Origin of the sequence: Nocardia sp. NPDC058518 (assembly GCF_042719655.1) — a bacterium.
In the GTDB taxonomy this organism is placed as follows: Bacteria; Actinomycetota; Actinomycetes; order Mycobacteriales; family Mycobacteriaceae; genus Nocardia.
Window position 1 is genome coordinate 1 of record NZ_JBHXNJ010000011.1, and the last position, 57671, is coordinate 57671.

Consider the following 57671-nt stretch of genomic DNA (forward strand, 5'->3'; position numbering starts at 1 on the left):
GGTTAGGCGCCGCGGAGATGCGACGAAGGAGCGATTCCGCGGCGCCTAACCGGCGGCCCCTCGGGGCCGCGGACACGCGCGCGCCAGCGCGCCAATAAACACAGCGTCAAACCTGCCTGGGACTACCAGGCCTCTGATCCCCCACCGACCTCCCGCAACACCCGCACCGCCCCCCGAACATGCCCGAGCAAAGGCGTAGCAGAAATAGGCGCCCCCGCATCCCACCCCTCATAAGCAGCCAAGTTAGCCGCCAGAGCATGCACCCGAGCCCCCGCAGCAGCAGCCCACCCCGGCTCCCGCCCCGCAGCAAGCAACGCCCCGATAACCCCCGACAACACATCCCCCGACCCCGCAGTAGCAGCCCAATCCCCACCCGCGTCATTCACAAATGCCGCTTCCCCCGGCGAGGCAACAACCGTCGCCCGCCCCTTCAACAGCACAGTCACCCCCCACTCCTCAGCCAGCTGACGCACCGCCCCCACCCGATCAGCCCCCACCACCGCACCGGTCAACCGCGCGAATTCCCCCGCATGCGGCGTAAGCACCGTCGGAGCCGAGCGCCCGCGAACCAGCCCGGGCTCAGTGGAAAGAATCGTCAACCCATCCGCATCGACAAGCACCGGCAGATCAGTAGCAAGCACCTCGGCCAACCGATCCCGCGCCCCCGGATCGGTACCCCCGCCCGGCCCGAACACCCAAGCCTGCACCCGCCCCGCCTCCGAAATCGAAGTACTGGCAACAACTTCCGGAAACTTCTCCAACACCTCGGTATCAGTCCCCACATACCGAACCAGCCCCGAAGTAGCCACCACCGCCGCCCCCGTACACAGCACCCCAGCCCCCGGATACTTCGAACTCCCCGCACAAACTCCCGTCACCCCCTGGCTGTATTTGTCATCAGCAGGCCCCGGAACCGGCCAACCAGCCCCCACCGCCCCCGGATCGAGCTGCACCAGCCCAGCTTCCGCAAGCTCTAACCCGATCGGCACCAATACAATTCGCCCACAGTGCGGCACAGCCAGTGCATGCACCGGCTTGAAGGCCCCGAACGCGACCGTCACATCCGCCGTCACCGCGGGCCCGTCCACCGCCCCCGTATCGGGATCAACCCCACTGGGCAGATCAGCCGCGATGATCGGAACATTCAAAGCAGCAACAATTTCCGCAGCCTCGGGCCGCAACGGACCACGCCCGGAAATCCCCACGATCCCATCGATCACCAGATCAACAGCATCGAGCCGATCGACCACCCGTCCCCCAGCCGCCCGCAAGGCAGCAAGCCCCTCCCCATGAGCCCGTTCAGGATTCAACAGGACGGCCGATACCCGAACCCCTCGCCGCCGCAGAAAGGCCCCCGCCCACAACGCATCCCCACCGTTGTCCCCCGACCCCACAAGCAACCCCACCGCCCGACCGGCCACTCCACCGGTCCGCGAACGCAATTCGTCGACAACCACCCCCGTCAGCCCGAAAGCCGCCCGCCGCATCGGCATTCCCGCAGGCACCCGCGTGAACAGCTCGGCTTCCGCCGCCCGAACCTCGTCGACGGTGTAGTAGCCACGCCGATCCGACATAGTCGCCTCCCAGCTGCCCGAACGGGCCGCCGACCGGCCCAGGATCGCTCGCAGACTACGCTCCACACCCATGTCGATGGTTCGTCACCGCGCCGCATCCGCCCGGTTTGTCGCCGGATTCGTCGTGGCCGCCGCCCTGTTGTCCGCCGGCTGTTCCGGCGACTCGGGAAACGCCGCCACCACCACAACCCGCAAACCCCGCCCGGTCAGCACCTCGACCACCACCCAACAACACGCACCGACCAACCTCACGGTCGAGGTCGGCGGCATGGAATACGCCCCCGCCGACGCCACCATCAAGGTCGGCGAGACGGTCACCTGGAAGTTCTCCGACAAGGTCCCGCACAACGTGCAGGGCATCGGCGACAAGGCGATGGGCCTCAACAGCCCCATCATCGACAAGGGCGAATGGTCCTACACCTTCACCCAGCCCGGCACCTACCGCTACATGTGCACCCTGCACCCGGACATGCGCGGCAGCATCACGGTCAAGTGACCCGGCCGGCCGCGCGACGAGGCCGGCACGCAGCCTTATTCGACGGTGACCGACTTGGCCAGGTTGCGTGGCTTGTCCACGTCGTAGCCCAGCGTCTGCGCCACCTCGGCGGCGAAGATCTGCAGCGGCACTGTGGACAGCAGCGGCTGGTACAGCGTGGGCGCGGCCGGGATCTCGATCAGGTCGTCGGCGAAGGGCCGCACCGTGCCGTCGCCCTCTTCGGCGATCACGATCGTGCGGGCCCCGCGCGCCTGGATCTCGCGAATGTTGCTGAGCAGCTTGGAATGCAGCACCGCGCGCCCCTTCGGCGACGGCATCACCACGATCACCGGCAGACCTTCTTCGATCAGCGCGATCGGCCCGTGCTTGAGCTCGCCCGCGGCGAACCCCTCGGCGTGCATGTAGGCCAGTTCCTTGAGCTTGAGCGCGCCTTCCAGCGCCACCGGGTAGCCCACATGGCGGCCGAGGAACAGCACCGTCGGCACGTGCGCCAGCTCGCGCGCGATGGCCCGCACCTGCGGCGCGGTTTCGAGCACCCGGGCGATCAGCTTCGGCATCGACTCGAGCTCGGCGAACTCGCGAGCCACCTCGTCGGGGTATTTGGTCCCGCGTGCCTGGGCCAGCGCCAGACCCACCAGATAGTTGGCGGCCACCTGCGCCAGGAACGCCTTGGTCGACGCGACACCGATCTCGGGCCCGGTCCGCGTGTAGATCACCGCGTCGGATTCGCGCGGGATCTGCGCCCCGTTGGTGTTGCAGATCGCCAGCACCCGGGCCTTCTGCTCCTTGGCGTGGCGCACCGCCTCGAGGGTGTCCGCGGTTTCACCGGACTGCGAGATCGCCACCACCAGCGTCGACCGGTCGAGAACCGGGTCGCGGTAACGGAATTCGCTGGCCAGCTCCACTTCCACGGGCACCCGGGTCCAGTGCTCGATCGCGTACTTGGCGAGCAGTCCCGAGTGATACGAACTGCCACACGCGACGACGAACACCTTGTCGAACTCGCGCAGCTCCTGATCGGCGAGGCGCTGTTCGTCCAGGACGATCCGGCCGCCCTTCTCGTCGACGACGAAATGACCGAGCAGAGTGTCGGCGACCGCGGTGGGCTGCTCTTCGATCTCCTTGAGCATGAAGTAGTCGTGGCCGCCCTTCTCGGCGGCGGCGAGGTCCCAGTCGATGGTGAACGGCCTGCTGAGGACACCGTCGGTGTTGCCCGCGAAGTCGGTGACGCTGTAGCCGTCCTTGGTGATCACCACGGCCTGGTTCTGGCCGAGCTCGACCGCCTCGCGAGTGTGCTCGATGAACGCGGTGACATCGGAGGCGATGAACATCTCGCCCTCGCCGACCCCGACGACCAGCGGCGTCGACCGGCGGGCCGCGACGATCGTGCCGGGATGATCGGCATGAGTGAACACCAGCGTGAACGCGCCTTCGAGACGCCGCAGCACGGCCAGCGCGCTCGCGGTGAAGTCACCGGCGGTCGGTCCTTCGGCGTAGGCGCGCGAAACCAGGTGCACCGCGACCTCGGTATCGGTGTCGCTGAGCAGCTCCACGCCCGCGTCCTCGAGCTCGCGGCGCAGCGGTGCGAAGTTCTCGATGATGCCGTTGTGGACGACGGCGAGCTTGGCGGAGACGTCGCGGTGTGGGTGCGCGTTGCGGTCGGTCGGCGCGCCGTGGGTGGCCCAGCGGGTGTGGCCCATGCCGGTCGACCCGGCGAAACGCTCGGTCCCCGCCTCGCCCAGTTCGGCTTCCAGATTGGCCAGCCGCCCGGCCTTACGTTCGACCGCGATAGCGCCGTTTCCGTCGAGGATCGCGACCCCCGCCGAGTCGTATCCGCGATACTCCATGCGTCGCAGCGCGTCGACGACAACGCCGAGCGCATCCCGGTATCCGACGTACCCCACGATTCCGCACATGGTCCCCCACCCTACTGATCGGATACTCTTCTCGCCGTGTCGGTGTCTGCAAAATCGCTCCTGAGCACCCTGTCCGTGCGCGGCCCCCACCGGGTGCTGCGTGGGAATTTAGGGATCGCAGGTCAGCCGGGTGTGGTGTACACGCCCGAGTCCGGACTGAACCTGCCCGCTGTCGCGTTCGCGCACGGCTGGCTGACCAGCGCCGAGAACTACAAGAGCCTGCTCGAGCACATCGCGTCGTGGGGTTTCGTGGTCGCCGCGCCCGACACCGAGCGCGGCCCGATCCCGTCACATCTGGACCTCGGCACCGACTTGCTCACCACGCTCGACATCGTCAGCAAGGTCCGTCTCGGTGACGGCACCATCAGCGTCCACCCAGACCGCCTTGCCCTCGCGGGCCACGGCATGGGAGCCGGTGCCGCCGTGATCGCCGCAGCTCAACGCCGGGTAGCCGCCGTAGTCGCGCTCTTCCCGGCCCCCACCTCCCCCGCCGCTGAGAACATCGCCCCCGACATCGACACGCGCGCCCTGATCCTGACCGGCGACGACCTCGACTCGGTCAGCTCCAACGCCCGCGCCCTCGCCACCGCTTGGTCGGGCCCGTCGATCCTGCGCACCATCAGCGGCGCCTCCCACAACGGCATCATCGAAGGCCGCCGCCTCTTCGCCGCCCTCGGCGCGGGCCGCTACGAACACAAAACCGACAAGACCACCCGAGCCCTGGTCACCGGCTACCTCCTCGCCACCCTCATGGCCGACAAGAAGTACGCGGTCTTCGCCGACCCGGAAGCCGAGATCCCCCATACGAAGGTGGTCGACCCGCACGCCGAGGTAGAGGTCGAGGCGCCGAAGCTGTCCATCGGCACGGTCGCCAAACTGATCCGCGGCTAGAAATCCGCGTCACCTACCAGTTGGTGATGTCGGTGAAGACCAGGACGAACAGCACGGCAAGCACTGCCACGTAGACCAAGGCCAAGATCTGCCGTCGTTGTAGCGGCGGTTCATGATCCGGGAGGCCGGGCGCGCCGACGTCGTGCTGCGCAGTCATCGCGACCCACCCCGGCCTGCCTTTGACGACAGGCGGCCGAACGGGCCCGGAGTCGACTGCCGCACGATCGACCACGGCGACCGCCGTCGTCATCGCGGGTCGCGGCGCCGTATCCGGCAGGAGTGCAACAGGACCGAGCGCCACCGGCACGGGCTCGACCGATCGGTGCGCACCCGCTGACACCTCGGTCGCGGCCCCCGGACTCGACATGTCGCCCGGCACCTCGAACGCGCGCCGCACCGCGTCCACGAACTCCCCGCAGGAAGCGAACCTGTCAGCCGGACGCTTGGCCATCGCCCTGGCCAGCACCGCATCCAACGCCAACGGCAAGTCCGGCCGGAGGCGCACGATCGATGGCGGCGGCGCGGACATATGCGACTGGATCACCATCACCGGGTTCGCCGCGCTGAAGGGCGCCGTGCCCGTCAGCATCGCGAAAAAGGTACAGGCCAGCGAGTATTGGTCGCATCGGGGATCGAGCGCCGATGCCGCCAGCTGTTCGGGAGACGCGAACGCCAGGGTGGCGGTGAACGATCCGGTGCGCGTGAGCGGACTCTGATCGACACGCAGACGCGCGATTCCGAAATCGGCGAGCAGCACTCGCTCCGGCAGCCCGTGCACCGATTCGCCGAGCAGGATGTTGCCGGGCTTGATGTCACGGTGTAGCACGCCGTGTGTATGCGCGAAATCGAGTGCGGTGGCAACCTCGGACACCACCCGCACCGCCCGCATCGGCTCGAACACCCCGACCGCGGCCGCGTCGGCCCCCCGCACGTACTGCATCGCGATCCAGGGCCGATTCCCCGCCACCCCGCGGTCGTACACCGCGACGATGTTCGGATGGTCGAGCCGTGCGGCGAGATCAGCCTCCCGCTGAAACCGCGCCTGCACCTCCACGTCCCCGAACATGTTCTCATCCAGCAACTTCAACGCCACCGACCGAGGCAACCGAGGATGCCGGGCCAGATACACCGTCCCCATCCCACCCTGCCCGAGCACCCGCTCAACCGCATACCCGGCAACGAACTCGACCATAGCCACCCCTACCCACGTGTCGGCGGCGCCATCCTATCCAACAATGGCGCCCACCGCCGGGTGCCGAATCCGCACTGCTCGAGCGCCGATCCGACCGGAAGCCGGGCGCCCTGTCGCTCCGGCTTCCCGCGCGACGCCACCCCGGATCCGGCGCCGCGCCGTGGACTCAGACCAACCAGCTCTTGCGCTGGTAATACTCCGCTTCGGGATCGTCGTCGTCATAAGGCGCGACTACATCGTTCGCACGGCGAGCTGCCGCCGCTCGAGCAATGGCGTCGCGCTGCTCCTGCGCCTCGGCTTCGAGGCGGTCGAGCTCTGCCTGGCGCTGTTCGGCCGCCACCCTCGCCTTCTCGTCCTCCTCGGCCTGCGCGAGCACCCGTTCCAGACCGGCGGCCCTGCGTTCGGCATGGTCGCGGTCTCGGTCGGCGGTCGCGCGATTGATCTCGTCGAGTTCCTGATGCAGGATCCGCGTGCGTCGCGCGTGCTCGCCGAAGATCTGTTCGAGTTCCATGGCGTAGTTCATGGGCGGGGCTCCTCAACGGATGAGCGGACGATCACAGCGGGCCCGCCTCTGCCAGAACGGCACCGGTGTCGACCGGTTCTTCGGTGTCACCGGCAGGCAGCGGCTGCGAGTAGTGCTCGCCGTCGTCTTCGCGCTTGGTGGCACCCGACATGCCCGGCATGCTCGAGGCGGGCGTGCCGCCCTGCTCGGCGGTTCCTGAGCCGGAGCTCGGCGTGCCATCACCGACGACGCCTTCGGTCGCCGAGTCGTCGCCGGTCGCTTCACCGTCGCCAGCCGCTTCACCGTCGCCGATGGGTTCGCCACTCTCGGTCGTGATGACCGGCTGTCCGTCGGCGCCGATCGTCATGCCGTACTCGGTGGACTGGCCGTCGGCGCCGGTGACGACCATCTTCAGGTTGCCGTCCTCGCCCATCTCGACCTTGACATTGTTACCGGCCACGTCGAACTCCGCGGATTTGCCATCGACGACGTCCGGCACCCCGTCGCCGTCGGCATCCTGGAACACGGATTCGAGCTGCCCGACCGCGTTCTCGATACCTTCGGTGATCGTGGACGTGATGGTGTCCATGTTCTCGCTGAGCGTGCTGGCAGCTGTCGTCAACAGCTCCGTGGCGGCCTCGGTGACAGTGCTGACGATCTCGCTGATCGTGTCGTCGGTCGTCGTGGACGGCGTTGTCGTTGTGGGCGTTGTCGTCGTCGGTGTTGTAGTGGTCGGCGTCGTTGTCGTAGCCGGCGTTGTCGTGGTCGGCGTGGTGCCGGCGGGAGTGGTGCCCGCGGGAGTGGTCCCGTCGGCGGTGACAGTGCCTGCCGGCCGCGGGTACGCCCCGCTGTCCAGCGCGTTGGTCGCCGTCGTCAGTACCCCGTACGCCAGTTTGACGGTGTCATCGGTGTTCGAGCACAGAGAGAGGAAGTTCGTCAGCTTGCCGTCGAAGTCCGGTTTGAAGACATCCTTCAACCACGCTTCGGATTGCTGTTTGTCGTATGCCGTCTTCGCGGAATAGGCGGAACCCAAGCCGGGGATGACCGACGCGACGACACCGACGCCGATCGTCCCGACATCCCAAATATCAGTTTCCTCGATCATCCGGTCGATGTCGGCGACGGTCTTTCCCCCGACCAACACCTGATTACCAGTGACCAGGGCCTTGACCCAGTCTTTCTTAGTGGTGACCAGCCCACGCAATTTGGTCGTTGCGGTGGCGAACGCTTCCACCGCCGTGGTCAGCTTCGCGCGGTCCTCAGTAGCCAGCGTCAGCTGTTGCCCGAGCATCGTCGATGCGGCCTCCGCGGCAGAGCCGCTGCTCCACACCGTCGACATCTTCTGCGAAAGCCCCTGCTGCACACCCCATTGCGTATCGGAGACCTGCAGAGCGTTGTACAAGGCTTCGGCGGTGTCGGCCAGCTTGTCCAGATTCATACCGCGCTGTTCGTCGTACTTGTCGCAGATCTGGGCTTCGGTGTGGCTGCACTTCTCGAACGCCTTGATGTACATGGGGAGCAGCTGGATGAAATATTGCAGCCCCGATGCACCGTCGTCGAGGAGCGAATCGACGTTCTGTCCGCGTATGCCCTCTACGGGGCTGTTCAACACCGTCATCGGCCGACTCTCACGTGTCCTTCGTCGCTCACTTCAGTGCCTGCCCGGCCTTGTCGGTCTGCTTCTTGTTCTCGTCGTCGGTGTTGGAGTACGCGATCGACGAAGCACCGATCGCATCGCCGATGGCTGTCGTGGCCGAGCTCCAGTTGTTCAGCCACGCGATCGCCACATCGATGCCGGCCGTGACGGTCTTTCCCTCGGCGACGTAGTTCTTTCCCGCGTCTCCGGAGCCGAACTTGTTGTCGGAGATGCGCTTCACGGTGTCCTTGACCGCGCCGCCCGACATCTTCATGTCGTTGCCCAACTGCCCGAGCTCACCTGTCTGCACGCCCAGTGTGTTCGAGTACCCCATTACGTCCCCTCCGTTCCGGATCCCGTTGCCGTCCCCCACCGTCCGGAAGACTCCCTGTCTTCTTAGACGCGCCAAGACCCGGATCGGTTCCACGATCACACGACGAATGCCGCTGTGCTCGGATTCGATCACAGCGGCACCCTCGTGCGCTACTTCTCCAGGTTCCCCTGATCGGTCCGCCGCCACTCCGACGTGCCGTCGGGATGGCGGTGGTACTCCCAGGCGGCGTAGTCGCCGTCTTCCTCGACGACGGTGACGTGGTCGGCGAGACCGTCGTGGTCGTAGTCGGACCAGATGCTGGTCGAGTCGGTGTCGCTGGTGGAGAGGGAGTCGACGACGCCGTCGTGGTCGAGGTCGAGGGATGGGTTGTTCAGCTCGACGGGGCCGAGGCCGCCCAGGGACGAGTGGGCGTCGATGTCGGGTAGGCCGAGGCCGGGGAACTCACCCGAGGTGACCATGACTGCTCCTCCAACGGGAAACTCGCGGATGACGACGTGGCGGGGTTGCCACCATCTTGTCATCCGCGAGCGGGTGCCGCGGGGTTCGGGGCTACTTCTTGGGAATGAGGATCCACATCGCCAGGTAGATCAGGAACTGGGGGCCGGGCAGCAGGCAGGAGACGACGAAGACCAGGCGGACGATGTTGGGGTTCCAGCCGTAGCGTTCGGCGAGGCCACCGCAGACGCCTGCGATCCACTTGTTGCTGGTCGAACGGGTGAGGCGGCGGGCGGGGGCGGTCATGTTGTTGCCTTCCTGTGGAGCGGTGATGTCTCCACTGTGCCCGCGCGGCACCCCCACCCGCATCGGTCCACAGACCCATCCGCACCCTGATTTCGACAGGCCCCGACCTCAGGGTCAGACCCCGAGACGGGCACAATTGTCGAGGTGAGCACGACATTGCACGCCAGCGGCCTGTCCGCGGGGCACGCCGAACGGACCCTGTTCGCCGACCTCGATTTCACTCTCGCCCCCGGCGATGTGATCGGGTTGGTCGGGGTGAACGGTGCGGGCAAGTCGACGCTGCTGCGGATGCTGGCCGAGCGGGAGCCGGGCGAGGGCACCATCGCGCTGAGCCCGCCCGACGCGACCGTCGGCTACCTGACGCAGGAACCGGAGCGCATCGCGGGCGAGACGGTGCTCGAGTTCCTTTCGCGCCGAACCGGGGTCGCGCACGCCCAGCAGGTGATGGACGCGGCAGCGGAACGGCTGGGCGACGGTGGTGACGACGATTACTCACCCGCGCTGGAACATTGGCTGGCACTCGGCGGCGCGGATCTCGATCAGCGCGCCGAAGAGGTCGCCGCGGATCTGGGGCTGACCAACGGCTTGGCCAGTGGGCTCGACACCCCGATGACGGGCCTGTCCGGCGGGCAGGCGGCTCGTGCGGGGTTGGCCTCGGTGCTGTTGTCGCGCTTCGACATTCTGCTACTCGACGAGCCGACCAACGACCTCGACCTCGACGGCCTCGACCGGCTGGAACGGTTCGTCACCGGCGTGCGGGTGCCGCTGATGGTGATCAGCCACGATCGGGAGTTCTTGGCGCGCACCGTCAACAGCGTCCTCGAACTCGATCTGGCTCAGCAGCAGACAGGCTTCTACGACGGCGGCTACGACGCCTACCTCGCCGAACGCGAGATCGCCCGCAAGCACGCCCGCGAGGCCTACGACGAATTCGCCGACACCAAAGCGGGTTTGGAGTCGCGCGCGCAGATGCAGCGCAACTGGCTCGAGCACGGCGTGCGCAATGCCCGCCGCAAGGGCAAGAACGACTCCGACAAGATGGGCCGCAAGACCCGCGCGGAATCCACCGAGAAGCAGGCCGCCAAGGCCCGCCAGACCCAGCGCCGCATCGAACGCCTCGACGTGGTCGACGAGCCGCGCAAGGAATGGGAACTGCGGATGGAGATCGCGACCGCGCCCCGCAGCGGCGCGGTCGTCGCGACAGCCAACAACGCCACCCTCGCACGCGGCGAGTTCACCCTCGGCCCGATCACCACCCAGATCGACTGGGCCGACCGGATCGTGCTCACCGGCGCCAACGGCTCGGGCAAGTCGACCCTGCTCGGACTGCTGCTCGGCAAGATCGCACCCGATTCCGGTTCCGCCGCACTGGGTTCCGGTGTCGAGATCGGCGAGGTCGACCAGGCCCGCGGGCTGTTCCGCGGTAAGGACGCGCTGGCCGGTACCTTCGCCGCGGCGATGCCCGACTGGCCCGACGCCGAAGTCCGCACGCTGCTGGCCAAGTTCGGCCTGCGCGGACCGCACGTGACCCGCGCCTGCGACACCCTCTCCCCCGGCGAACGCACCCGCGCCGCCCTCGCCCTGCTCCAGGCACGCGGGGTGAACCTGCTCGTCCTCGACGAGCCGACCAACCACCTCGACCTGCCCGCCATCGAACAGCTCGAGCAGGCGGTCGAATCCTTCACCGGCACTCTGATTCTGGTAACGCACGATCGCCGGATGCTGGATTCTGTTCGTGCGACCCGTCGTTGGCACATGTCCGGTGGACTACTCACCGAGGAATAAAGCATGCCTGGAAACCTCGATTGTTTTCAGGCACCGCCCTTCTCGGGCGTCGTCGGTTCACGCCATGAATGCGGCGCAAACGTCGGTTCCCGCGTCAACCGGGACGGTTTCACCGACACCCACAAGGTGTCGGTCAGCGCCTTCCCGTCGGCGGACATTGTTTACCCGGCCTCCTGCTCGGGGGTCCGGGGATCGTGAAGAGTCCTGTTCAATCGTCGGCCACAGCGCAAGATTGATTGCCGCGTTGTGGTCACGGTCAGCACGAAACCCGCACCCACAAAAGAACACTCGATCCGCCAACGACAAGGATTGATTGACCGTGCCGCAGGCAGAGCAGCGTTTGCTCGACGGATACCAACGATCCGCGACCGCGATGGTGCCACCACGCCATTCCTGTTTGTAGGCCAGGATCCGGGCGAAGTCGGCCCATCCTGCATCGCTGATCGCGCGTGCCAACCGATGGTTGCCGAGCATCCCCGTCACGTTCAGGTTTTCGATCACGAACCGGTCGTGGGTTTTGACCAGCCTGTTTGTGACCTGATGTGCGAAGTGACGGCGAATGTTCGCGACTCGATGATGGTGACGTCCCAGCCTTACCGATGCCTGTCGATGGTTGTGTGATCCTCTCTGTTTCCGCGACACCGACTTCGCCAGGCGGCGTTGCCGGGCCAACTCGGTCGCCAAGGGTTGAGGAGCGGTATCGATACGGGCGACTTCGGTCCCGTCAGCGGTCGCGGCGACCGCGAAAACGGTCAGTCCGCGGTCGATCCCGACCCACCCACCTGCCTCGCCGCGTTCCCGTGGCCGATGATGGTGGGCCGGGTGCAGTTCGTATGCTTCAGTGGTCAGGCTGATCCACCACCGTCGCGCCCGGTAGGAGATTGCGACAAAGAGAACCTTCGCCCGTCCTTTGGTGAGCATCCGCCGCAATCGGCGCGTGTCCTCACGCACCCGGAGCACACCGATCCCAGGCAACGTCACCGACCGGGCGTTCTCGTTGTCGCCGACCCGGATCGCCACCCTTCCGGATTTCGCCTGCTTGTTCCGAATCCGAAACGACGGAACAGTTTTGGTCTTCTTCTTGAATCTGGGAAACCCGACACGCTTACCCATGCGTTTGCCGCTTCTGGAGTCCGAGAACGCGGCCAGAGCACGACCGCAGTCGCTGGCCGCTTCTTCGAAGACTTGCTGACACACCTCGGTACGCCACGCCAACCCGGTTACCCGAACTTCTGTAGCCCCGTCCATGCCGACGACGAAGACCCGCCCAGCAGCTTCTGTCTTCTTCCAGGCGTTGAACGCATTGATCAGATCGAACCGGGTCCACGGCACAGGATGTTCTGGGCGGGTTTTGCGTATAGTGAGCGCAGTTTTCACGAAACGCAAGCTTTGGTTGAACGCGAACCGGGCCGCCCCTGCATGACGGGCCAGCACGACGGACTGCTCGACCGTGGGGTCGAGGCAGTACCGGAAAGTCGTGTGGCGGCTCATCATCGACGAGTGTGACAGAAGGCACTGACATCACTGTGAACGAACCGTCCGGCGTTGCCGCTATCCGCATGTTCTCAGATGCCCTCTTAGGCATCGACACCCGGATCACCCTGCTCATCACCGGATTCATCTTCCTGAGCGCCTTGCTGCTCGGGGTCTGGAAGTACCACGGCATCCGGGTCGCCGGGGCGGCACACATCTACGTCGACATCGCCCACCGCGCCGCGCTGATGTACTCCTTCGCGGGGATCCTGCTCGCGGTGTTCACCGAGCTCAGCGCCTGGCCGACGATCGTCAACCTGACAGCTGACCTGGTCGTGCTCGCGTTCTTCGTCGGCGCGATCGCCAGTTACGCCCTGCACGGGCTGCGCCGCGACACCACCAACCAGTTCGGCGGGCAGGTCCCCACCGAACTACGGCTGTCGATGTACGGGCTGATCGCGGGCGAGATCGGTGGTTTCGGAGTGCTGTTCAGCGGTTTCGTCGCCGGGCAGTTCTAGAACGACCGCACCACAACAGGTTCGCCTGCACCGAACAGCGAAATATCGGAGCCGAGCTTGGCCCCGATCAGTCCGGCACCGAGGGTGACACCGAGCACGGCGACCACCGCGATGAACGATCGCGAGCGTGGCACCCGTGGCGCCGCGAACGAGTGTGCGCGTGGTGCCTCGGCAACGTGCTCATACGCGGACTGGCCGTAGCCTTCGTCGCGGATCGGCACCGTGGGCGAATACCCTTGCGGCACTTCGCGGCAGCCCGGTCGTCCACAGGCGCCACCACAGCGGTGCGGCTGGTCGGCTTCGCCGTACTCGTACGGGTACTGATCTTGATAGTTGCGGGCAGGCAGCGGCGGAACCATGATCGGCCCCCTTCGAATCGTGCTGCGCGCCAAAATAACCGCCTGCGCCGAGCAGCACACACGCGCCACGGGCACACAGGTCCTTACGGCGTCTCTCGATACTAGTTGTCCCGGACCCGACCCGCCAGACGACTAGACCGCGGCGACCTGCTTCGCCAGATCATCGGCCAGCTGACGCGCCTGCACCGGATCGGTGGCCTCCACCATCACCCGCACCAACTGCTCGGTCCCGCTGGGCCGCAACAGAACCCGCCCGGACTCCCCCAGGATCCGCTCCGCCTCGGCGACCGCCTCACGCACCTCGGGAGCCGCCGCGACGGCAGCCTTGTCCGACACCGCGACGTTCACCAGCACCTGCGGCACCGTGGTCATCACCGAAGCCAGCGAGGCCAGCGAGGACCGGGTCTGCGCCATCCGCGCCATCAATCGCAGGCCGGTGAGCACCCCGTCGCCGGTGGTGCCGAACCGTGGGAACACCACGTGCCCGGACTGTTCCCCACCCAGGCTGAACCCACCGCGCCGCAGTTCCTCGAGCACGTACCGGTCGCCGACAGCGGCGGTGATCACGGTGATCTCGGCGGCGCGCATCGCGATGTGCAGGCCGAGGTTGCTCATCACGGTCGCGACGAGCGTGTTGTCGACCAGCTCGCCCGCGTCACGCATCGCCAGCGCGAGTACGGCCATGATCGCGTCACCGTCGACGATCTCGCCCGCGGCGTCCACCGCGAGACAACGATCGGCGTCACCGTCGAGCGCGATGCCGAGGTCGGCACCGTGTTCGAGAACCGCGCGCCGCACATTGTCCAGATGCGTCGAACCGCAACCGTCATTGATGTTGAGCCCGTTGGGTTCGGCGTTGATCGCGATCACCGTCGCGCCCGCCTCCCGGTACACCTGCGGCGCCACCTCGGCGGCCGCACCGTGCGCGCAGTCGACAACGACGGTCAGCGCGGACAGGTCCTGCGCGGTGGATTCGAGCAGATGCTCGACATAGCGTTCGTGCGTGCCCTCGACGGTGTAGTCGCCACGGACCCGGCCGATGCCCGCGCCGGTCGGGCGCACGGTGACGCCTTCGGCGATCAGGGCTTCGATCCGTGCCTCGATGGCGTCGTCGAGCTTGTGCCCGCCCGCCGCGAAGATCTTGATGCCGTTGTCGGGCATGGGGTTGTGCGAGGCGGAGATCATCACGCCGAAGCACGCGTCGTACAGGCCGGTCAGATAGGCCACGGCCGGGGTGGGCAGCACGCCCACCGAGAGGACATCGACGCCGACGGAGGTCAGGCCCGCGGTCACCGCGGCCTCGAGCATCTCGCCGCTGGCGCGGGGATCGCGACCGAGCACCGCGACCGGGCGCTTCTTGCCGCGCGAGAGCACCTGCGCTGCCGCAGCCGCGACGCGCATCGCCAGTTCCGGGCTCAGCGACTCGTTGGCGAGCCCGCGAACACCGTCTGTGCCGAACAGCCGTCCCATAAACCCTCTACCCGTCGATGGTCTGTTTACAGCACGAGAGCAGGCGACCAGCCGTGCTGGAAGCCTGCTCTCGCACACGTGCTCCGCCGACCGTACCGTCTCAACCAAAGTAAGCGAAGACGGCGGTCGACAGGGCCTGAATCAGCGCTTCGAGTACTGAGGCGCCTTACGGGCCTTCTTCAGGCCGTACTTCTTACGCTCGGTGGCACGCGGGTCACGCGTCAGGAAGCCGGCACGCTTGAGGGCGGGACGGTCGTCCGGGGTGACCACGATCAGCGCGCGGGCGATAGCCAGACGCAGGGCGCCTGCCTGACCCGACGGGCCGCCACCGACCAGGCGAGCGAAGATGTCGAAGTTCTCGACACGCTCGACCAGAACCAGCGGGGACTTCACGAGCTGCTGGTGCACCTTGTTCGGGAAGTAATCCTCGATGGTGCGGCCGTTGAGCTCGAAGTTGCCCGAACCGGGCACCATGCGAACGCGAACGACGGCTTCCTTACGGCGGCCGACGGTCTGCACCGGGCGGTCGAGGCCGAGCGGCTCGAAAGCCAGCTCTTCTTCGACGTATTCGCCTTCGGCGTAGCCTTCGCCGTCTTCGACGATCTCGACGACGACCTCATCGGTCACGTCGAACTCTTCGGCTGCGAACTCTTCAGGAGCGGTCACTGGGCCACCTGCTTGATCTCGAACGGAACCGGCTGCTGCGCGGCGTGGGGGTGGTTCGGGCCTGCGTAGACCTTCAGCTTGCCCGCGATCGCGTTACCCAGCTTGTTCTTCGGGATCATGCCCTTGACGGCCTTCTCCACGAGACGATCGGGACGGGTCGCCAACACCTCGCCGACAGTGCGCGACTTGAGGCCGCCCGGGTGTCCGCTGTGGTGGTGGATGAGCTTGTCCTGCTTCTTGTTGCCGGAGATGGCAACCTTCTCCGCGTTGATGATGATGACGAAGTCGCCACCATCGACGTGGGGTGCGTAGGTCGGCTTGCCCTTGCCGCGCAGCAGGCCAGCGGCCTGCACGGCGAGACGGCCGAGGACTACGTCAGTGGCGTCGATGACGTACCACTTGCGGGTCACGTCACCCGCCTTGGGGCTGTACGTAGGCACAGTCGTTCCCTGTCTGTCGTCGGTGTTGCCGGCCCTGATGTGTGGATCGAGGCTGTCCTGGCGGCCGGTGGAGACCCAGGACATCGAGGTGACGCCGACCCGCGAACGGTTCGACGTTCCACACGCCAACCGGCAACGATACCAGCCACGCATCACCGACCCACAATCGGGCGATGCCCGATCACGATCGACGAGGACACGATGGATCGGCGACCGGGTGGTGGCGCTAGATCACTACCGGCGGTCCGGGATCGGTCGCCCGCGCCGGGCCTGGGATGAGGTAGCGCAGGGTGTCGATACCGGGGGTGACGCAGGCGCCGTCGTCGACGAGCTCACCGCGCGCGGTCGCGATGCCCGCGCGCGGGACCGTGTTCGTGTACGGGGTGAACGCGCAGCTCACCTGTTCGGCGGCCGTGGCGACGGCGGGATCGGGCTGGAACGCGACCAGCGCCAGCGCGCCGACCACGGCCGGTGCGCCGAAGAAGCCCTTCTTCACCTTGCCGAGCAGTTTGCCGCGGCGGTCCTCGTCGTCATCGTCGTGCTCGAGCGCGTGCCGCGGCGAACCACCGGGCCTCGGCGGCTGCGCGCCAGGCGGACCGGCGACGAACCCAGCGGGCCCCGGCGGCTGCGCGGCGGGCGGCGCCGCGGGCTGGGCACCCCATCCGACCTGCGCGGCGGCCGCCTGGCCGGGATGATTCGGCTCCGGGTAGTCGTCTTCTTCATCGAGGTCGGGCTCGGTGACCAGCAGATGAGCGGCACCGAGTACCAGCGCGTGCATCGGATGGTCGGCCACGTGCAGACGCTGGCCGAGGTGGTTCTGGAAGGCGAAGCGCAGCGCGTCGTTGAAACAGACATTGCCCGCCAGCAGCACCGTCGAGGTGTCGGCGCCGATCGAGCGGGCCGCGGCCATCGCCTCGATCACCACGTTGTCGGCCGTGCGGGCATCACGCAGCGCCTCGGCGCTGACCGCGACCTCCGTCGATTCGGTCGGCTGTTCGTCGTCGCCGTGCACCGCGACCACCAGCAGCGCGCGACCGTCGGAGTAGATCCCGGTGGCGCCGACGCCGGTGTGATGGCGCTCGCTGGGCGGGGAGACCAGGCCGAGCGCGCGCACATAGCCCGAGAGCGCGACGCTTTCCGGCAGTGGTTCCACGACCACGTCGAGCTGCTCGACGAGCGCCGCGTACACGTCGACCTTGTCCTCGGGCCAGCTGTCCGGATACGGCAACGCGACCACCTGCGGCTTGCCCTGCAGATGCTTGCCGATCGCCGCGAGCGGGTTGTAGAGCCGGGCCCGGAAGACGAGCTCGGCCGGCCAGGTGGCGCCTGCGATCACGATCTGCGGATGGCCGAGGATGTCGCGCACATCGGCGATCGCCATCCCTAGATCCGGTCGCTGCCGGTCGACACCGGCGGTGTGCAACCTGCCCGCGGCATCGGCGAGCAGGTAGGCGGGCGGGGTGTAGGTGCCCTCGACCTGTACCGGGCGGACCGGGGTCGCACCGCCACCCGCGGCCACGGACACCACGTCCCACCCCAGATGTAGGGCCCCAACTCGAACGGTCACAGGATCAAGTGTGCCCGGTCGGCGACAGACACGCGCATCTTGCCCACCGAAATGGTGCTGACCTCGCCGATCATGCTGGGTTCATCGAGGCATGCTCGGGCGCCCTGCGTGGTTACGCGAGCTGCCGCCTCCGGGCGCTGACCGCTCATGCCTGTGACTTCTTCAGCCGCAGGCGGCTCCAGGTGAGCAACGCGATGATCGAGGTGATCACGATGAGCATCACGATGTCGAGAATCCAGATCCCGATCGAGTGGGTCCACAGTGAGTCCTCCTGCGTGCCGAGGACCAGCTCCTTCAAGTCCACCGTCGACGCACCCGCCGCGTAACCCCAGCGCGAGGGGAACAGGTACGACACCTGCTCGAGGCCGACCCGGTCGGTCACCGGGATCAGGCCACCGGCCATCACCAGCTGCACCATGATCATGACCACGAGCATGGGCATGACCTGCTCGTTGGACTTGGCCAGGCTCGACATCAGCAGGCCGAACACCACACAGCACACCGCCGTCATCGCGATGTCGAAATACAGCTCGACGCTGCCGCTCGGGATCAGCGAACCTTCGCCCGGCGCCTTCTTGCCGACGAACGTGATGCCGATCAGCACCGCCGACTGCAGGAACGCGGTCACGCTGAACACGACGATCTTGGCCATCAGGTACGCCGACGGCAGCAGGCCGACAGCGCGTTCCCGCAGGAAGATCGACCGTTCGCCGACCAGATCACGCACCGTGAGCGTGGCGCCCATGAAGCACGCGCCGAGGATGAGCACCACCAGCAGCTGCTGCGCCTCACCGCCGCTGGCCCGCCCGAACGAACCATCGGGCAGCTGCACCAGCGGCGCCGCCGTGAACCCGTCGCTACCCGGCACCACCAGCGACAACGCGCCGAGGATGAACGGCAGCACCACCAGGAACGCCAGATACCCGCGGTCGGCGAAGATCAGCCGCAGCTGTCTTCGGATCAGCGTCGAGAACTGACGCATCCCGTTCGACTGCGGCGGCGCGCCCACATTGCCGCGGTTCGGTTGCGCGGGCGGCGGTGGCGGCACATACGCCTGCCTGGACCGATACTTCGCGAAGGCCTGATCGGGATTGGCCGCGACCTCGGCGAAGATCTCCGCCCAGTCGCTGGTCCCCATCGCCGCACCGACACCACCCGGATGACCGGCGAAAGCCGTCTTACCACCGGGCGCGAGCAGCACCACCTGATCACACATATCCAGGCAGGCGACCGAGTGCGTCACCACGATCACCACGCGACCGGCGTCGGCCAGCTCGCGCAGCATCTGCATGACCTGCCGATCCAGCGCCGGGTCGAGGCCCGAGGTGGGCTCGTCGAGGATCAGCAGCGACGGACCGGTGAGCAGCTCCATCGCCACCGACGCGCGCTTGCGCTGACCACCGGAGAGCCGGTCCACCCGGGTGTCGGCATGCTGGGTGAGCGAAAGCTCTTGCAGCACACCGTCGATCACCTTCTGCCGGTCGGCCTTGGTGGTATCGGGCGGCAGCCGCAGCTCGGCGGCGAAGCCGAGCGCCTGGCGGACGGTGAGCTGACGGTGCAGCACGTCGTCCTGCGGCACCATGCCGATGCGCGAACGCAGCGCCTCGTACTCGGCGTGCAGGTTGCGACCCTCGAAGGTCACCACACCGCCGGAGGGCTGGGTATTGCCCGCGATCAGCTTCGACAGCGTCGACTTGCCCGCGCCCGACGGTCCGATCAGCGCGGTCAGCGTTCCCCGCCCCGCCGTCATGTTCACATCGACGAGCAGCTGCTTGTTGTTCTCGACCGTGAACCCGACCCCGTGCACCGACAGCCCCTGCTCGGCGACCGGCTTCTGCCGATGCGCCAGCGCGCCCTGGGTGACGACGAAGTCGATATTGCCGATGGTGACGATGTCGCGCTCGTGCAGCACCGAGCGCTGCTGGCGGTGACCGTTGACGAAGGTGCCGTTGGCCGACCCGAGGTCCTCGATCACCAGGCCCTCGGGCGAGGACAGCAGCTTCGCGTGCGCGCGCGAGGCCAGCGGATCGTTCACCACGATCTGGTTGTCCGAGGTGCGGCCGATGCTCAGGCCACCGGGCGGAATCCGGTCACCACGCGCGACCGGTTCGGTCGAGGCGGCCTTGCGGACCGGCGGCAGCATCGACGAATCGGCGCGGCGGGTCATATTGATGTTGTCCTGCGGCTGCGCGGGCAGCTGCGAGGTGGGCACGTATTGCGGTTGCTGTTGTTGCGGGCGCGAGGGCGGCTGGAAACCGGGTCGCTGCTGCTGCGGACGTGGCTGTTGCTGGTGCGGCTGTTGCTGGTGCGGCTGCGAAGGCGGCGCGACCATGGTCGCCGCGTGGCGCGCCCCAGGCGCCGCGGGGACCAGGTGCAGCAGCGGCCCGGTGATCGCGTCACCCAGGCGTACCTGGGTGGGCCGGTCGATCGATACGGGCTGGTTCAGCCTGCGCGCGTCGACGAAGACGCCGTTCGTGCTTCCGTTGTCGGCGAGTACCCAGGCGCCGTTGCTGAATCGCAGAGTGGCGTGCACACGCGAGACCAGCGGGCTGTCCACGAACAGGGTGACCTCGGGCGCGCGGCCCATGGTGATCTGCTGACTCGCTTCGAAGACTCGTTCGGTTCCATCATGGCGCACGGTGATGGTCTGCGCCCCCGGTGAAGACATGGAGCGGATACTATGCCATCGCCCGGACATCGGCGGTGCCCCCGAGACGGCTTGGAGCCCGATCCGGCGATCGACCTGCACGTGTATCCGGCCGACCAGGGGGACTGATGCCGAAAGCCCAAGTGTTCGTTGCGATTTCTGTCGTGCTATGCGCGCTGATGGGTGTCGGCTGCACACGGGCGGTCGACGGGCACGGAGTCTCCATCTACGACGACCCGTTCCAGGTGGCGGGATTGCCGACCACCGGTGGGCCGAACGGTCCGCGAACCGGCATCGCCGATTCGGCCCTCACCGCGGAAAATGGTGACGGGGGCGACGTGGACAAGCTGGCGCTCAACGCGATCGACGACATCCAGGCCTACTGGCAGGCGGGCTTCGGCACCGAATTCCCCGGCGAGACCTTCGACCCGGTCGAGAAGCTGATCTCCTGGAACGCGCGGGCCGCCCGCAACCAGGCGGTCGAATTCTGCTCCGAGACCACCTACCACCTGGTCAATGCCGCCTACTGCCGCAGCGACAACTCCATCGGCTGGGACCGCGAGATGCTGCTGCCCACCATGAGCGAGACCTTCGGCACGATGTCGGTGGTGATGGTGCTCGCCCACGAGTACGGCCACGCCATCCAGACCATGGCCAAGATGGTCACCAAGAAGACACCGGTCCTGGTGAAGGAACAGCAGGCCGACTGCTTCGCGGGCGCGTTCATGCGCCACGTCGCCGAGGGCAAGTCGAAGCACTTCACGATCAATACCTCCGACGGCCTGAATTCCGTACTGGCCGCGACTGTTTCGATCCGCGACTCCGATCCCGACGACCCGGAGAGCGTGCACGGTTCGGCCTTCGAACGGGTCACCGCCGTGCAGATCGGGTTCACCGACGGACCGCGCGGCTGCAAGGGCATCGACGAGGACGAGATCGACTCGCGCCGCGGCAACCTCCCACAGAGTTTCGCCGACGACAGCGGTCGCGGTGAATATCCCGTCTCGAAGGAAAACCTCGTCGAGTTGAGCAAGGCGCTCCAGGCGATTCTGCCGGTGAAAGAGGCGCCGACCTACGACTACGCGGGCTCGCGCATCGACTGCGAGGACGGCGCGATCACCGATCCGGTCACCTACTGCCCGGCCAAGAACACCATCGCCACCGACGTGCCAGGGCTGGCCGAGCGTGGCTCCACCGATACCGACGACGACGGACCGCTGCCGGTGAAGGTCAGCGGTGATTACAACGGCTACGTGGTGTTCATCTCCCGCTACACCCTGGCCGTGCAGCGCAGCCACGGCCAACAGCTGACCGGCGCGAAGACCGGTCTGCGCGCGGCCTGCCTGTCCGGGGTCGTCACCGGAAGGCTCGCCCTGCCCGGCCGTCCGGTGAGCCAGGGCGACATCCAGCTGTCCGCGGGCGACCTCGACGAAGCGGTCTCGGGCCTGCTCACCGACGGCCTGGCCGCCAGCGACACCGAAGGCAACACGGTGCCCAGCGGATTCTCCCGCGTCGACGCCTTCCGCGCAGGCGTCCTCAACGGCGAAACCACCTGCCTGTCACGGTATTCCTAGCCGAACGGCGGCGGCGCGGCCGGTTCGTAGCGCAGCACCCGGTTGCCGATCATCACCTCGGTGCCGGGCACGAGCACCATCGGCTGATTCGGCGTGAGCCGGACCCAGTCGCGGTAGCCGGGGTGCCTGCTGCGAGTTCCGTTGGTGGAACCGCGATCGATGAGCTGCACGTCCCAATTCACCAGGTGCACTTCGGCATGCGCGCGCGACATGCCACCGGAGGTGTCGTCGATGCGCAACGGGATGAGTCCACGCAGGGCCGCGTCGGAGTTCTCCGGGTCACGCCCGATCACCGCGTCGGCGGCCATCAGGTAGGTCATGCCGTCATCGAGCACGAGCATGCCCAGCGGCGGGCGAACCACCTCGGCGAGCGCCTGGGTCTGGTCGACCGGCATGCCGCACACCGTGCAGAACGCCGAGCGGGGATCGCTGGGATGCGCACGCGCGCACTTGAATCCCATCACCTTCACCGCCAGCACCGTCGACTTGGCCGTGGCCTCGAGTCTGCGCTGCAGGTCGGGGTCGGGTTCGGGCGCCGGATTGGTTCCGGAGTGCCTGGTTTCGGCGTTGTGCGGGTCGACGACAGGTGTGTCGACGGTGCCGTGCGCGTGGCCGGTGACAGCGTCCAGCATCGAGGTAGCCGGTTGCATCCCCGTCGCGGGCTGCTCGGAAGGTCGTGAATCCGGTTGCGGCGCACGTGGTTCCCGGTCGATGCGCGCGGTAGGCGGTGGCGGCCTCCTGGTCTGACCCGCCGGATCCGCGGTCCGCACCCGGCTGCGCACATCGTTGGACCACATCACGGCCCCGCCTGCCTGCGCGATTCCTTCGACGAGCCAACCGATTCCGCGCTCCGGCGGTACTTCCGGGATGCGCCCCTTGGCGTCATCGACGAACAGCGCGACCGCCTTCGCCGGCTCCGAGGCCACCCGATCGACGGTGAACGCCGCGTCACTACCGCGGTAGTACTCCGGGCCACGGTCATCGGTGAGAACCGCGGTCACCGAACCGTGCAGGAAGATCGCCACGCCACCGTTGTCCGCGGCCGAGAGCACCCCGAAATCGATCGGCACGCCCGGCGAGATCTGCTCGGCGTACTTCATGAGCCAGCGGGTCGCCTCACGCGCCACCACCGAACCCGGCCCCGACGGTGCCTGCTCGTGCGCGTCACGCACCAGCTCCGCCAGCGATTCCAGCGCGATCGCCGCGGTGTCACCGGGCGTGAGCTTGCCCTGCCCGCGATGCGCGACCACGATCACCGCGCCCGCGACCCGTGCGACCGCGTGACTTCCGAGCACCACTTCGACCTGCCGATCCCTCACAGGTATCGGCCTCTACCGGAACTGCACAGCAGGGGGGTCGCCATGTCATCCAGAGTATGGCAAGCACCCCACATAGGTCCCCCTGGGCGGGTTCGGTCCGGTAACTTCATACCTAGTGGGCGCAGCCGCGAAGCGTTCGTCACCTCTCTTGCGCACGGTCGCAGCGATGGCGGAGGAACGCGTATCGCGGGAGGACATCAAGGGGCATGTGATGATCGATTCGACCAAAATTCGCATCGCGCTCGCCTTGGGCGGCGCCCTGATCACCCTCACCGGCTGCGCGGTCAGCGGCACGCCTGTCGCCGGTGAGCCCGATGTGCGCGGTCTGGAGACCGGCACCTTCGCCACCGACCGGCACACCTACACCGACACCGCGGGCAACAAGGGCGCGCTCGTCGAGGGTGCGCGGATGTCGGCGGCGGTCGTGCCCGCGGTGCGGATCGATCCTTCGCTGTCGCACGGACGCGGCGGTGTCGTCATCCCCGATATCGAACGCGCGCTGGATTTCGTCGCCAATGTCTCCAAACCTGTTCTGGAGAACCGCAAATTCATCACCGGCTACGTCGCGCTCGGCGCCGACCAGGCCGATCCCGACGGCGAATCCCGCCCCGGCCCCGAAGCCACCGCCCTGACCACCGCCCTGTTCCGGTTCCCCACCGCGGCCGCCGCGACGCTCGCCGCGCGCGAACTCGAGGACGTCGACCTGGCCGTCTCCCCCGACAACCGCAAACTCGCCTCCGCCAAATACCCTGACGCCTACCTGCATTGGCGCCCCGGCGTCCCCACCATCGGCGCCTTCCTCGCCCACAAAGAGTTCGTGATCTCGCTGTTCATCCAGCGCCCCCGCGCCGATGCGACCGACCTCACCTCCTGGATCGACAAGAACCTCGCCGCCGAACTCGCCCAGCTGGCGAAGTTCGACCCCACGCCCACCGAGAAGATCTCCGACCTGCCCGTCGACCCCGGCGGGCTGCTTGCCCGCGCCGTAGTCGACGACCGTTCCGCCATGCAGCCCGGCCAGTACTCCTTCGCCTCCTACGCCCCACAACACCTCGTCAACAAGGCAGCCGACCTCACCGCCCGCCAGAACCTGGTCGACGCAACAGGAGTCGAAGCCCACGCGGTCGTCGACGGCGGCGCCGTCACCCGGGTCCGCGACCAGTCCGCCGCCCAATCCCTCATGCGAGGGCTCATCGATTCAGCGGGCCACTACGACCCGATCACCGCCCCCGCCGACGTCCCCACCGCGACCTGCCTGAAACTCAACGACAACGGCAACAAAGAAGACGACTACGTCTACCGCTGCTATGTCGCCTACAAGCGCTACCTGGCCATGGTCAGCGCCGACGGTGAGCCCGAGGTCCGCCAGAAGATCACCGCCCAGTACGCCCTGCTGGCCAACAGCTTGTGAGTTCGCTCGGCCCCACTCCTCGATTGCGGTGACGTAGGATTCCGCCGACAATCGTTTCGGGGAGGAATGAGTTGCGAGCCACAAATTTCGTCTGCGTCCTGGCGGCCGCACTGTTGACCACTGTCGTCACCGCTTGCGGTGGTCCTGACGAGATCGCAGCCACCGACGCCCCCGTGGACCTCGCCACCCTCGATGTCGGCAATTATCCGACCCAGCCCCGCCAGATCGGCACGGTCGCGAACCTCGACCAGGGCCGCTTCATCGAGGCCGAACGCCTCGGCGACTTCGTGCCGACGCCCGCCGATATCGATCCCCGGTTCGTTCACACCAATCCGTCGATCGCGTCGGTCTTCCTCGACGCCGAAGCCGCGCTCGGCAAGATCATGGCCGTCGACCGCTTCGCCGAGGTCGCCCCCGATTTCATCGGCGGATTCGTGAGCTCGGCGGAGACCGAGCCCAACAATATGGGCCTCGACATGGTGAACGCGGTCATGATCTTCCCCGACGCGCAGAAGGCCACCACCGCCGCCGCCGAGCTGGAGAAGCTCGATTTCGGCTATGCCCCGAACAATCAGCGCATCGAGATCCCCGGTTACCCCGCGGCGATCGCGCACTGGCAGCCCGACCAGCAGTCGATCGGATCCTGGTTCGCCACCGGTCATCTGGTGATCTACACCTGGTTTTACGACTACCTGAAGATCTGGCTGGAGAAGGTCGACAAGCAGGCCCTGCTCGATCTCACCCGCAAGAGCCTGGACACGATCGTCCCCTCGGTCGCGAAGTTCACCCCAACCACCGGCGACCTGATGACCTTGCAGCGCGACCGCGACGGCATGCTCGGCCGCACCGCACCCCGCCCCCGCGAGGATTCCTGGATCAACCCGCCGGGTGTCTACGCGGGCCGCACCGCCCGCCATTTCCTCTCCGACCCGGTGAGCGCGGCGAAGATGATCGACGACTACGGCATCGACCTCTACGCCAACGACGGCGCTGAGGTCTACCGTGCCCGCGACATCGCCGGCGCCCAGGGTGTCCGTGACGAACTCGGCGGCGTCACCCGCAAATTCACCGCCTCCGCGTCACCGAAGAACCTGCCGAGCGCCCAGTGCAAGGAATACATCGGCAGGAAACAGCGGATCGCGATCCGCTTCTATTGCGCGGTGTCCTACGACCGCTACGCCGCCTACGTCTGGTCGAACCAGCTCCTCGACGCCCAGCAGCGGATCTCGGCCCAGTACGCATTGTTGGTGAACGCGAAATGAGAATTCGATACGCCTTGATCGCCGTGCTGACCACGGTCCTGACCGCGTGCGGTTCCACCCTGTCAGGCCAGGCATTACCCGGCGAGATGGATGTCCGGACCCTTGACGTCGGCTCCTACCCCACCGAGCCGATCAACGCCCACGACGACGACCCCGTCCCCGCCTTCTACGCGATGTACGAGGTGGCGGCGATGCGGATCGCCGACTATGTGATCAACTCCCGCGACATCGACGCCCAGATGGTCTACGGCAAACGCGCCCGCACCGTCTCCGGGGGCGTGATGCCGTCGGCCCTCGGCGACGAGACCGCGATGTCGGTCGTCGCGAAGAAGCACAAGATGCTGTACGGCTTCGAATCCAGTGGCGCGGCCAAGGATTCCCGCGTCGAGACCTACGGCGGCTGGCCGACGAAGAAGGCCGACAACAGGGTCACCGCCACCACGATGGTCCTCCAATTCCCCGACACCGACCGAGCGGCCGCCGCGGCGAAAGAGTTCTACGACACCGACTTCGGCATGCAGGAAGGTCGCAACCAGCCGGTGGCCATCCCCGGACACCCTGCGGCCCTGTCACATTGGCGTCCCGACTCACCTTTCCTGCGCACCGTGCTCCCACACGGCCCCTATGTGATCGCCTTCCTGCTGTCGGTGGCCACCCCCGACCAGCAGGCACTCACCACCCTCGCCTCGAATGCCTACACCGAGCAGATCGCGGCACTCGCCAAAACCACACCGCTGACCGACGAACAGGTCATGACCCTGCCCTGGGATCCCGACCACCTCCTGATGCGCACCCTCAATCCAGAGCAGCTGCCCAGCCCATCCGGCGACGGCTACTACGTGGTCACCGGCAAGCACGGCATCCTGCACTACGCCGGCGACCAGCTCCCCACCGACCGCCACTACATCGACGAGCAGCTCACGAAGATGAGCGCTCAGCAGGTGGCCCTGTCCTGGGGCTCGATCGGCATCCGCACCCCCGACGCGCAGACCGCCCGCCGCGCGGTCACCGAGAAGATGTTCCCCTGGCAGGTAGAAGCCGAAGCCGCGAACCCACCCAACCTCCCCGATTCCGCCTGCGTGGAGAACAAACGCCCAGGCGCCTCGAAACGCTTCAGCTGCATCCTCGCCTACAACGAATACGTCGGAATAGTAAGTGGCAACCAGCTTTTGGATGCCCATCAACGTGCGGCCGCGCAATATGCACTATTCGCCAACAGCCGATAATCCCACACCGGCCGACCCCTACGGAGTCCTATATGCTCCAGCCGGGAAAGCGGCAGTGTGCGGCATTGAGTCAGGAGATCGTAAAAGATGGTGATGAGCCACGGCACCATCGTCGGCGGGTACCGCGTGCAGCGGGTGCTCGGCGCCGGCGGCATGGGCACGGTTTACCTGGCCAAACATCCCAGCCTGCCGCGGATGGACGCGCTGAAGGTGCTCAGCGCCGAACTCAGCCGCGACCCCGAGTTCCGCGCCCGCTTCGAACGCGAGGCCAATCTCGCCGCGGGCCTTGACCACAACAACATCGTCTCGGTCTACAACCGCGGTGAAGAACACGGCCAGCTGTGGATCGCGATGCAGTACGTCGACGGCACCGACGCCGCCGCCGAACTCGCCCGCGACCCGCACGCCATGACCCCGCTGCGCGCCCTGCGTATCACCACCGAGGTCGGCAAGGGCCTCGACTACGCCCACCGCCGCGGCCTGCTGCACCGCGACGTCAAGCCCGCCAACTTCCTGCTGTCGAACCGCGACGAAGACGAAGAACGCGTCTTCCTCACCGACTTCGGTGTCGCGAAGTCCACCGACGACGCCACCGAACTCACCCAAACAGGCAGCTTCCTCGCCACCATCGCCTACGCCCCGCCGGAACAACTCAGCGGCGCCACCCTCGACCACCGCGCCGACATCTACAGCCTCGCCTGCGCCTTCTACAAACTCCTGACCGGCCAAAACCCTTACCCCGCAGCGCAACCCGCCATGGTCATGATGGGCCACCTCCACGAGCCCCCACCCCAGGCAACCCGAATCCGCCCCGGCCTCCCCCACGCCATCGACCACATCTTCGCCCGCGCGATGGCCAAAAACCCCGCCGAACGCTTCGCCACCTGCCGCGAATTCACCGACGCCGCCGCGAACGCGCTCACCCCCGGTTTCAACCCGACCGGGCACAACACCTCGCCGACGTATCCGATCCAGGTGATGCCGCCCCGCGAGCACACCGATCCGCGGGCGGCAGCGTCGTTGCCGGGTTTCACAGCCTCCACGCCGAACACGGCCCGTAAGCCGAAGCGTGCGGCGTTAATTGGAGGCGCGGCGGTCATCGCGATCGCACTGATCGCCGGTATCGGCGTGTTCGCGTTGTCCGGTGATAACACCCCCAGCACCAATCCGCCTGGTTCGGGAACCTCTTCCGTAGCCGGGACGGCGGCGCTGACCCCACTCGAGCAGGCACGTAAGGACAACCCTGCCTTCCAGGGGAAGACAATTACCCTCCTCGATGTCACGCAGCAACCGAACAAATACGGTGTCTATTTGACCGGCAGCCCGCAGACGCGTTTCATGGAGAAGCTCGGCTTCGTCTACAACTTCGAATATACGAACACTGAAGGGGTGCCGTCGCCCAAAGAGATAACAGATAGCGCGGGATCGCTCGAAGCGCCAGATGACAGCTACGTTATCGTTCTGCGAAGCGACGAGAAAGCTGGCGGCGGTGGACTACTAGGCCTCCCGTACGGGATAACCAGTTCACGGGCGATAGTTATCCCCATCGACGATCCTAGTACGGTATCCGCAATGAGGAATTGGTCACCAGAGTCCGAGGGGCTGATGATCAGCAAACTGGTACCCGTCCTCAAAACAAAGATTCGTTAATATCCATAACTACAATGGGGGGGATACATTGTATTCCGGGCTAAAATCACCAAAATCGATTAGGCATGTCTTCCGCGCCGCCGCAAGCGTAACGATTTCTATCACATGCCTGCTGGCGACGAGTTGCGGCGGAGAATCAAGTCCGGCGGGCACTCCAGCAGCCCAGGTAGACCTGAGCAAGCTCGAACTCGGAAGTTATAGTGGAGTCCCACAGACGCTCGAAATACCTAGCGACGAGGCGCATGGACGCGCAATACAAGCACAAAGGCTCGCGAACCATATTCCATTACCGATGGAAATCGATTCTCGACTGAACCATTACAATGGGGTTCAGCCCAGAGTATTCACAAAAATAGATAATCAAACAATGGGTTCCTGGGTCGGATCAGACCTCGAGCCACATAGAAACGCCCTGGCGGGATTCATTTCAGGATATACTAGCACCGCCAACTCCGATTCGCAGGTCTCGTTATCCATATCGCTGGAAAACCGCGTGCTGATATTCGATAAAGAAGCGTCAGCAACAACCGCAATGAACACTCTTGTCGATTCAGAGCTCGCAGCTGATCCCACGAAGTCTACCGTGACTATTCCCCAGTTCCCCAATGCGCGTGCGTACCACAAAGTTGACCGCCCAACCTTGTGGTCGTGGTATGCCACTGGCCAGTTCGTAATATTCACGTCGGTATGGGACCACCTGAGCGGCGAACTCTCACAAACAGATGTTCCTGGCATGACGGATCTCGTCTCCAAGAGCCTGACCGCAATACCCAGTAAGATTTCCGGGTTCAGCCCCGCCTCGGCGCAGGAGCGAAATTCATCATCGCCCGACTTGGACGGCATGCTTGCTCGTGCCGTCCCTGCCATCAACGACCAAGTGCCGGGGCTGACGGTTCCAGGCGTCTACGACCGACATGGCGGACTGCAGATATCGCGACAGCCCGATCTCGATCGGACTTTGTTCGAAACCGCCGGAGTCGACCGCGTCGCTTTCAATGGCGGCTACCTGTACCGCGCCAAAGATGCGGAATCAGCCGCCGCCGTTACGAACCAACATGCTACCTTTACGAAATTCTACCGAAAAGTATCCTCGCCGCCCGGATTGCCAATCGCACGGTGCTACGAGTTGAAGAATCCAACCACAAAATCCAAGATGCGCTACTATTGCAGCGTAAATTTTGACCGATATGCCGCCGATATCTCAGCCAACCAACTCACAGACGCTTACCAGCGAATCTCTGCGCAGTACGCACTTCTGGCGAACGGCAAATAATGTCTAACTCCCTAAAGCTGAGGAACTCGATGCTTTTCAGGATCGCGCGGATGTGTGCCGTCGCCACAATAGCTATCGTCGCCACCGGATGCGGATCTGTAGTCGCCGGCACTGGAACCGCGGGAGAGGTTGACGTTCGAACTCTTGACGTCGCGAAATATCCAGTAGAGCCGATCGATACCATTTACGAATATAGTCCCAGTATGCGCAACTCACAGTTACTTGCCGCATACAGACTTGCGGGTAGCATGGCGCTCGGTACCGATATTGATCCCGAGTTCAAATATGGCGCAGGCAACGCACTAACGACGCCGGGTATCGCAACCCTATACCTCAGCAAAGCAACACGAGACGTCCTTAAAGATAATAAGATGCTGTATGGCTGGGCCAGCGGGAGCACCGATATATATGAATACGACGTCATGTCCAACCGTGCAGCTGACAACTCGCTTTCAGATCTCCAACGCGAACGACTAAAGGCGAGTTTTTCCAGCATCACGGTACTGCAGTTCGCCGATGACGAAACGGCCGAGCGAGTCGCAAAGGATATGTCGAACGCAGACTTTGCGGTTGCCGCTAACGAAAACAGATCCATCTCGCTGCCGAATTACCCGACAGCCACCAGCCACCGCCGTCCGGGAGTTCCAACACTCGGATCAACCCTCGCTCACGGCCGCTATGTGATCTACATTCACGTTGGTATTGTCGACGACGATGTTACCCAGTTGACCACGCTTGCAGAAAAAACCTACCGAACCCAGATTCCATTGCTGGACAAGCTACCTGCCCTCTCGCCCGCCGACATGCTCCGCCTTCCGCCAGACCCGGATGGAATGCTTCGCAGGGCACTTAACCCCAAGGTGAGCCCGTCTCTGGACGACATTGAATATTTCACGCTCGATCGAATCGGCTATTATCAAGTGAATCGAAAACAACAATTGAACGATTCCTTGTACTCTGAGGCCGGCGCCGACCGGTTCACGCGATCCTGGGGGACCGAATTGGTACGGACACGCGACGAAGAAGCAGCGAAGATCCTTCGAGACAAGGTGGTCGAACTTCTCGTCCCATCTTCAGAGCCCGCCGATTCCGTGCCTCAACTTCCGGATACCAAGTGTGCCAAGAACACTGACCCGCGCCTGAACGACAAATTCGTTGATACTGGGGAGCGCAAACGATTTCTGTGTGCGGTGCAATATCGACGCTACGTTGCAATTGTCGATGCCAACCAGATCCAAGACGCGCACCAGCGGGCGGCGGCCCAGTATGCGCTATTTGCAAATAGTCAAATCCAGTAACCGACTGTTAACACAATTTACCAAAGAAGTCGCTCACTATGGACCGTCAGGGGGAACGTTGGCCGCAAATGACCAATCGCGTGTAAGTTCAAATAGACGTCGGTCGGCCTCGTCGATCGCCGCTTTTCTGATTGCAACTTCGGCCCTGGCCGCATGCGGTGCTTCACGGGCACCGGCCAGCGATGCCGTTCCCGCTGCGGACATCAGTAAGATCGACACGGGAAACTATCCCACTAAGCCTGTCGATCCAGCCTCGCTCGGTGAAGCAAGGGGCCCACGGGTAATCGAAGCTGAGCGTCTAGCCGACCGGATTCCACTTCCGATCGAGATATTTCCGGAGCTCAGTTTTACCTACAGCTATGACAAGGTTCGAGCCTTCACGAAACCTGATGCGTTTGCGATATCGCGCGTCTTGAACCTAGACGCTAACCAATTCACTGCCGCTACTCCGGGATTCGTCACAGGATTCCGATCATCTGCGCGATCGCACAAAGATCTTCGGTTATCATATGAGGTCGAGAATCTCGTTATGTTGTTCAGCGACGACCAGGCGGCAAAGGATGCTGCGTCGGAGTTGGGAAATGCTAAGCCAGGCAGCGATCCAGGCAAGTACCTCGACACATCAATCCCAAAATTCCCCGAAGCCCAAGTATTCTGGAGTCCAGAATACGCCAGTTTGCACTCATCCGCTTCGAGCGGCAGGTTCGTAATCTATACTTACATCTCAGATCACTTAGCGTACGAAGTTTCGGCGCCCGACCTTCCATCGATGACACAGAAGGCGGAGCACAGTATCGAAGTGATCGGCTCGCGGTTGAGTGGATTCGCACCAACACCGCAGGAAGACTGGGAAAGTCTTCCGCGGGATGTTGATGGGATCCTTGGAATGACAGTACCGGCAAAGAACGAGCAGGCTGTTTACCCAATCGAGCCTGCGGTGTATCGACTCCCAGCCGCTTTACACGTGTCCGACAGGATAACCGACGACAAAAGGTTGTACGAGGCGCTAGGCATCGACCTCGTGGGCTACAACGGCGGATTCCTCTATCGAACACGCGACAGCGACGCGGCGGTTAGATTGGTTGAGAACCGCTCGACCCGCGGAAAACTCTATACCTTGACGACTTCACCCCCCGGACTTCCTGCTGCGAAATGCTACGAGTACCAGGGAACTTCCAAATCGGTCATCCGATTCGAATGTAGTATTGCATCAGGTCGATACGCGGCGACCATTTCCGCAAATCAATTGGCCGACGTGCACCAGAGAGCCTCTTCCCAGTACCTCATGATGACAACCGGCAAGTAGCCACGGATGAATGGTAAAGATTCCCGCACCATGCGGAAACTGATGGCTTCCATCGCACTTACTGCCACGCTCATCGCCATTTCCGGATGCGGCTCAACGGTCGACGGGTATGCGATGCCTGGGGAGATCGACGTCCGACTACTGGAGGTCGGAAAATACCCGACGCGACCGCTGAGCGAATACTCCGTGTTCAGCCATTCGTTCAAGTCCGGCAGAACGCTGGCTTCGATGCGGCTAGCAGACAGCCTAGTTCTCGGACAGGAGGTCGATCCTAAGCTTACTTTCGGTTCGTTCCAGAGCATCGACTCCGATACTCCGACCGTTATGTCCAAAGCAGTGCTTCCTGCACTTAAACCGAACCGCATGCTTTATGGGTTCGCCACCGGAAATTCTGACATGAAAGAATTTTCGGCGATGTCACTGTCTCCTGGTGACGAAAGCTTGGCGGACATCATGCGGCAGCGCAAGCCGACATATTTCGGCCTTACCGTTATGCAGTTTTCCGATGCAGCAGCTGCCGAGCGCGCTGCAGCCGAGATCGAGCGGCTAGATTTTGATGTAGCGGCTGATCTGAACGTTCGCGTTTCATTGGATAAGTATCCTTCCGCTCACTCACATTGGCGTCCTGGCATTGCGAGTATGGTCTCTACACTTTCTCACGGGAGCTACGTACTTAATGTTCAGGCTGGTGTGCCAGAGCCAGAAGCTAAGGGGCTGACTAACTTGATCCAAAAGGTTATCGACGCCCAATTGCAACGCCTGGAAAAGTTGACTCCACTTTCACCGGTGGAGGTCGTCCAGATGACCAGCGACCCCGATCAGGTCCTGGAACGGACTCTGAATCCGCAGAAGCTCGGAATTCCTGACACAACTAACTTTGGCTCATACGGATTGCAAGGATTTCTGCAGACGCGCCGCGACCTATCCATTATGCAGGACTCGTACAAGAAGGCTGGAGCGGATCGGTTCGGCCGATCTTGGGACTCGTACCTCATTCGGACCCGGGACTCAGATGCTGCTCAGACGTTGCTCGATGAGATGTTCATAGGCGACACCTACAAGCCCACCCACGCACCAGACAAGCTTCCTTCGGCGAAATGCGCTGAGAACAATGACGCCCAAGGCGACATCAAACGATTCTCCTGCGTCGTCCAATACCGCCGCTATGTCGCCCACGTACAGAGCCACCAGCTTCCTGATGTGCATCAGCGTGCCGCAGCCCAGTACGCGATCCTGGCAAACAGCCAGTAGCAGCGCAGCTGGCACAAAAAGTTCGAGCCCCCGCACATGTGTGCAGGGGCTCGAACTGTGTGAGATCAGAACAGGCCGGCGAGGGCCTTGTCCTTGTCCTGGAGTTCGGAGTTACCGGTGTCAACCAGACGACCGGCACCCTGAAGGGTCTCGTTCAGCTGCTGGACGTGCTGGTTCCACGTGGCCTGGTAGGCGACGACGGCCTCCTTGGCCTGGCCGCCCTGCTCCTGGAAGAAGGCGTCGACCTGCTTGTGGAAATCCTGGAGGTCAGCGGCAAGACGCTCGGCGTCAGCAACGAGCTGCCTGGCGCCCTCAGCGACACCGTCAAAATTGGCGGAAATGATGGTCATGGCAATTTTCCCTTCGAAGGTCGTGAGATGCGGCTTAAACTGCGGGAAGGTCGAGGCTCGAGACCTGCTGGTTGACCTTCGCCGAGAACTCCGAGTCATGATCGGTGAGGGTGCCACTCATCTTCCGCAGGTTTTCCGACGTCTGCATGAGCTGATCGTTCATCTTGTCAGCCTGGAAGTAGTACCGCTCCATGAACTGGTTGAACGCGTCACGGGCCGCACCCTTCCAGTTCGAGCCGTCGGTGATCATGTCTTCGCGGCTCTTGAGCGCCTTGATCGCGTCAGCGATCTGCCCGTGGCGATCGACAAACCGGACAACCTCTGAATCGAGACCGCCCATATCCGAACTGAAATTGGTCATTGCTCTGCTCCCTCGTCACGGCCAACGTCGCGGGTCGGTTTGGCCTCGTTCATATAGTTGGACGCACTCGGTGCCCGATCGGTTCCATCGAATTCGAAAAACCTTGGCTCACGGTCACAGTCGTCCCCGTTGCCAGCACGTACTAGGTCCATGCTGAGCGCAGGATCCCCAGGCCAGGGGCACGATATGGGATCGGCCGATGCGGCCGCAGACTTCACGTGTTGTACGACGGTCATACTCCCCCCAAGCTCCCCTGACATGTGTCCGCCCCCGTCCAGGACGAGCTGACGAAGCCACTCTAGCTGAAGCCCTGGCGACACCGCTACGCTCGAATCGCCTGACACGAGGCGTGCGGAGGGCGAAGGCGGTCCAACCATAGGGAATCACTACTCCGCCCACGAAGCCTCGGAGGCGCCCACGTCGTTGCAAGAAACTTGACATGTTCGCGCGATATGCAAACTTTTCGCCAAAAACTTTACATGTCCCGTTCGGTATGGCACGTTCAGCAGATGACCAGCTGGCGGCCGGAGACACCCTACAACGATCTTCCGCCTGTGCCCGGAACGCGAGTCCTCGAGACGCGTGACGTGCTCAAAGCAGCAATCCGAGCCAACAAGGCGCTAGCTCATCTGGACCAAGCAGCCATGGCCATGCCGAATCCGACAGTTTTGATCAACACGATCCCGCTGCTGGAGGCACAGGCCAGCTCGGCGATCGAGAACATCGTGACCACCACGGATGAGCTGTTTCGCCATGTGGAGGACGAGGTGGGTGCCGACTCTGCCACCAGGGAAACGCTCCGATACAGGCATGCGTTGCGCGTGGGCTATGAGCACGCGATGGCACGAGGACTGACCACTGCGACGGCCGTGCAGGTGTGCAGCACGATCAAGGGCCGCGACATGCAGTTGCGATCCCTGCCTGGCACTCGGATCGGAAATCCCGCGACCGGTGACGTCATCTACAGCCCGCCCGAAGGCCGCGAGGTAGTCGCCACGAAGCTCGCCGAGTGGGAACGCTTCGTGCATTCGAACGACGATGTCGACCCGCTGATCGCCATGGCCGCCGCTCACTACCAGTTCGAAGCGATCCACCCGTTTTCTGACGGCAATGGCCGGACCGGCCGGATTCTCAACGTACTCATGCTCTGCGAAGCAGGGCTTCTGCATCTGCCCGTGCTGTACCTGTCGCGCTATATCATCGACAACAAACAGCAGTATTACCAGCGGCTGCGTGCTGTGACTGCCGACTCCGAGTGGGAGGCGTGGCTGCTGTACATCCTCGAGGGGGTGGCCCAGACATCCGAGGCGACCCTACGGAAGATCACCGCGATTCGTGAACTCCAAGAAGACTTCTCATCGCGAGCGCGTGCGATTTCCCGCGGTGGGGCCGACTCGGAGTTCCAAGCCACGCTTTTCGAGCAGCCCTACTGCCGGATCGCGACAGTTATGTCCCGCTGCAACATCTCTCGCCCCACTGCGACCGGCTGGCTCAGCGGATTGGCCGCAGCGGGGATGTTGCAGGACGAGAGGATCGGGCGGGACCGAGTGTTCATCAACCGCGAGTTCTTGCAGTTGCTCATCCGGCCCTGAATCGGCGACCCTGGTTTCAGAACCCAGCGCGCTCGAGAAACTTCAAGGCGGAGTCTTTGTCCTTGAACCCTGACATCGACATGTACAACTTCGTCGTGGTGTTGAAGGTCTCGATCGTCGCGCCACCGCCGGGGATCGTGTCGTCGATGCGGAACTTCTTCTCGCCCTTGTCTGTCAGCCACTCCGGATGCTGACTGCTCCACTGACGGAGGAGTTTGTCCGGGTTGGTGTCGATCCAGGCGATCGGGTAGCGGTCGATGTCGACGGCGGTCCTCAGGAGCCCTACGGTCAGGCTGTTCTTGGCCGGCACCGTAAACACCACTCGCACCGCGTACGGGTCGTTGCCGATCGGGGCTTTCTCGGTGATGTTGTTGACGGCGACGACTTCACGCAGGGGTGCGGGCAACGCTTCGAGGACGGCCTTGGCGTCGGCCGAAACAGGTTGCGGGGCGGCCTTGCTCGTTGTCGGTGCGGGCTTGGAGGTGCTCTTTGCCGAGGTGGGTGCCGAGGGCGCTTCCTGGACTGCGGATGGGGGCGCTGCGACCGTTCCCGCTTCGTCGTCGCCTCCGCTGGAAACCGCGACAACACCGACTACCAGTGCACCGACGACCACGACAGCGCCACCGACCAGCACGAGCGGCGATTTCCACCACGGATTCTGCTGCGGCGGCTGGGGCGACCACCCCTGCTGCGGCGGCTGACCCCAACCTTGTTGCGGGTGGGGCTGACCACCCTGCTGCGCACCGTATTGCGGCGGCGCGCCCTGCTGTGGCGGCATCGGCGGATACGGCTGCTGTCCGGCATACTGCTGCGGCGCGCCCTGCCCGGGCGCCTGACCAGGTACCCAACCCGGACCCTGCTGCGGCGGTGGATAAGTCATGGATTCCCCTCCCAATTCACAGGCCGCACGCGATCCAGGCGACCCGCTGCGAGCGTACTTGCGCACGCCGTCGAACCCGAATCGAAGCTACTCGGCGCTGATTCGCACACCGCTCAGGATCGTGTCCAGATCTGACCGGTAGCGGGGAACGTTGGCGATGGGAGTCTGGGTGGCTATCTGGATGGGGTAGAACTTGTCGCCCATCGGGTAGGCGAACTCCAGGTAGTCGTGGTGGGAAATGGTGTTGGTTCCGGTGGTGAGGTGGGCGGAGGTGCCGCAGATTTGTACCTCTTCGGAACGTGTTCGGTGCCAGTCGGATTCGTTGGGACGGAGAATCCGGAGGGTGTTACTCGCGGCAGCGGGGGTAGTCGTGGGGCTGAAGGCGGTGACAGTGACCGTGGCCATGCCGAAGGGCGGGTCGGCGCCGTCGAGGGTCTCGAAACGGTGGAGGATGAGACCGACGCCTTCGACCGGCGCGGTCGACCAGCCCGGGGGTTGTGGCGCGTGGATGGTGAAGCCGGCCGGGTGGGCGGTGGTGGCGGAGGGTAAGTCGGCCGGGCAGGTGGGCGCGTTCGAGGTCGTCAGATCGGCTGGGGTGCAGGCCAGAGTGCAGGATGCCAGGAGTGCGGCGAGGAGGGTTCGCCTCATGGACCGACGTGGACCGCTCCGACGACCTGTTCGCAGGCGGACATCACACCGGCCCAGCCGTTTTCGGCGTACTGGCAGCCGATGCTGACCTGGACTCCGCGTTCGACCAGTACCTGCCAGCGGACGGTGGATCCGTCGGCGGGGCGTTCTTCGTAGGAAAGGCCGGGGCGGCCGGCGAAGACTACGTCCTGGCGGACGGGGGTGACCGTGCCTGCGGGTTTCTTGGCGATCTGGGCGGTGAGGTCGGCGGCGACCTCGTTGTAGCCCGCTCCGGGGGTGACCGGTTTCTGGGTGATGGTGATGCGGTGGCGGGCGGCGTCGTCGGGGACGAGGTCGGCGCGGGCATCGGTGGCGGTGGTGCGATGCCAGCCTGCGGGGACTTCTACGACGACTCGGCCGACTGTCGCGGTGGAAGGTTTCGGCTTCGGCTTCGACGTCGTGGGCGGTGGCGCGGAACTGGTGGTTGCCTGCGTGGTGGTTGGTGCGACGGCGGCGGTCGCCTCCTGGTCACCGGAGCCGAACAGGAAGAAGCCGCCGATGGCAGCCGCGGCGACGACAGCGACCAGGGCCGCTGCGCCGATGTAGAGGGGACGACGATCGACCGGGTTGGTGGCCGCGGCGCGCTCGCGCAGGGGTTGCATCCACTCGGCCGCGGGCGGGATGGTCGGCGTGTAGGCGGGGGTCTTCTGGGTGGGGCGGGCGAGGTCCGTTCCCGTCAGCGTGCTCACGGGTACCCCTGCGCCGCAGACACTTTCGACGACCGCGTTGACCGAGGCCAGTACCGCGGGATCGGTGGTGCCGAAAACCTGGACGACGTCAGCCGGACGATCGGCGAGCAGACGGCCCAGAAGTGCCGCGAGGAGGCCGAAGCCGTCCTCGTCGGCGAGTTCGGAGGCCGCGAGGTTGGGTTCGACCTCGACTGCCTCGACATGGGTGCCGTTCGTGTCGTAGATGACCGACGACGCCGAGGTCGACAGCATGCCGAACTCGATGATCGCGGTGCGGCGACTGCGGCTGGCGGTGACGTCGACCGCCGACGCGCGCAGGGCGCAGGCCTCGAACACGACCTCGTGGGTGAATTGCCCTGCGGCGGTACCGAACAGGTCGAGCTCGGGCTGCCCCCACGAAGTGGGGTGCACGACGACGATCCGCTCACACAGCGGCGTCACCCGCAGGGTGTCCATGATCGCACCGAGCACCGCGGACAGCGCCTGGCTCACCGTCGGCATCCGAGGAGGCAACGCGAGCACACCGCCGGCCAGGTACTGCACCACCGACACCGCCTGGGTGGGCGGGGTCAGTGGCTCACCGACGACGAGACCGGAACCGTTGCTGCCCAGCACAACCGACGGCGCGACATCCCAGTGGGTGGTGGCGCCACGCGCCCACACTTTGGCTTCGCTGACAACCAGCTCGACGACGGTCATTCCGCTTGCGGCATCCAGGCGGTCTGGACCAGGCCTTCGGTATTACGCGTGACGAACGTGCCACGACCGGCAGGCTTGGGGCCCGGACGCGTGGTGCCGACCATGACGCCTTCGTCCTTGCTGCAGCTCATCACCAGTGCGGCCGAACCGAGGTCCTTCATCCGCGCCAGTGTCGCCTCGTACATGGCGCGGCTGGCGCCACCGGAGCGGCGGGCGATGATCAGGTGGAAGCCGAGATCCCGGGCATGCGGCAGGTGCTCGACGAGCGCGGCGACCGGGTTGCCCGACGAGGTGGCGACCAGGTCGTAGTCGTCGACGAGCACATACAGCTCGGGACCGGACCACCACGAACGCTCACGCAGCTGCTGTGGCGTCACCTCGGGACCGGGGGTCCGCTTGGCCACATAGGCCGCGAGATCGGCCATGTTCTGGGTGAATTGCGGTGCGGTGGAACCGTATCCGGCCTGGTAGCCCTCGGGGATGATGCCCAGCATCGAGCGGCGGTAGTCGCCGACGATGAAGCGCGCCTCGTTCGGGGTGTTCGACGCCGCGATGCCCTCGATGATCGAGCGAAGCAGCGTGGTCTTACCCGACTCGGAGTCACCGATGATGATGAAGTGCGGGCTCTCCGCGAAGTCGATGTAGACCGGGGCGAGCTCGGCCTCGTTGATACCGATCGGGATGCGCATGCACTTGGTCGAGGGATCGACGCGTGATGGCCAGTTGCCTGCCAGGTACAGCAGCTGTTCGCGGGGCAGATTGTCGGGCAGCATGCGGACCTGCGGTGCGGGCCGTCCCGGTGTCATCCGGGCGATCGTCTCCACGGCGCTCGACACCGCCTGACCCAGGTTCGACGGATCGGCGGAACCGTCGATCCGCGGCAACGCGGTGAGCATGTGCAGGCACTCGGCGGTCATACCGCGACCCGGCCTGCCCTGCGGAACCAGCGACGCGAACTTACGGCCGAGGTCGGAATCCATCGGGTCACCGAGGCGGAGCTCGATGCGGGTGCCGATCTGGTCTTTGAGCGCGGGGCGGGCTTCCGCCCACCGCGCGAGCGCGATCACCACGTGCACGCCATACGAAAGACCCTGCACCGCAAGGTTCATGATGACCTGCTCGAGCGCGTCGAAGTCCTGGCGGATCGAGCCGTAGCCGTCGATGACAAGGAACACGTCACCGAACGGATCCTCGTGTGCGCCCTGGGCGGCCGGGCTCGACGCCGGGTCCATCGAACGCAGCCGACGGAACTCGACCATCGACTCGATGCCGAGCTGACGGAACTTCGCCTCACGGGTGCGCACGATCGTGGTCATCTCGGCGACGGTGCGGCGGACCTGGTCCTCGTCGAGACGGCTGGCCACCGAACCGACGTGCGGCAGACCGAGCAGGCTGGTCATCGTGCCGCCACCGAAGTCGAGGCAGTAGAACTGCACCTGCTCGGCGGTGTGGGTCAACGCCATCGCCATGATCATCGAACGCAGGGCGGTCGACTTGCCCGACTGCGGGCCACCGACGATCGCGACGTTGCCTCGCGAACCCGAAAGGTCGACGACGAACGGGTCGCGGCGCTGGTCGTAGGGGCGGTCGACGATGCCCATGGGGGCACGCAGGGTGGCGATCGCGGAGTACTCGCCGGTGAGGATCGAGCGCGGCACGAGCTGATCCATGGTCGGCGCCTCCTCGAGCGGCGGCAGCCAGATCTCGTGGGCGGGACGGCCGTGGCCCGAGATGCGCGAGACCAACATGTTCAGGTTCGACATCTGTTCGTTCTCGTCACCGACCGGCTCCGGCGCGAACTCGGCTTCCACCGGCAGCGGAACCCGATCCGCCGCACGGAATCCGACGTGGGTCGCGTTGAACGGCCGGGCGTTGACATCGATTTCACCGCCGACGATGCCCGCGCTGGTGACCTCACGCGCCGATCCACCACCGACGTACGCACCGGACACGTACGAGGCCTGGAAGCGCTGGATCTCGCCCGAGTCGGACTTCAGGTAACCGCCACCGGGGGTGCTCGGCAGGTTGTAGGCGTCGGGGACGCCGAGGACCTGGCGGGACTCGTTGGCGGAGAAGGTCTTCAGACCGATGCGGTAGGACAGGTGCGATTCCAGGCCCTTGAGCTTGCCTTCCTCCAGACGCTGCGAGGCGAGCAGGAGGTGGACCTGCAGCGAGCGGCCGAGGCGGCCGATCATCACGAACAGTTCCGCGAAGTCGGGGTGCTGGGTGAGCAGTTCGGAGAACTCGTCGAGCACGACGAACAGCGCGGGCAGCGGGTCCAGATCGGCGCCCGCCGCGCGGGCCTTCTCGTATTCGGAGACGTTGGCGAAGTTGCCCGCCTGGCGCAGGACTTCCTGGCGGCGGTTCATCTCGCCCGCCAGTGCGTCCTTCATACGGTCGACGAGGTCGGCTTCGTCCTCGAGGTTGGTGATGACCGCGGCGACATGCGGGACGCCGTCGAGGCCGAGGAACGTCGCGCCACCCTTGAAGTCGACCAGGACCAGGTTGAGCTGGTCGGGCGAGTGGGTGGCGAGCAGGCTGAGCACCAGGGTGCGCAGGAATTCCGACTTACCGGAACCGGTCGCGCCGATGCACAGGCCGTGTGGGCCCATGCCGTTCTCGGCGGCTTCCTTGATGTCGAGTTCCACCGGGGCACCGTCGGCGCCGATGCCGAACGGCACGCGCAGACGCTCGCGGCCGTAGCGGGGACGCCAGGCGCTGGCCGGGTTGAAGTTACCGATATCGCCCAGGCTCATCAGCTGTGACCAGGTGGAGATCGTTTCGGTCTCGTCGGTCTCGACGTCGCTGCTGCGCTGGGTGGCCGCGCGGTAGGGCGCGAGCCTGCGGGCGAGCTGCTGGGCCTGCTCGGCGCTGACGCGGTCGATGGTGGCGAAGCGTTCCTGGTTGCCGGTGGCGCCGCGACCGAGGCACTCGCCGTCTTCGACGACCATCTTGATGCCGCGTGAAACGGCAAGGCGCGGTGCGTAATTGCACAGGTCGATGATGGTGACACCCTCGTACCCGGACTCGCGAAGCTGGTCGTCCTCGGCCTCGAGCAGACCGCCGTCGACGACGATCACCACGTGCACCATGTTCGGGTTGTTCGGCTGGTTACGCGAGTAGCGCACCCGATTGCCGAGCAGCGGATGCAGGCCGCTCATGGCCTCGCGGATGGAGCCGTAGAACATGCGCTGGGTGCCGATGCCGTCCTGCACCTCGGGGTGCTGGGTGTGGGGAAGCCACTTGGTCCACTCCCACTCACGGGCGGTGTCCGGGCCGCAGACCACGGCAACGAGCACCTGGTCGGGCGCCTGGAACATGCACAGCTGCAACAACATCGCGCGCGTCATGTCGCGCGCCTGGGCGCGGTCGCCGTCGAGGGCGACGGTGCCGAAGCCCTTCACCGCGATGGCGGTCGGCAGGTCGGGGACCGTGGAATGCGCGCGCACGAAACGGCGCAGCGACACCGCGGCGATGGGCTCGAGTTCTTCGACGGGGCCGGTTTCCGGGGCCACCAGCCTGGTCGCCAGACGCTGACCGCCCAGGCCGATGCGCGCGTGGCAGAAATCCTTGTCGCCGGAGCGGCGCTCCCACATCCGGCTGGTACCGGCGAGCATCCAGATCAGGCCGGGCTCGGGGTGACTCCACTCGACGGCGGCGCGCTGCTGCTTGGCGGTCTCGTCGACATCTTTACGGACCTGATCGAGGTAACGCAGGTAGTCCTTGCGGTCCTCGTTGGCCTCGGCGGCCTTGGCGCCCTTGCCACCACCCTGTCCGAACATGGTGACCATCGACATGATCATCATCATCGGGAACATCATCGACATCGGGTTGGACAGCATGCCGCTGCCCTGCGTGAACATCAGCGCCATCATGCCGACCATGCCGACCACCATCACGACGGGCATCAGCTTCATCAGCAGGCTGCCCGGGGTGATCCGCGGGATCTCCGGCGGCGGCTGCAACGTGACCTCGCCACCCGGTGTACGCGGCATCTCGCGCCTGGCACGGCGCTGGAACCTGACGGTGCTCATGGTCGAAGACTCCCCCTGCTTGACTACTCGCTCATCTGTCGTCGCGACGGGCTCAGTGTAGAGGTCGCGGCCGACATGTCGTATGGTTCGTCAGGCATTCTGCTGTCCGAACGGTGGGTTCCGCAAACTGTCGACCGTTAAGAGCGGTCGAGCGGAAACACGAGGTAGAGACGGAACTGGGGGAGTTTTGACGCACGCGCGACTCGATCATGTGGAAGAGGACTCCGCGCGCGGCATCGTGCGCGCGCCGGACCTTGCCCGAGTAACCATCCTGGCCAAGCACACGCAGGTAGACATGGCTATTCCGGTCGATGTACCGGTCGCCCTCGTCATCCCCAGCGTGGTCGACATGGTCGCGCAGCACAGCCGCTCGAATGATTTCGACAACGACGGCGAACGCTACGAGCCTGCCGAATGGGTGCTCGCGCGCATCGGCCACCCACCGTTCTCGAACTCGCTGAGCCTCGGCGAACAGGGCGTGCGCGACGGCGAGCTGCTCATGCTCGAGAGCGCCTCGCACGCGGCGCCGACGCCACTGTTCGACGACATCATGTACAACGTCGCGGTCGCCGACGCCGAGCACTACCGCAGCTGGACGCCGAAGACCGCCCGCATCACCGGTTCGGTGCTCGCCGCGCTCACCATGCTGGTCGGCTGTTTCGGCCTGCTGGCCGCGCCGGATGCGTTGCCGTTCTGGGTTTCCGGGTCGCTCGCGCTGTTCGTCGCGATCCTCTGCGTGGTGGCGGGCACGGTGCTGAGCCGCATGTACCGCGACGCCTCGGCCGCACTCGTGCTGGCCGGCTGCGCGCTGCCGACCGCGTTCACCGGCGGCATGCTGCTGGTCCCCGATCACTACGGCGCGGCACATCTGCTGCTCGGATTCGCGCTGCTCGGTTCCATCGCGGTGCTCGCATGGCGGGTCACCGGCATCGGGCTCGCGCTGTTCATCGGGACGGCGACCGTCTCGGTGTTCGGGGTGCCCGCCGCGCTCGTCGGGTTGCTCACCGATCAGCCGGTCAAGGCGATCGGCGCGGTCGTCGCCGCGCTCGGTTTGGCCGGACTGTCACTCGCGCCGCGTGTTTCGATGTTGCTGGCCAAGCTGCCGCTGCCGCCGGTCCCCTCCCCCGGCACCCCGATCGATCCGACCGAGGACGATCCGGACGACCACCGCGCCCTGCCGACCCTCGACGCACTGCGCGCACGGTCGGAGCGGGCTCGCAACTACCTCGCCGGCCTGGTCAGCGCGACCACGCTGGTCACCGTCGTCGGCGCGCTGCTGGCGATCAACGCCGGCGCCGAGGATCCCTACTGGCCCGGTATCTCGCTGGCGCTGGTGTGCGCGGTGGTGCTGATGTTCCGCAGCCGCACCTACGCGGGCGCCGAGCAGGCCATCGTGTTGATCGCGGGTGGCTCGGCGATCGTGCTGATGATGCTGATCGGCGTCGCGCTCGAAATGCGCCAGCCCCTGGTCGTTTTCGGCGCCGCGCTGGTGATTCTGATCTCCGCGCTGGTGATGGGCTTGATCGTGCCGAACCAGTCCGCGACCCCGCCGATGCGCCGGGCCGTCGAGCTGCTGGAGTACGCGTTCGTCGCCGCGGTGCTGCCGCTGGTGTTCTGGGTCGCCGATCTCTACTCGCTGGTTCGCGGGCTGTGAGGCTCGGCTTTCGACTGACGGCCGTTGCTCTTGTCGTCGGGCTGAACGCCGGATTCGGTGTGAGCGGAACGGCTTTCGCTGATCGGCCGCCCGCGATCGACCCCGGGATGTTGCCCGCGGGAGATCCCGCCGCGCCGCCGGACAAGACCGAGCGCGGCAGTGGGACCAACGGACTGTGCTTCCGTACTCAGGCGAGTACCTCGCTGGCGGTGATTCCGCCGAGTCAGCGCTCGCTCGATCTGGAGCGGGCCTGGCAATTCTCGCGTGGCGCGGGACAACTCGTCGCGGTGATCGACACCGGCGTTGAGGCCCACCCCCGCCTGCCCGATCTATGGGCGGGCGGCGACTATGTGGCCGCCGGTGGCAACGGCACCGAGGATTGCGATGTGCACGGCACCGTGGTGGCCGGAATCATCGGCGCGACCAAAGTCGACAACCAGGGCTTCTCCGGCGTCGCCCCCGAGGCCCGCATCCTCAGCATTCGCCAGACCAGCTCGCTCTATCAGTCCGAGGGCGCCGGGCGGAACAAGGGTCCCGACGACTTCCCCGAGGGCTACGGCAAGGTCTCTTCGCTCGCTAGCGCGATCCGGCGGGCCGCGGATTTCGGCGCCAGTGTGATCAACATCTCTCTCGTTGCCTGCAACAGCGGTTCCCCGGCCGGCGAGGCAGCGTTCCGCGCCCTCGGCGCGGCGGTGCAGTATGCGGCAGTCGAGAAGGACGCGGTGATCGTCAGCTCGGCAGGCAACTCCGACAATGCCTGCAAGTCAGGCAATCCCGGGCCCGACCCGCTCAAGCCCGCACAGGATCTGTGGAGCACGATCCGCACCTACGTGAACCCCGCCTGGTACGACGAGTACGTGCTCTCGGTGGGCTCGATCGGCGCCAACGGCGCACCGTCGTCGTTCACCGTGCCCGGCCCGTGGGTCGGCATCGCCGCACCAGGAGAAGGCATTACGTCCCTCGATGCGAGGACCGCCGGCATCTCCGACGGCAAGTACGACAACCAGGGCAAGTACATGGCTTACAGCGGAACGAGTTTCGCCTCGCCGTATGTCGCCGGTGTCGCCGCACTGGTGCGCGACAGGTTCCCGGATCTCACCGCCAAGCAGGTCATCCAGCGGTTGCAGGCGACGGCCCACGCACCGGCGGAGGGCTGGAATCCCTACATCGGTTACGGCGCGGTCGACCCCGTCGCGGCGCTGACGAACGAAGTGCCCAAAGAACTTCCGCCGAAGCAGGCAAGCCCGGCGCGCAGTCAGCAGCTCGCGGTGCCCGCACCTCCGCCGCCCGCGGACAACACCGCGCGCAATGTGGCCCTGATCGGTTCCGGTGCCATCGGCCTCATTCTGGTCCTCGGCGTGCTGGCGTCGTTCCCGATCCGCCGTAAGTTCGGGATGTCGGCCGACGATCTCTGACCTGCTCGACCAAAGAGCAAGGTACGGTCGGCGGGCACGAGCCCGTCGATCCAGGTAGCCGCATGAATCCGTCAACGTCCGAACGTCCACTCACTCGCCGACAGCGGTGGGAGCGCGCGACCAATCTGCCGTTGATGGTGCTCGCGGTGGTGTTCGTCATCATGTACGCGTGGCGGGTGCTCGACACCGATGTGTCACCCCGCCTCGACACCGGTCTCGTCCTGGCGGATATCGCGATCTGGGCGGTGTTCTTCATCGATTTCGCGGTCAGGTTGTGGCTGTCGGGCGAGCGGCTGCGCTTCGTTCGCAAGCATCCACTCGACCTGCTGGTCGTGCTCGTGCCGCCGTTTCGGCCGCTGCGCCTGCTCCGGGCCTCCCTGCTGCTGCTCGACGCCCTCAACCGCGCGACGCACCCGCGCACCCGCCTGGTCACCTTCGTCGCCACCAGTTCCGTGCTGATCCTGCTGCTGTCGAGCCTGGCCTTCTTCGACGCCGAATACGGCGCACCCGACTCCAAGATCGCGACCTTCGGCGACGCACTGTGGTGGTCGGCGGTCTCGGTGACCACGGTCGGCTACGGCGACGTCTACCCCGTGACCACCGAGGGCCGGCTGGTCTCGCTGGTCCTGATGACGTTGGGCATCGGCCTGATCTCCTTCGCCATCGGCACCATGACCAGCTGGGTCGTCGAACAACTCAAGACCGTCGACGACGCCGCCGACCGCGCGGAGAGCACGCTCCGCGAACTGGTCGACGAGGTGAGAGCCCTGCGCACCGAGGTCGCCGAACTCCGCTCCGATTCCGCGAAGCCGGCGACCCCGCCCGACTAATTCGCCGCGGCGACAGGCTTCTTGGCGGGCGAGGGATCCGGCGCGACACCGTCGTGCGCGACCATCGCCTCTTCCCGACCCATCGTCGGCCCACCCGCGAGCAACCCGATGATCGGCCACGGCGCCGGTTCGGCGGTGACTTTCTCGAGGCCGAGTGCCTTCACCGCGTCGGTGTTCTTGATGCCGAAGCGGACGCCGGTGTCGGCGATGTAGAACAGGCTGTCCTTGCGGCGGCTGTTCGGTTCGATACCGGTGGACTGCACGTAGGCGCCGGAGGCAGGCGGGATGAAGACGGTGTCCGCGTTGGGGCCCGCGCCGTCGGCCTGCGCGAGGTCGACCATCTTGGCCTTATCCGGGATCGGCAGGTCGATGCCGGACAGCAGGGTCAGTTCCGCGCGAGCGGTGGCGTCGGTGTTGTCGGTGGCGCCCGCGATCGGCTTCCACGACATGCAGCTGACGGGCTGGTCCTTGGCGGTGATGAGGGTCGGCCGGTCGCGCGGGTAGTCCTGCACCTTCAACGTCTGCACGATGGTCGCGTAGGTGCGGTCGGTCGACTGAATGGTCGTGCCGTTCATCATCGTCGGATAGAAGTTGCGGATGATCTGGGCGGTCAGCGCCGAAATCTCCTGCAGTCCGTCCTGGAGCACCACATAGTTCTGGTTGGGCTCGTTGAACACCTGGACCACGTCACCGATCTTGTGGCCGCTCACTTTGTAAGTCGGTGTGCCACCGGGGTTGTCGATGACCGGCGTGATCAGCGGCAGCACCTCGGGAATCGCGTTGAGCAGACCCTCGCCGATCGGGCGCGGCGTCACGCCGGTGATCCCGAGCCCGTGGGTGACAGCCGGATCGTCCATCTTCACGCGGGCACGCTTGCCGTCGTAGACCAGGTAGACAGCGTCTTTGCCCTTGACGAGCATGGCCTTGCCGTCTTCGACCTTCGATGCCTTGGCGCCCAGACTCGGGTCACCGGCCAGCACCGACGTGGTCAGATCCGCTGTGCCGTCGGACTTGAGCTGATCACACACCGTCCAGGTTCGGCCCTTGCCGCCCTTGTCGTAGAGGATCGACGACGGGGCGCCGGGGATGCCGATCAGCTGACCGCGCGGCTTCTTCCCGAGCTCGGATTCCTTGACGATCGCCGCCTTGGATGCCTCACCGGCCGCCAACCGGGCCGAGGCCAGGTTCAGCGCGGGGTGCACGACATTGTCGACGACCACGTAGACGCCGCCGGATTCCTTGGCGATCAGGATCTTGCTGTCGCCGATCTTGTCCTGCGGGCGCAGCAGTGCGAGGACACCGCAACCGGCGAGGACCACGATGCCCAGCACCAGTCCGACCACGTAGGCACGGGTCTGCGCGCGCATCGGGTCGTGCAGCATCCGCACATCCCGGCGCACCAGGGCGTGCTCCATTCGCCGCACCAGGAAGCGGTATCCGCTGACCTGCCAGCGCGTTGTGGGTTTTGAAGGCATGGTTCCTCCCCCGAACAGTGCTCTCGTCCGGGCAACACAGTACAGTTCCCGGCAGCAGTTGTTCGCATTCGGCCATCGGTCGATCGACAATCGGGTACCTGGGGGAGGAACGAATGGCTGAGTTCACCGGGGCGGGACCGCGCCCGCTGTTCGGTCGGATTTCGCTGCCGCACCTACTCATTGCGCAGGTCCTCGGCCTGATCGCGGGGGTTGTCGCGCTGATCTGCGGGCTCGACGCGCTGCCGTCGCTCGGCATCGCCATCGCGGTGGCACTGGTGCCGCTGATCCCGTTCGGCAAGCGCACGATCCTCGACTGGATCTCGACCATCCGCCGGTTTTCCGGCAAGCGCGACTACACGCTCGGCGACACCGTCGACTTCCGTGACACCGACGGCCGTTCGCTCGGGCTGTACTGGGACGGCAGTCGCGTGGTCACCGTTGTCGAGGTACTGCCGCCGCGCGGCGGGCTGACCAGAATCGCCCGCACGGCCGTGCACGCCTCGCACCTGTTGCCGCTGCCCGAATTGGCCGCGTGCCTCAACCAGCACGACATCCTGCTCAGCGGGATCGACATCATCAGCCACGGTCACCGCAGCCGGTCCGGCACGCCCGCGGGCGCGATCTACGAATCGCTGCTCGGTCCGCTGCCCGCGACCGCGCACCGCACGGTCTGGCTCGCGATCAGCTTCGACGCGGTGGCCTGCCCGGACGCGACGGCTCGTCGCGGTGGTGGCATCGATGGCGCTTCGCGCTCGGTCACCATCGCCACCCAGCGGATCATGCGCACGCTCGAGGACGCCGATTGCAACGCGCGCATCCTCACCGCGCCGGAGATCCGTAAGGCCGTGCAGCAGATCACCGCCGGTCTCGATCCGCGCACGCTGAGTCAGCGGTGGAAGTACGCCGAGATCGGCAACGCGGTGAATATCGGCAGTGCGGTGGATCCCAAGCAGCTGGGTTCGGATCTGCTCGCGCAGCTGTGGGTCGCGCCGTCCCGTGGCACCACAGTCGCCGTGCGGCTGCGTCCCGGTAGCGATGCCGAATCCGTCAGTGTCGGTGCCGCATGGCGATTGACCGCGCGCGAACTTCCCGAGAAGACCAATTCCAAGGGCATGGTGTCGATGAGCGGTCGTCATCGCGACGCGCTGCTCGCGCACCTGCCGATCGCGGTTCCCGGTGTCGATGACACGATCCCGACCATCGAGTACCCGATCGATGTCATCGGCGCGCTGCATCTTCCGTCTTCGGGCTGCGGGCAGCTGCTCGGCTCCGACGACGAGGGCAACGGCGTCGCCACCAGGATCGTCGGTGTCGGTATCTCCACCGTGTATGTGGCCGGTGAGCTGTATCTTGCCCAGCAGTTGGTGTTCCGCGCGCTGGCCGTCGGCGAGCGGGTACTGGTGCGCACCGACCGGGCGCAAGCCTGGGAGCAGCTGGTGACCACCGTCGGCAATCCGGAGCGGCTGACCATCGCGGTCGAAACACACCAGTCCGACGCGGGTTTCACCGCCACGGTCGTCGACGGTGTGCTCGCGCCCGCCCCGCACGCCGGTGTCACCACGATCTACCTCACCGGCGATCCCAACGGCTGGCCCGCTTCTCGCCCCGACCTGGAGATCTTCCAGCCGGGCGCGATCGGCAACCGCGTCGTTCTGCGCACGGGAACGACCAGGGTGAACCTCACGCTGGTGTCGATCCCCCGCGAGTCGACCTATATCGGCCAGCCGCGCGGTCAGCGCACGATGGCCAGCGCCTGAGCATGCGCCCGCCCCGCACGGCCGATCAGCCCGGATAGGGTTCGACCGTGCGGGCCGCCCGCAAAGTGGTTCCCCACCAGGTCAATTGGTTCAGCATGCGGTCGCACGCGTCGATCGCGGCGTTGTCGTCGGTCATGCCGGTCTTGTCGAAGCGACGTTTGGCCTGGGCGAAGCTCACCGATTCGCGCACCGACACCATGTGCAGTTCCGCGACCACCTGACGCAACTGCTCGACCGCGCGCAACCCACCCGACAGGCCGCCGTAGGACACGAACCCGATCGGCTTGGCCCGCCACTCGTGCTTGGCGCTGTCGAGCGCGGTCTTCAGCGAAGCCGGGTACCCGTGGTTGTACTCGGAGGTGACGGCGACGAACGCGTCCGCCGCGGCCAACCTGGCCCGAAATGCCTCGACCTCCGCCGTTTCGGTGAGGTCGACAGGCAGCGCCAGATCGAGCAGATCGAGCACCCCCACCTCGAATTCCGGCCGCTCGCCCAGCGCGGTGACCAGCCAGCCCGCCACCACGGGCGCGAATCGCTCGGGGCGCGTACTGGCGACGATGATCTCCAACCGCAGCGGTGCGTTCATGCCGCCGAGCTTATCGACACCGCACTCCCCCCTGATCCGCCCCGCTCGACCGATCAGGCAAGATAGAGGGCAGTCGTGCAGAGCTCATGGGGGCGCGGGGTTGTGAACTGCTCGAGGGAACTCGGGTGAACGTAAGTATCCGTTTGCGAATCTGACTGACTCGGGGGTCTGAAGTTGGCTGAGTGGACCAGGCACAAGCAGCTCGGGGTAACCCCTGCGGCGGTTTCTCGCGACGGCCGAGCGGCTGATTCGGCCGCTGTCAGGGCCGGGTGAGCAGGCGCATGACGACGTTTCAGATCCCCGACGGTTGGACCGCCCAAGCGTACCGGTTCGCGTTGGATCCCAGCCCGTCACAGGAACGTGCAATCCGCTCCCATTGCGGGGCAGCACGATTCGCACACAATCACATGCTCGCGCTGGTGAAAGCCGTCATCGATCAAAGGTCCTCAGAGCGTTCCTATGGTGTGCCCGACAACGAGATGACCCCTGTGCTCGGCTGGAGTCTGGCGGCGTTGCGTAAGAAGTGGAACACCCGCAAGAACACGGTCGCACCGTGGTGGGCAGAGAACTCCAAAGAGGCATACAACAGTGGATTAGACGGCCTCGCACGAGGATTGAACGCATGGTCCGCGTCGAGAAGCGGTGTGCGAGCAGGCGCCAAAATCGGGTTCCCTCGTTTCAAGCCCAAGCATCGGGTGGTGAACTCGGTCCGGTTCACCACCGGCGCAATCCGAGTGAACCTCGACCGACACCACGTCACACTGCCAGTACTCGGCACGATCCACACCCACGAATCGACCCGTAAGTTGGCACGCCGTATCGAGGCGGGAACCGCACGCATTCTGTCCGCGACAGTCAAATACGACGGTCAACGCTGGTACTGTGCGTTCGCGGTGATCGTGGAAGGCAAACACGGTGGCGACCGAGCTCGCCGATCACCGCATCCGGTGGTGGGTGTCGATGTCGGAGTGAAAGACCTGCTGGTCGTCGCAGCAGCGGACGGCACCGAGATAGAGCGCGTGCCGGCACCGAAACCGCTGACCGCCGCGCAAACGAGGCTGCGGGTGTTGCAACGCAAAGCCGCACGGCAGCAAGGTCGTTGGGACCAGACGACCGAATCCCGCCAGGACCCGTCGAAGCAGTGGGTGCGCACCCAAGCTCGCATCGCGAAAACCCATGCTCGTGTAGCGAACATCCGCCGCAACGAGCTCCACGCCGCCACCACCAGACTCGCTCGCAACCACGCCGTGATCGTTGTCGAAGACCTCAACGTCGCTGGAATGTCTCGCCGTGGCGGTGCCTACAAGCAGGGGTTGAACCGGGCGATCGGTGACGCCGCGCTCGGCCGGATACGGACCTTGCTCGGCTACAAGACCACCTGGAACCAGGCACGGCTCGTCACTGCGGATCGATGGTTTCCTTCTATTCGAACGTGTTCGCGCTGTCAGGCGATAACCAAGCTGGCATTGCGTGACCGTGTATATCACTGTCGTAATGGGTGTCCGCCGATTGATCGGGATACCAATGCGGCGATCAACCTCGCCCGCCTCACTCTTCAGGTAACGGGTCGCACGTGATTATCGGACGTTGGCAGTTGGTGGAGACGTTGGGGACACCGCAGACTTGGTCGATGTTGACCGCGGGCACTACGCCGCGTGAGTGGGCGTCGTATCAGCGGGCGATTCCGGCTCGGCTGCAGCCATTGATCGCGGCCGCGCATGATACGGGGGCGCCGGTGGAGGAGGTGCTGCCGAAGTCGCGTAATCCTTGGTCGGAGTTGCGGTTTCGTGCTGTGCCGGTGCTGTGGCCCGGATCCACCGCGCATGCGGTGAAGGTGTGGGTCGGGCCGGAGGTGCCGCGGGACGAACTGCGCGTCGCACCGTTCCAGGTCGACGCGCGCGCCCGCGTGATGCGCACCCATCCCGCCGGGCTCGGGCCCCATTTCGGTTCGGCGCCGGTCGAATACAGCGGTGCCGAGCCGTTCCAGCGCATCGAGCGTTTCGATCAGGCCCTGGAATTCGTTGCCACGATGTACCGTTCGGACCCACGGAGCCGATGGTCGGGAGTCGCCACCGTGCACTCGCGGATCGGCCCGCGTTCACTGTTGGTGGCCGCGCGCAACGGCAGCGGCGACCAGCAGCGGTTCGCGTGGCGTGGGGTCGCCGTCGATGTCACCGACAGCATTGCCCCACAACACAAGTCGTTCGAGGCCGCGACGCTCGAGTTGCTGCGCGAATCCCGGCCCGGCCTGTATCTGGTCATCCTCGACACCGCGCAGGTTCGCGCGGTGCGATGGGTCACCGAGCCGATGCCGGGCCTGACGTGGCGCGGGGTCGACGAGCGAACCGTCCCGCATCCCGACGACCGGCCGAGGATCGCCGCACTGCGCGCCGAGGTACTGGCCGGTGCCACGCACGCCGGGCTGAGCGGATTGCGGCTGGCGGCCGAGTCGGGTGGCTGGCTCACCGTCGACGTCGAGGTGTCACCGCTGCCCAGCGGCGGCACGGCACCTGCCTTCATGCTCGCGCAGTTGCAGGTCACCGCGCCGCCGGGATGATCAGGGCAGTTCGAAGGGCAGCGATACCCCGGCGTGCACGCGGCAGCGCTCGCAGGTGTCGGTGCCGTCTACCGCGCTGATCGCGCGACGCATGAGCTCCTTGAACGGTCCGAGGTTCTTCTTGAACTCGGCGAACACGTCGACCGCGTGCACGCCTGCGCCCTCTTCGAGGCCGGCGTCCAAGTCGGTGACGAGAGCGACTGCGGCGTAGCACATTTCGAGTTCGCGGGCGAGGACAGCTTCGGGGTGTCCGGTCATGTTGACCAGGTCCCAGCCCTGCCCGGCGAACCAGCGGCTCTCGGCGCGGGTGGAGAAACGAGGGCCCTGCACCACGACCATCGTGCCGGAATCCTCGACCCGAAGCTCACCCGCCGACTTCACCGCGGCCGCGCGCAGGTCGTCGCAGTAGGGATCAGCGAAGGAGACATGGACGCCGCCACCGTCGAAGTAGGTCTGCGGGCGACCCGAGGTCCGGTCGACGAGCTGATCCGGCACCGCCACGGTGCCCGGACCCCAATCGGCGCGCAGGCTGCCGACCGCGCACGGCGCGAACACCCGGCGTACCCCGAGCGCGCGCAGCGCCCACATATTCGCCTGGTAGGGCAGGGTGTGGGGCGCGAACTCGTGCTGCTTGCCGTGCCGCGGCAGGAAGGCGACGGCACGGCCTTCGACCTCCCCGATCGCGACCGGCGCACTCGGCGCGCCATACGGTGTGTCGACCTCGACGTGCACCGCGTCGTGGTCGAAGAAGTCATAGAAACCGCTGCCGCCGATGACGGCGAGTGCGGGCCGGGGAAGCGAACTCATAGCGCCGATTCTTCCGCCAGGGCCGACCGCACGCAGCACCGGGGACCTGTCATCTGACAATTCCACCGCGAAACTGTACCCTAGGGGGGTATTAGTTCGCCACGCGAGCTACCAGGCAGGCGAGGAGACCTTCGGTGACAACACCCACCCCCGACACCGCGACCGGCGACGAGCACGCGGGCCACGCAGGCCACGGCTACATCACCGCCAAGGACGACTACCTCAAGCGACTTCGCCGCATCGAGGGCCAGTCGCGCGGGCTCCAGCGGATGGTCGAAGAGGAGAAATACTGCATCGACATCCTCACCCAGGTCTCCGCCATGACCAAGGCGCTGCAGGCCGTCGCGATGGGGCTGCTCGAGGACCACATCTCGCACTGCGTCGTCGATGCCGCGGTGGCCGGTGGACCCGAGGCCGAAGCCAAGATCAAAGAGGCCACCGACGCGATCGCACGACTCGTACGGTCCTGAGCCCCGAGCGCTGGCTCAGTCAACGTTTCGCGGACTGTTCGCACACGACCGGAGGTTCGGCTAGCCGGCCACCCGCATATCGGTCCACCGGTTGCCCGACTCGTCGAGCACGAGGTCGGCGAACAGCAGCCCCGACTTGCCGGGCGGCAGCGGCGGCGCCAGATCGCGGCCGTCCGGGCCGAGGATCCTGGCCACCCCACCACCACCGCTGAGCAGCAGATGTTGCGGCGAACGCGCGTCGACGACCGACCAGCCGGTCATCGGCACCAGCGCCGTCGGCGCGATCACCACGACCCCGCCCTCGCGCGCGTACTGCTCGGCGACCGTGCTGTTCACCGCGACCACGACATCGTCGCCGACCTCGTGATACACGGTGAATCCAGAGAACGCGGCAACGTGGACCTGCTCCCGCCACAGGTCCACGCGCCGGTCCGGGCACAGATGATCGGCTCCCCCCAGGACGCCGACCCGGCCCAGTTCGGTGTGGTAAACCACCGACGGCGCCACACCGTCGGCGAAGACTTCACGTTCCAGTGGCGTCGGCCGTTGCTTGCGAGCCACCCGTACCTGTCCGTCCGGGCCGATCATCGCCTGCGCCATGTAGATTTCGTCGCCGGCCCGCTCGGCGAACCCGAGCACCACCCGCACCTGAGCCCACTGTGCCGCGTCCGCGATGGCAGCCATCTCGGCGCCATCTCTGGTCATCGAGTTGGCGAGATATCGCGACCGGAACTCCGACCCCCAGTCCACCGAGTTCAGCCACAACCACCACGGATACCCGGGCAGAAAGACCTCAGGGAACGCGACCAGCTGGGCCCCACCGGCGCCGGCGTCCTCGATGAAACCTATCGTCTGCGCGACACCGGCGGGCAGATGCAGCCACGCAGGCTCGGCCTGCACCGCCGCCGCCCTGATCTGAATCGGCATCGTGATCGCTCCTCGCACCGCACTGGTCCAACGAAATCCAGTGTGATGCCGCAGCGTTCGTGTCTACAGTCCTACCGCGCCAAGCCTCTGACAATCGGCGCCACGTTGGTCAGCCGATGTGCGACTGCCGATATTCGCCGGGCGTCATCCCGGTTTCCCGCTGGAACACGCGGTAGAAGTGCCGTTCCGAGGCGAATCCCGAGGCGAACGCGACCGCCGCGGGCGGGTGGCTGCTGTTGCCGGCCAACAGTTCCTGCGCATGCGTCACTCGCAAGCTGCGCAGGGTGGTACCGAGGCTGTCGCCGGTGCCGTCGAAGATTCGAAAAAGCGTGCGGCGCGAGATGTGGCAGGCTGCCGCGACCTCATCAACGGTCAATTCCGGGTCGGTGCAGCGCTTTCGGAGGTAGACCAGGACGTGTTCGCGGCTGAGCGCGTCGGCGGGCGCCTCGGTAGGTTCGCTTCCCGCGGCGAGCAGCACCGCCGAGCCGAGGAGGTCGAGCGCGCTGCGGGCCAGGATGTCGGCCTGCGCGGGCAATTGCGCGCGGACTCGGGCGAGCTCACGAAAGTAGGTGGCCACCACACCCGCCGGACTGCCCGGAGCAATCACGGTAGCCGTCGGTATGCGGACCTCACCGAGCCCCGGCCGCAGGCGGAGCAGCCGTGTCGGCACTCGCACGAGCACCTGCTCGTAGGACATACTGTCGTGCCAGAGCGAGGGCCGCGCGGTATCGAGAAACGTCATCTCACCCGGCTTCAGCAGCACTGAGCGGCCGTCCTGCGTGAGTCTGGCCTGACCGGCGACCTGAATGCTGACCAGCAGGTATTCCTCGTCCGCGCAGGCTACATGCGTCTTGGTGCGCCGGAATTCCTGATTCCCACCCGCGAGCGCGGTCAGCGAGAAGTCGGCGGCGCCGGGCAACGCACTGCTGGTGAGCCTGCCGAACGTGGGTGCGTCCAACGTGGGATCGAGCGCGAGTGGGAAATACGTCTTCGTCATCAACGCTTCCCACTGCTCGAACTCCGCGCTGCGCGGTGTCGGCGCCGAGAACTCCAGCGTCGTCGCTTCGTTCGCCACAGGCGCCTCCGGAAACGAGAGTCAGGCATGCCGTCCCCGCGGCATCGCCCAAAGAATACCCTCGAATGCAATTGCAAATGCAATTTCATTTATCCCCTGAACAGGGAGAACCTCTCTGCGCAAGCCCCTTTCAGTACCCTCCGATACGAGTGCCGCAGGCCGATCGCGACACGGTCGCCGCACTCCACCACACCACCGGCGCCGAACTCGAGGTCGGCCTCGAACAGCTGAGGTGGTTCTCAGGCCCCCGCGAGTCCGGCGCGCACCGGCTCGCGCCGCACGACCCGACCGCTGGACCCCCGAAGGGGCTGCAAGCGCTCGCCGCGCGGCACAGCAGGCGCGGCCATGCGTACCGCGCGGCCGAGATCGAGATCGGCGTAGAGCAGGCCCTCGTGGCCTTCGGCGAGTGGCGTGGCGAGTTCGAGCCCACCGGGTCCGAAGATCCGCGAGACCCCGCCACCGCCACGGAGCAGGCGCCGCTCGGGCGAACGCGCGTCGACGACCTCCCAGCCCGCCACTGGCACGACCGCGACGGGCGCGATGACGTGGGTCGACCCGTCCATCGCGTAGCGGACACTGGCGGCGGTGTTGAGATCGGGCCCCCATTCCTTGCCCTCCCCGTAGTACACGGTGAAGCCCGACCACGCCGACACGTGGATCTGCTCGCGCTGTTCGTGCAGCTGTCCGCGCAGGTCCGCGCGCAGATGATCGGCGCCGCCGAGCACACCGATCCGGCCGTGCACGGTGTCGCGGACCAGCGGTCCACCGCCCGGCGAGACACTGAAGACAGTGCGCTCGAGCCCGGTCGGTTCAGCCTTGCGAGCGACGGCGATGGTGCCGTCGGCGTCGATCAGAGCTTGAGACATGAAGACCTCGCGTCCGGCCCGCTCGGCGAAGCCGATCGAGACGTGCAGGCCCTTGCGGCGGGCCGCGTACGCGATGGCGCGCAGTTCGGGGCCGTCGGCGGTCAGCGCGTTGGCCAGGTACCTGGCCAGGAATTCCTCACCCCAATCGACCGAATTGAGCCACATCCACCACGGAAATCCGGG

At 65.7% G+C, this 57671-nt stretch carries 50 protein-coding genes (1 of these 50 running past the window's edge); 21 read left to right on the top strand and 29 right to left on the bottom strand.

Annotated features, from left to right (window positions below; all coding sequences use genetic code 11):
- Positions 1 to 122: 122 nt before the first annotated feature.
- A complete protein-coding gene (locus ACFWPX_RS19785) occupies positions 123 to 1574 on the bottom strand; it encodes a bifunctional ADP-dependent NAD(P)H-hydrate dehydratase/NAD(P)H-hydrate epimerase (protein WP_378928628.1) in 1452 nt (483 codons plus the stop codon).
- Between the two features lie 70 nt (positions 1575 to 1644).
- Between ACFWPX_RS19785 and ACFWPX_RS19790 the strand changes: the two genes are divergently transcribed.
- Positions 1645 to 2070 (top strand): plastocyanin/azurin family copper-binding protein, encoded by a 426-nt coding sequence (locus tag ACFWPX_RS19790; protein ID WP_378918940.1) that lies wholly within the window; start codon positions 1645 to 1647, stop codon positions 2068 to 2070.
- Positions 2071 to 2105: 35 nt separating this feature from the next.
- Here the strand turns inward: ACFWPX_RS19790 and glmS are convergent, their stop codons facing one another.
- Positions 2106 to 3986: a glutamine--fructose-6-phosphate transaminase (isomerizing) gene (gene glmS, locus ACFWPX_RS19795; RefSeq protein ID WP_378928629.1), complete on the bottom strand. Its 1881-nt coding sequence runs from the start codon at positions 3984 to 3986 to the stop codon at positions 2106 to 2108.
- 36 nt (positions 3987 to 4022) lie between these two features.
- Between glmS and ACFWPX_RS19800 the strand changes: the two genes are divergently transcribed.
- A complete protein-coding gene (locus ACFWPX_RS19800; protein ID WP_378928630.1) occupies positions 4023 to 4877 on the top strand; it encodes a dienelactone hydrolase family protein in 855 nt (284 codons plus the stop codon).
- 13 nt (positions 4878 to 4890) lie between these two features.
- Here ACFWPX_RS19800 and ACFWPX_RS19805 read toward each other — a convergent pair whose 3' ends face one another.
- The 6 genes from ACFWPX_RS19805 to ACFWPX_RS19830 form a co-directional block, all read right to left on the bottom strand.
- On the bottom strand, positions 4891 to 6069 hold the full coding sequence (locus ACFWPX_RS19805; protein ID WP_378928631.1) for a serine/threonine-protein kinase: 1179 nt from the start codon (positions 6067 to 6069) through the stop codon (positions 4891 to 4893).
- Positions 6070 to 6235: 166 nt separating this feature from the next.
- On the bottom strand, positions 6236 to 6592 hold the full coding sequence (locus tag ACFWPX_RS19810) for a hypothetical protein (RefSeq protein WP_378928632.1): 357 nt from the start codon (positions 6590 to 6592) through the stop codon (positions 6236 to 6238).
- Positions 6593 to 6623: 31 nt separating this feature from the next.
- Positions 6624 to 8189, bottom strand: a complete 1566-nt coding sequence (locus tag ACFWPX_RS19815; RefSeq protein ID WP_378928633.1) for a hypothetical protein — start codon at positions 8187 to 8189, stop codon at positions 6624 to 6626.
- 28 nt (positions 8190 to 8217) lie between these two features.
- Positions 8218 to 8673 carry a hypothetical protein gene (locus ACFWPX_RS19820; RefSeq protein ID WP_378928634.1) on the bottom strand — a complete coding sequence of 152 codons (456 nt, stop codon included), beginning with the start codon at positions 8671 to 8673 and terminating at the stop codon, positions 8218 to 8220.
- A 17-nt stretch (positions 8674 to 8690) separates the two neighbouring features.
- Positions 8691 to 8999: a DUF6802 family protein gene (locus tag ACFWPX_RS19825; protein ID WP_378918953.1), complete on the bottom strand. Its 309-nt coding sequence runs from the start codon at positions 8997 to 8999 to the stop codon at positions 8691 to 8693.
- 91 nt (positions 9000 to 9090) lie between these two features.
- The gene (locus ACFWPX_RS19830; RefSeq protein WP_378928635.1) at positions 9091 to 9282 is read right to left on the bottom strand and encodes a PspC domain-containing protein; all 192 of its coding nucleotides are present in this window, start codon (positions 9280 to 9282) and stop codon (positions 9091 to 9093) included.
- 144 nt (positions 9283 to 9426) lie between these two features.
- Between ACFWPX_RS19830 and ACFWPX_RS19835 the strand changes: the two genes are divergently transcribed.
- Positions 9427 to 11067: an ABC-F family ATP-binding cassette domain-containing protein gene (locus ACFWPX_RS19835; protein WP_378928636.1), complete on the top strand. Its 1641-nt coding sequence runs from the start codon at positions 9427 to 9429 to the stop codon at positions 11065 to 11067.
- A 57-nt stretch (positions 11068 to 11124) separates the two neighbouring features.
- Here ACFWPX_RS19835 and ACFWPX_RS19840 read toward each other — a convergent pair whose 3' ends face one another.
- Positions 11125 to 12558, bottom strand: coding sequence for an RNA-guided endonuclease InsQ/TnpB family protein (locus ACFWPX_RS19840; RefSeq protein ID WP_378928637.1), 1434 nt, complete (start codon positions 12556 to 12558; stop codon positions 11125 to 11127).
- Between the two features lie 68 nt (positions 12559 to 12626).
- On the opposite strand from ACFWPX_RS19840, the gene ACFWPX_RS19845 reads away from it, so the two are divergent.
- Positions 12627 to 13058 (top strand): hypothetical protein, encoded by a 432-nt coding sequence (locus ACFWPX_RS19845; protein ID WP_378928735.1) that lies wholly within the window; start codon positions 12627 to 12629, stop codon positions 13056 to 13058.
- On the opposite strand, the gene ACFWPX_RS19850 is transcribed toward ACFWPX_RS19845, so the two are convergent.
- From ACFWPX_RS19850 to ACFWPX_RS19880, 7 genes are all read right to left on the bottom strand, one after another.
- On the bottom strand, positions 13055 to 13417 hold the full coding sequence (locus ACFWPX_RS19850; RefSeq protein ID WP_378928638.1) for a hypothetical protein: 363 nt from the start codon (positions 13415 to 13417) through the stop codon (positions 13055 to 13057). The genes ACFWPX_RS19845 and ACFWPX_RS19850 overlap by 4 nt on opposite strands.
- Positions 13418 to 13549: 132 nt before the next feature.
- On the bottom strand, positions 13550 to 14887 hold the full coding sequence (gene glmM / locus ACFWPX_RS19855) for a phosphoglucosamine mutase (protein ID WP_378928639.1): 1338 nt from the start codon (positions 14885 to 14887) through the stop codon (positions 13550 to 13552).
- A gap of 141 nt (positions 14888 to 15028) precedes the next feature.
- The gene (rpsI, locus tag ACFWPX_RS19860) at positions 15029 to 15553 is read right to left on the bottom strand and encodes a 30S ribosomal protein S9 (RefSeq protein WP_266296589.1); all 525 of its coding nucleotides are present in this window, start codon (positions 15551 to 15553) and stop codon (positions 15029 to 15031) included.
- Positions 15550 to 15993, bottom strand: coding sequence for a 50S ribosomal protein L13 (gene rplM, locus ACFWPX_RS19865; protein ID WP_194825954.1), 444 nt, complete (start codon positions 15991 to 15993; stop codon positions 15550 to 15552). Before rplM ends, rpsI begins: the two co-directional genes overlap by 4 nt.
- A gap of 226 nt (positions 15994 to 16219) precedes the next feature.
- Entirely contained in the window at positions 16220 to 17560 is a 1341-nt protein-coding gene (locus tag ACFWPX_RS19870; protein ID WP_378928640.1) for a hypothetical protein, read from the bottom strand.
- The gene (locus ACFWPX_RS19875) at positions 17557 to 17709 is read right to left on the bottom strand and encodes a hypothetical protein (protein WP_378918971.1); all 153 of its coding nucleotides are present in this window, start codon (positions 17707 to 17709) and stop codon (positions 17557 to 17559) included. Before ACFWPX_RS19875 ends, ACFWPX_RS19870 begins: the two co-directional genes overlap by 4 nt.
- Complete coding sequence (locus ACFWPX_RS19880; protein ID WP_378928641.1) at positions 17706 to 20228, bottom strand: ATP-binding cassette domain-containing protein; 2523 nt, start codon at positions 20226 to 20228, stop codon at positions 17706 to 17708. Before ACFWPX_RS19880 ends, ACFWPX_RS19875 begins: the two co-directional genes overlap by 4 nt.
- Positions 20229 to 20335: 107 nt before the next feature.
- On the opposite strand from ACFWPX_RS19880, the gene ACFWPX_RS19885 reads away from it, so the two are divergent.
- Positions 20336 to 21781, top strand: coding sequence for a metallopeptidase (locus tag ACFWPX_RS19885; RefSeq protein WP_378928642.1), 1446 nt, complete (start codon positions 20336 to 20338; stop codon positions 21779 to 21781).
- On the opposite strand, the gene ACFWPX_RS19890 is transcribed toward ACFWPX_RS19885, so the two are convergent.
- Positions 21778 to 23100 (bottom strand): FHA domain-containing protein, encoded by a 1323-nt coding sequence (locus ACFWPX_RS19890; protein ID WP_378928643.1) that lies wholly within the window; start codon positions 23098 to 23100, stop codon positions 21778 to 21780. The two genes, ACFWPX_RS19885 and ACFWPX_RS19890, sit on opposite strands and share 4 nt — an antisense overlap.
- A gap of 166 nt (positions 23101 to 23266) precedes the next feature.
- On the opposite strand from ACFWPX_RS19890, the gene ACFWPX_RS19895 reads away from it, so the two are divergent.
- From ACFWPX_RS19895 to ACFWPX_RS19930, 8 genes are all read left to right on the top strand, one after another.
- Positions 23267 to 24511, top strand: coding sequence for a hypothetical protein (locus tag ACFWPX_RS19895; protein ID WP_378928644.1), 1245 nt, complete (start codon positions 23267 to 23269; stop codon positions 24509 to 24511).
- Positions 24512 to 24582: 71 nt separating this feature from the next.
- Positions 24583 to 25773: a hypothetical protein gene (locus ACFWPX_RS19900; RefSeq protein ID WP_378928645.1), complete on the top strand. Its 1191-nt coding sequence runs from the start codon at positions 24583 to 24585 to the stop codon at positions 25771 to 25773.
- Positions 25770 to 26999 (top strand): hypothetical protein, encoded by a 1230-nt coding sequence (locus ACFWPX_RS19905; protein ID WP_378928646.1) that lies wholly within the window; start codon positions 25770 to 25772, stop codon positions 26997 to 26999. Before ACFWPX_RS19900 ends, ACFWPX_RS19905 begins: the two co-directional genes overlap by 4 nt.
- 93 nt (positions 27000 to 27092) lie before the next feature.
- Positions 27093 to 28649, top strand: a complete 1557-nt coding sequence (locus ACFWPX_RS19910) for a serine/threonine-protein kinase (protein ID WP_378928647.1) — start codon at positions 27093 to 27095, stop codon at positions 28647 to 28649.
- 292 nt (positions 28650 to 28941) lie between these two features.
- On the top strand, positions 28942 to 29922 hold the full coding sequence (locus tag ACFWPX_RS19915; RefSeq protein WP_378928648.1) for a hypothetical protein: 981 nt from the start codon (positions 28942 to 28944) through the stop codon (positions 29920 to 29922).
- 203 nt (positions 29923 to 30125) lie between these two features.
- Positions 30126 to 31220 carry a hypothetical protein gene (locus tag ACFWPX_RS19920; protein WP_378928649.1) on the top strand — a complete coding sequence of 365 codons (1095 nt, stop codon included), beginning with the start codon at positions 30126 to 30128 and terminating at the stop codon, positions 31218 to 31220.
- Between the two features lie 529 nt (positions 31221 to 31749).
- Positions 31750 to 32526, top strand: coding sequence for a hypothetical protein (locus ACFWPX_RS19925; protein WP_378928650.1), 777 nt, complete (start codon positions 31750 to 31752; stop codon positions 32524 to 32526).
- 6 nt (positions 32527 to 32532) lie between these two features.
- On the top strand, positions 32533 to 33777 hold the full coding sequence (locus tag ACFWPX_RS19930) for a hypothetical protein (RefSeq protein WP_378928653.1): 1245 nt from the start codon (positions 32533 to 32535) through the stop codon (positions 33775 to 33777).
- Between the two features lie 65 nt (positions 33778 to 33842).
- Here the strand turns inward: ACFWPX_RS19930 and ACFWPX_RS19935 are convergent, their stop codons facing one another.
- Positions 33843 to 34127, bottom strand: a complete 285-nt coding sequence (locus ACFWPX_RS19935; RefSeq protein ID WP_378928655.1) for a WXG100 family type VII secretion target — start codon at positions 34125 to 34127, stop codon at positions 33843 to 33845.
- Positions 34128 to 34161: 34 nt separating this feature from the next.
- The gene (locus ACFWPX_RS19940) at positions 34162 to 34488 is read right to left on the bottom strand and encodes a WXG100 family type VII secretion target (RefSeq protein WP_378928656.1); all 327 of its coding nucleotides are present in this window, start codon (positions 34486 to 34488) and stop codon (positions 34162 to 34164) included.
- A 509-nt stretch (positions 34489 to 34997) separates the two neighbouring features.
- Between ACFWPX_RS19940 and ACFWPX_RS19945 the strand changes: the two genes are divergently transcribed.
- Complete coding sequence (locus tag ACFWPX_RS19945; protein WP_378928657.1) at positions 34998 to 36080, top strand: Fic family protein; 1083 nt, start codon at positions 34998 to 35000, stop codon at positions 36078 to 36080.
- 16 nt (positions 36081 to 36096) lie between these two features.
- On the opposite strand, the gene ACFWPX_RS19950 is transcribed toward ACFWPX_RS19945, so the two are convergent.
- The 4 genes from ACFWPX_RS19950 to eccCa form a co-directional block, all read right to left on the bottom strand.
- The gene (locus ACFWPX_RS19950; RefSeq protein WP_378928658.1) at positions 36097 to 36960 is read right to left on the bottom strand and encodes a hypothetical protein; all 864 of its coding nucleotides are present in this window, start codon (positions 36958 to 36960) and stop codon (positions 36097 to 36099) included.
- 87 nt (positions 36961 to 37047) lie between these two features.
- On the bottom strand, positions 37048 to 37608 hold the full coding sequence (locus ACFWPX_RS19955) for a hypothetical protein (protein WP_378928659.1): 561 nt from the start codon (positions 37606 to 37608) through the stop codon (positions 37048 to 37050).
- On the bottom strand, positions 37605 to 39035 hold the full coding sequence (locus tag ACFWPX_RS19960; RefSeq protein ID WP_378928660.1) for a type VII secretion-associated protein: 1431 nt from the start codon (positions 39033 to 39035) through the stop codon (positions 37605 to 37607). The genes ACFWPX_RS19955 and ACFWPX_RS19960 overlap by 4 nt, the downstream gene beginning before the upstream one ends.
- Positions 39032 to 43069, bottom strand: a complete 4038-nt coding sequence (eccCa, locus tag ACFWPX_RS19965; protein WP_378919017.1) for a type VII secretion protein EccCa — start codon at positions 43067 to 43069, stop codon at positions 39032 to 39034. Before eccCa ends, ACFWPX_RS19960 begins: the two co-directional genes overlap by 4 nt.
- Positions 43070 to 43256: 187 nt before the next feature.
- Between eccCa and eccD the strand changes: the two genes are divergently transcribed.
- From eccD to ACFWPX_RS19980, 3 genes are all read left to right on the top strand, one after another.
- A complete protein-coding gene (gene eccD, locus ACFWPX_RS19970) occupies positions 43257 to 44723 on the top strand; it encodes a type VII secretion integral membrane protein EccD (RefSeq protein ID WP_378928661.1) in 1467 nt (488 codons plus the stop codon).
- 59 nt (positions 44724 to 44782) lie between these two features.
- Positions 44783 to 46138 (top strand): type VII secretion-associated serine protease mycosin, encoded by a 1356-nt coding sequence (mycP, locus tag ACFWPX_RS19975; protein WP_378919021.1) that lies wholly within the window; start codon positions 44783 to 44785, stop codon positions 46136 to 46138.
- Positions 46139 to 46200: 62 nt separating this feature from the next.
- On the top strand, positions 46201 to 46968 hold the full coding sequence (locus tag ACFWPX_RS19980) for a potassium channel family protein (RefSeq protein ID WP_378928662.1): 768 nt from the start codon (positions 46201 to 46203) through the stop codon (positions 46966 to 46968).
- Here ACFWPX_RS19980 and eccB read toward each other — a convergent pair.
- Positions 46965 to 48443, bottom strand: coding sequence for a type VII secretion protein EccB (gene eccB / locus ACFWPX_RS19985; RefSeq protein WP_378919025.1), 1479 nt, complete (start codon positions 48441 to 48443; stop codon positions 46965 to 46967). The two genes, ACFWPX_RS19980 and eccB, sit on opposite strands and share 4 nt — an antisense overlap.
- A 113-nt stretch (positions 48444 to 48556) precedes the next feature.
- On the opposite strand from eccB, the gene eccE reads away from it, so the two are divergent.
- Positions 48557 to 50200, top strand: coding sequence for a type VII secretion protein EccE (gene eccE, locus ACFWPX_RS19990; protein WP_378919027.1), 1644 nt, complete (start codon positions 48557 to 48559; stop codon positions 50198 to 50200).
- A gap of 25 nt (positions 50201 to 50225) precedes the next feature.
- On the opposite strand, the gene ACFWPX_RS19995 is transcribed toward eccE, so the two are convergent.
- Entirely contained in the window at positions 50226 to 50786 is a 561-nt protein-coding gene (locus ACFWPX_RS19995; RefSeq protein ID WP_378919029.1) for an NADPH-dependent FMN reductase, read from the bottom strand.
- 281 nt (positions 50787 to 51067) lie between these two features.
- Here ACFWPX_RS19995 and tnpB point away from each other — a divergent pair, with 281 nt between their 5' ends.
- On the top strand, positions 51068 to 52363 hold the full coding sequence (tnpB, locus tag ACFWPX_RS20000) for an IS607 family element RNA-guided endonuclease TnpB (RefSeq protein ID WP_378928736.1): 1296 nt from the start codon (positions 51068 to 51070) through the stop codon (positions 52361 to 52363).
- On the top strand, positions 52360 to 53343 hold the full coding sequence (locus tag ACFWPX_RS20005) for a GAF domain-containing protein (protein WP_378928663.1): 984 nt from the start codon (positions 52360 to 52362) through the stop codon (positions 53341 to 53343). Before tnpB ends, ACFWPX_RS20005 begins: the two co-directional genes overlap by 4 nt.
- Here the strand turns inward: ACFWPX_RS20005 and ACFWPX_RS20010 are convergent, their stop codons facing one another.
- On the bottom strand, positions 53344 to 54150 hold the full coding sequence (locus tag ACFWPX_RS20010) for an S-methyl-5'-thioadenosine phosphorylase (protein WP_378928664.1): 807 nt from the start codon (positions 54148 to 54150) through the stop codon (positions 53344 to 53346). It lies immediately after the preceding gene.
- 134 nt (positions 54151 to 54284) lie between these two features.
- On the opposite strand from ACFWPX_RS20010, the gene ACFWPX_RS20015 reads away from it, so the two are divergent.
- Positions 54285 to 54620 carry a metal-sensitive transcriptional regulator gene (locus tag ACFWPX_RS20015; protein ID WP_063004986.1) on the top strand — a complete coding sequence of 112 codons (336 nt, stop codon included), beginning with the start codon at positions 54285 to 54287 and terminating at the stop codon, positions 54618 to 54620.
- A 60-nt stretch (positions 54621 to 54680) separates the two neighbouring features.
- On the opposite strand, the gene ACFWPX_RS20020 is transcribed toward ACFWPX_RS20015, so the two are convergent.
- The 3 genes from ACFWPX_RS20020 to ACFWPX_RS20030 form a co-directional block, all read right to left on the bottom strand.
- On the bottom strand, positions 54681 to 55547 hold the full coding sequence (locus ACFWPX_RS20020) for a nitrilase-related carbon-nitrogen hydrolase (protein ID WP_378928665.1): 867 nt from the start codon (positions 55545 to 55547) through the stop codon (positions 54681 to 54683).
- Between the two features lie 109 nt (positions 55548 to 55656).
- Positions 55657 to 56622: a helix-turn-helix domain-containing protein gene (locus tag ACFWPX_RS20025; protein ID WP_378928666.1), complete on the bottom strand. Its 966-nt coding sequence runs from the start codon at positions 56620 to 56622 to the stop codon at positions 55657 to 55659.
- A gap of 239 nt (positions 56623 to 56861) precedes the next feature.
- Positions 56862 to 57671 carry the 3' portion of a nitrilase-related carbon-nitrogen hydrolase gene (locus ACFWPX_RS20030; RefSeq protein WP_378928667.1) on the bottom strand. It continues 141 nt past the right edge of the window, so only the last 810 of its 951 coding nucleotides appear in the window; its start codon lies beyond the right edge, outside the window — the gene reads right to left on this strand; the stop codon is at positions 56862 to 56864.

What these genes read in the sequence shown, in the direction of transcription:
- ACFWPX_RS19880 (WP_378928641.1), bottom strand. Translation starts at nt 20,228, where the DNA reads ATGTCTTCACCGGGGGCGCAGACCATCACCGTGCGCCATGATGGAACC.
- glmM (WP_378928639.1), bottom strand. Translation starts at nt 14,887, where the DNA reads ATGGGACGGCTGTTCGGCACAGACGGTGTTCGCGGGCTCGCCAACGAG.
- glmS (WP_378928629.1), bottom strand. Translation starts at nt 3,986, where the DNA reads ATGTGCGGAATCGTGGGGTACGTCGGATACCGGGATGCGCTCGGCGTT.
- ACFWPX_RS19955 (WP_378928659.1), bottom strand. Translation starts at nt 37,608, where the DNA reads ATGAGGCGAACCCTCCTCGCCGCACTCCTGGCATCCTGCACTCTGGCC.
- ACFWPX_RS19810 (WP_378928632.1), bottom strand. Translation starts at nt 6,592, where the DNA reads ATGAACTACGCCATGGAACTCGAACAGATCTTCGGCGAGCACGCGCGA.
- ACFWPX_RS19840 (WP_378928637.1), bottom strand. Translation starts at nt 12,558, where the DNA reads ATGAGCCGCCACACGACTTTCCGGTACTGCCTCGACCCCACGGTCGAG.
- eccE (WP_378919027.1), top strand. Translation starts at nt 48,557, where the DNA reads ATGGCTGAGTTCACCGGGGCGGGACCGCGCCCGCTGTTCGGTCGGATT.
- ACFWPX_RS19875 (WP_378918971.1), bottom strand. Translation starts at nt 17,709, where the DNA reads ATGAGCGGTCAGCGCCCGGAGGCGGCAGCTCGCGTAACCACGCAGGGC.
- ACFWPX_RS19910 (WP_378928647.1), top strand. Translation starts at nt 27,093, where the DNA reads ATGAGCCACGGCACCATCGTCGGCGGGTACCGCGTGCAGCGGGTGCTC.
- ACFWPX_RS19925 (WP_378928650.1), top strand. Translation starts at nt 31,750, where the DNA reads ATGTTGTTCAGCGACGACCAGGCGGCAAAGGATGCTGCGTCGGAGTTG.
- ACFWPX_RS19960 (WP_378928660.1), bottom strand. Translation starts at nt 39,035, where the DNA reads ATGACCGTCGTCGAGCTGGTTGTCAGCGAAGCCAAAGTGTGGGCGCGT.
- ACFWPX_RS19825 (WP_378918953.1), bottom strand. Translation starts at nt 8,999, where the DNA reads ATGGTCACCTCGGGTGAGTTCCCCGGCCTCGGCCTACCCGACATCGAC.
- eccCa (WP_378919017.1), bottom strand. Translation starts at nt 43,069, where the DNA reads ATGAGCACCGTCAGGTTCCAGCGCCGTGCCAGGCGCGAGATGCCGCGT.
- ACFWPX_RS19930 (WP_378928653.1), top strand. Translation starts at nt 32,533, where the DNA reads ATGAATGGTAAAGATTCCCGCACCATGCGGAAACTGATGGCTTCCATC.
- ACFWPX_RS19935 (WP_378928655.1), bottom strand. Translation starts at nt 34,127, where the DNA reads ATGACCATCATTTCCGCCAATTTTGACGGTGTCGCTGAGGGCGCCAGG.
- eccB (WP_378919025.1), bottom strand. Translation starts at nt 48,443, where the DNA reads ATGCCTTCAAAACCCACAACGCGCTGGCAGGTCAGCGGATACCGCTTC.
- ACFWPX_RS20020 (WP_378928665.1), bottom strand. Translation starts at nt 55,547, where the DNA reads ATGCCGATTCAGATCAGGGCGGCGGCGGTGCAGGCCGAGCCTGCGTGG.
- ACFWPX_RS19980 (WP_378928662.1), top strand. Translation starts at nt 46,201, where the DNA reads ATGAATCCGTCAACGTCCGAACGTCCACTCACTCGCCGACAGCGGTGG.
- ACFWPX_RS19905 (WP_378928646.1), top strand. Translation starts at nt 25,770, where the DNA reads ATGAGAATTCGATACGCCTTGATCGCCGTGCTGACCACGGTCCTGACC.
- tnpB (WP_378928736.1), top strand. Translation starts at nt 51,068, where the DNA reads ATGACGACGTTTCAGATCCCCGACGGTTGGACCGCCCAAGCGTACCGG.
- ACFWPX_RS19945 (WP_378928657.1), top strand. Translation starts at nt 34,998, where the DNA reads ATGACCAGCTGGCGGCCGGAGACACCCTACAACGATCTTCCGCCTGTG.
- ACFWPX_RS19815 (WP_378928633.1), bottom strand. Translation starts at nt 8,189, where the DNA reads ATGACGGTGTTGAACAGCCCCGTAGAGGGCATACGCGGACAGAACGTC.
- ACFWPX_RS19885 (WP_378928642.1), top strand. Translation starts at nt 20,336, where the DNA reads ATGCCGAAAGCCCAAGTGTTCGTTGCGATTTCTGTCGTGCTATGCGCG.
- ACFWPX_RS19790 (WP_378918940.1), top strand. Translation starts at nt 1,645, where the DNA reads ATGTCGATGGTTCGTCACCGCGCCGCATCCGCCCGGTTTGTCGCCGGA.
- ACFWPX_RS19830 (WP_378928635.1), bottom strand. Translation starts at nt 9,282, where the DNA reads ATGACCGCCCCCGCCCGCCGCCTCACCCGTTCGACCAGCAACAAGTGG.
- ACFWPX_RS19940 (WP_378928656.1), bottom strand. Translation starts at nt 34,488, where the DNA reads ATGACCAATTTCAGTTCGGATATGGGCGGTCTCGATTCAGAGGTTGTC.
- ACFWPX_RS19805 (WP_378928631.1), bottom strand. Translation starts at nt 6,069, where the DNA reads ATGGTCGAGTTCGTTGCCGGGTATGCGGTTGAGCGGGTGCTCGGGCAG.
- ACFWPX_RS19785 (WP_378928628.1), bottom strand. Translation starts at nt 1,574, where the DNA reads ATGTCGGATCGGCGTGGCTACTACACCGTCGACGAGGTTCGGGCGGCG.
- ACFWPX_RS19950 (WP_378928658.1), bottom strand. Translation starts at nt 36,960, where the DNA reads ATGACTTATCCACCGCCGCAGCAGGGTCCGGGTTGGGTACCTGGTCAG.
- ACFWPX_RS19995 (WP_378919029.1), bottom strand. Translation starts at nt 50,786, where the DNA reads ATGAACGCACCGCTGCGGTTGGAGATCATCGTCGCCAGTACGCGCCCC.
- ACFWPX_RS19915 (WP_378928648.1), top strand. Translation starts at nt 28,942, where the DNA reads ATGGAAATCGATTCTCGACTGAACCATTACAATGGGGTTCAGCCCAGA.
- ACFWPX_RS19920 (WP_378928649.1), top strand. Translation starts at nt 30,126, where the DNA reads ATGCGCAACTCACAGTTACTTGCCGCATACAGACTTGCGGGTAGCATG.
- ACFWPX_RS19895 (WP_378928644.1), top strand. Translation starts at nt 23,267, where the DNA reads ATGGCGGAGGAACGCGTATCGCGGGAGGACATCAAGGGGCATGTGATG.
- ACFWPX_RS20010 (WP_378928664.1), bottom strand. Translation starts at nt 54,150, where the DNA reads ATGAGTTCGCTTCCCCGGCCCGCACTCGCCGTCATCGGCGGCAGCGGT.
- ACFWPX_RS19845 (WP_378928735.1), top strand. Translation starts at nt 12,627, where the DNA reads ATGTTCTCAGATGCCCTCTTAGGCATCGACACCCGGATCACCCTGCTC.
- ACFWPX_RS19850 (WP_378928638.1), bottom strand. Translation starts at nt 13,417, where the DNA reads ATGGTTCCGCCGCTGCCTGCCCGCAACTATCAAGATCAGTACCCGTAC.